At 57.5% G+C, this 57,671-nt stretch carries 53 protein-coding genes and 2 tRNA genes (1 of these 55 running past the window's edge); 31 read left to right on the forward strand and 24 right to left on the reverse strand.

The features are described from left to right. The first annotated feature begins 258 nt into the window (after positions 1-258). Entirely contained in the window at positions 259-1,125 is an 867-nt protein-coding gene (locus tag JRJ26_07390; GenBank protein ID MBW2057305.1) for a PAC2 family protein, read from the forward strand. A gap of 66 nt (positions 1,126-1,191) precedes the next feature. Here JRJ26_07390 and JRJ26_07395 read toward each other — a convergent pair whose 3' ends face one another. Further along, complete coding sequence (locus JRJ26_07395; GenBank protein ID MBW2057306.1) at positions 1,192-1,737, reverse strand: cupin domain-containing protein; 546 nt, start codon at positions 1,735-1,737, stop codon at positions 1,192-1,194. A gap of 96 nt (positions 1,738-1,833) precedes the next feature. After that, positions 1,834-2,538, reverse strand: coding sequence for a tRNA 2-thiocytidine(32) synthetase TtcA (locus JRJ26_07400; GenBank protein ID MBW2057307.1), 705 nt, complete (start codon positions 2,536-2,538; stop codon positions 1,834-1,836). 342 nt (positions 2,539-2,880) lie between these two features. Between JRJ26_07400 and JRJ26_07405 the strand changes: the two genes are divergently transcribed. Further along, positions 2,881-5,031, forward strand: coding sequence for a bifunctional (p)ppGpp synthetase/guanosine-3',5'-bis(diphosphate) 3'-pyrophosphohydrolase (locus JRJ26_07405; protein MBW2057308.1), 2,151 nt, complete (start codon positions 2,881-2,883; stop codon positions 5,029-5,031). 12 nt (positions 5,032-5,043) lie between these two features. Here JRJ26_07405 and JRJ26_07410 read toward each other — a convergent pair whose 3' ends face one another. Next, entirely contained in the window at positions 5,044-5,235 is a 192-nt protein-coding gene (locus JRJ26_07410) for a 50S ribosomal protein L28 (GenBank protein ID MBW2057309.1), read from the reverse strand. 388 nt (positions 5,236-5,623) lie between these two features. Then, the gene (locus JRJ26_07415) at positions 5,624-6,661 is read right to left on the reverse strand and encodes a phosphoribosylformylglycinamidine cyclo-ligase (GenBank protein ID MBW2057310.1); all 1,038 of its coding nucleotides are present in this window, start codon (positions 6,659-6,661) and stop codon (positions 5,624-5,626) included. Between the two features lie 512 nt (positions 6,662-7,173). Between JRJ26_07415 and queA the strand changes: the two genes are divergently transcribed. The 10 genes from queA (at position 7,174) to JRJ26_07465 (ending at position 14,789) form a co-directional block, all read left to right on the forward strand. Next, positions 7,174-8,220 carry a tRNA preQ1(34) S-adenosylmethionine ribosyltransferase-isomerase QueA gene (queA, locus tag JRJ26_07420; protein MBW2057311.1) on the forward strand — a complete coding sequence of 349 codons (1,047 nt, stop codon included), beginning with the start codon at positions 7,174-7,176 and terminating at the stop codon, positions 8,218-8,220. A gap of 46 nt (positions 8,221-8,266) precedes the next feature. Then, on the forward strand, positions 8,267-9,472 hold the full coding sequence (gene tgt / locus JRJ26_07425) for a tRNA guanosine(34) transglycosylase Tgt (protein MBW2057312.1): 1,206 nt from the start codon (positions 8,267-8,269) through the stop codon (positions 9,470-9,472). A gap of 250 nt (positions 9,473-9,722) precedes the next feature. Continuing rightward, complete coding sequence (gene yajC, locus JRJ26_07430) at positions 9,723-10,025, forward strand: preprotein translocase subunit YajC (GenBank protein ID MBW2057313.1); 303 nt, start codon at positions 9,723-9,725, stop codon at positions 10,023-10,025. A gap of 69 nt (positions 10,026-10,094) precedes the next feature. Continuing rightward, positions 10,095-10,589 carry a 30S ribosomal protein S6 gene (locus tag JRJ26_07435; protein ID MBW2057314.1) on the forward strand — a complete coding sequence of 165 codons (495 nt, stop codon included), beginning with the start codon at positions 10,095-10,097 and terminating at the stop codon, positions 10,587-10,589. After that, positions 10,586-10,915, forward strand: coding sequence for a single-stranded DNA-binding protein (gene ssb / locus JRJ26_07440; GenBank protein ID MBW2057315.1), 330 nt, complete (start codon positions 10,586-10,588; stop codon positions 10,913-10,915). Before JRJ26_07435 ends, ssb begins: the two co-directional genes overlap by 4 nt. Positions 10,916-10,948: 33 nt before the next feature. After that, the gene (locus tag JRJ26_07445) at positions 10,949-11,203 is read left to right on the forward strand and encodes a 30S ribosomal protein S18 (protein MBW2057316.1); all 255 of its coding nucleotides are present in this window, start codon (positions 10,949-10,951) and stop codon (positions 11,201-11,203) included. Positions 11,204-11,230: 27 nt separating this feature from the next. Next, positions 11,231-12,190 (forward strand): DUF2232 domain-containing protein, encoded by a 960-nt coding sequence (locus tag JRJ26_07450; protein ID MBW2057317.1) that lies wholly within the window; start codon positions 11,231-11,233, stop codon positions 12,188-12,190. Between the two features lie 35 nt (positions 12,191-12,225). Beyond that, positions 12,226-12,669, forward strand: coding sequence for a 50S ribosomal protein L9 (locus tag JRJ26_07455; GenBank protein MBW2057318.1), 444 nt, complete (start codon positions 12,226-12,228; stop codon positions 12,667-12,669). A 140-nt stretch (positions 12,670-12,809) separates the two neighbouring features. Beyond that, positions 12,810-14,165 (forward strand): replicative DNA helicase, encoded by a 1,356-nt coding sequence (dnaB, locus tag JRJ26_07460; GenBank protein MBW2057319.1) that lies wholly within the window; start codon positions 12,810-12,812, stop codon positions 14,163-14,165. An 81-nt stretch (positions 14,166-14,246) separates the two neighbouring features. Beyond that, complete coding sequence (locus JRJ26_07465; protein MBW2057320.1) at positions 14,247-14,789, forward strand: CDP-alcohol phosphatidyltransferase family protein; 543 nt, start codon at positions 14,247-14,249, stop codon at positions 14,787-14,789. A gap of 48 nt (positions 14,790-14,837) precedes the next feature. Here JRJ26_07465 and murJ read toward each other — a convergent pair whose 3' ends face one another. Next, positions 14,838-16,409: a murein biosynthesis integral membrane protein MurJ gene (murJ, locus tag JRJ26_07470; protein ID MBW2057321.1), complete on the reverse strand. Its 1,572-nt coding sequence runs from the start codon at positions 16,407-16,409 to the stop codon at positions 14,838-14,840. 192 nt (positions 16,410-16,601) lie between these two features. Here murJ and rpsT point away from each other — a divergent pair, with 192 nt between their 5' ends. Continuing rightward, a complete protein-coding gene (gene rpsT / locus JRJ26_07475) occupies positions 16,602-16,871 on the forward strand; it encodes a 30S ribosomal protein S20 (GenBank protein ID MBW2057322.1) in 270 nt (89 codons plus the stop codon). Positions 16,872-16,975: 104 nt separating this feature from the next. On the opposite strand, the gene holA is transcribed toward rpsT, so the two are convergent. The 9 genes from holA to JRJ26_07520 form a co-directional block, all read right to left on the reverse strand. Next, positions 16,976-17,965 carry a DNA polymerase III subunit delta gene (gene holA, locus JRJ26_07480; protein ID MBW2057323.1) on the reverse strand — a complete coding sequence of 330 codons (990 nt, stop codon included), beginning with the start codon at positions 17,963-17,965 and terminating at the stop codon, positions 16,976-16,978. Positions 17,966-18,004: 39 nt separating this feature from the next. After that, positions 18,005-18,487 carry a hypothetical protein gene (locus JRJ26_07485; protein MBW2057324.1) on the reverse strand — a complete coding sequence of 161 codons (483 nt, stop codon included), beginning with the start codon at positions 18,485-18,487 and terminating at the stop codon, positions 18,005-18,007. A 145-nt stretch (positions 18,488-18,632) separates the two neighbouring features. Next, positions 18,633-21,200, reverse strand: a complete 2,568-nt coding sequence (locus tag JRJ26_07490; GenBank protein MBW2057325.1) for a leucine--tRNA ligase — start codon at positions 21,198-21,200, stop codon at positions 18,633-18,635. 140 nt (positions 21,201-21,340) lie between these two features. Then, on the reverse strand, positions 21,341-21,607 hold the full coding sequence (locus tag JRJ26_07495; GenBank protein MBW2057326.1) for a hypothetical protein: 267 nt from the start codon (positions 21,605-21,607) through the stop codon (positions 21,341-21,343). Positions 21,608-21,798: 191 nt separating this feature from the next. Beyond that, positions 21,799-23,193 (reverse strand): ATP-dependent protease ATPase subunit HslU, encoded by a 1,395-nt coding sequence (gene hslU, locus JRJ26_07500; GenBank protein ID MBW2057327.1) that lies wholly within the window; start codon positions 23,191-23,193, stop codon positions 21,799-21,801. Beyond that, positions 23,190-23,753 (reverse strand): ATP-dependent protease subunit HslV, encoded by a 564-nt coding sequence (gene hslV, locus JRJ26_07505; protein ID MBW2057328.1) that lies wholly within the window; start codon positions 23,751-23,753, stop codon positions 23,190-23,192. Before hslV ends, hslU begins: the two co-directional genes overlap by 4 nt. Further along, a complete protein-coding gene (locus JRJ26_07510; protein ID MBW2057329.1) occupies positions 23,734-24,684 on the reverse strand; it encodes a tyrosine recombinase XerC in 951 nt (316 codons plus the stop codon). Before JRJ26_07510 ends, hslV begins: the two co-directional genes overlap by 20 nt. Positions 24,685-24,867: 183 nt before the next feature. Next, positions 24,868-25,923: a threonine synthase gene (locus tag JRJ26_07515; GenBank protein ID MBW2057330.1), complete on the reverse strand. Its 1,056-nt coding sequence runs from the start codon at positions 25,921-25,923 to the stop codon at positions 24,868-24,870. Positions 25,924-25,932: 9 nt separating this feature from the next. Then, positions 25,933-27,243 carry a homoserine dehydrogenase gene (locus JRJ26_07520; protein ID MBW2057331.1) on the reverse strand — a complete coding sequence of 437 codons (1,311 nt, stop codon included), beginning with the start codon at positions 27,241-27,243 and terminating at the stop codon, positions 25,933-25,935. Positions 27,244-27,492: 249 nt separating this feature from the next. On the opposite strand from JRJ26_07520, the gene JRJ26_07525 reads away from it, so the two are divergent. The 11 genes from JRJ26_07525 (at position 27,493) to htpX (ending at position 39,341) form a co-directional block, all read left to right on the forward strand. Further along, on the forward strand, positions 27,493-27,747 hold the full coding sequence (locus JRJ26_07525; protein MBW2057332.1) for a hypothetical protein: 255 nt from the start codon (positions 27,493-27,495) through the stop codon (positions 27,745-27,747). 275 nt (positions 27,748-28,022) lie between these two features. Next, on the forward strand, positions 28,023-28,652 hold the full coding sequence (locus JRJ26_07530) for a DUF502 domain-containing protein (GenBank protein ID MBW2057333.1): 630 nt from the start codon (positions 28,023-28,025) through the stop codon (positions 28,650-28,652). A 100-nt stretch (positions 28,653-28,752) separates the two neighbouring features. Beyond that, positions 28,753-30,108, forward strand: a complete 1,356-nt coding sequence (locus JRJ26_07535; GenBank protein MBW2057334.1) for a glycerate kinase — start codon at positions 28,753-28,755, stop codon at positions 30,106-30,108. A gap of 30 nt (positions 30,109-30,138) precedes the next feature. Next, complete coding sequence (locus JRJ26_07540; GenBank protein MBW2057335.1) at positions 30,139-30,387, forward strand: hypothetical protein; 249 nt, start codon at positions 30,139-30,141, stop codon at positions 30,385-30,387. Between the two features lie 68 nt (positions 30,388-30,455). After that, entirely contained in the window at positions 30,456-30,779 is a 324-nt protein-coding gene (locus JRJ26_07545; GenBank protein MBW2057336.1) for a hypothetical protein, read from the forward strand. A 6-nt stretch (positions 30,780-30,785) separates the two neighbouring features. Then, positions 30,786-31,211, forward strand: a complete 426-nt coding sequence (locus JRJ26_07550; GenBank protein ID MBW2057337.1) for a hypothetical protein — start codon at positions 30,786-30,788, stop codon at positions 31,209-31,211. Positions 31,212-31,295: 84 nt separating this feature from the next. Further along, entirely contained in the window at positions 31,296-32,789 is a 1,494-nt protein-coding gene (glgA, locus tag JRJ26_07555; GenBank protein ID MBW2057338.1) for a glycogen synthase GlgA, read from the forward strand. A 164-nt stretch (positions 32,790-32,953) separates the two neighbouring features. Further along, positions 32,954-35,392, forward strand: a complete 2,439-nt coding sequence (locus tag JRJ26_07560; GenBank protein ID MBW2057339.1) for an AAA family ATPase — start codon at positions 32,954-32,956, stop codon at positions 35,390-35,392. 69 nt (positions 35,393-35,461) lie between these two features. Continuing rightward, positions 35,462-36,919, forward strand: coding sequence for a DegQ family serine endoprotease (locus JRJ26_07565; protein ID MBW2057340.1), 1,458 nt, complete (start codon positions 35,462-35,464; stop codon positions 36,917-36,919). Positions 36,920-37,158: 239 nt separating this feature from the next. After that, positions 37,159-38,229: a flippase-like domain-containing protein gene (locus JRJ26_07570; protein ID MBW2057341.1), complete on the forward strand. Its 1,071-nt coding sequence runs from the start codon at positions 37,159-37,161 to the stop codon at positions 38,227-38,229. Positions 38,230-38,483: 254 nt separating this feature from the next. Then, complete coding sequence (htpX, locus tag JRJ26_07575) at positions 38,484-39,341, forward strand: zinc metalloprotease HtpX (GenBank protein MBW2057342.1); 858 nt, start codon at positions 38,484-38,486, stop codon at positions 39,339-39,341. Positions 39,342-39,426: 85 nt separating this feature from the next. Here htpX and JRJ26_07580 read toward each other — a convergent pair whose 3' ends face one another. The 3 genes from JRJ26_07580 to JRJ26_07590 all read right to left on the reverse strand — a co-directional run bounded on the left by JRJ26_07580 (position 39,427) and on the right by JRJ26_07590 (position 42,521). Continuing rightward, positions 39,427-40,176: a queuosine precursor transporter gene (locus JRJ26_07580; protein MBW2057343.1), complete on the reverse strand. Its 750-nt coding sequence runs from the start codon at positions 40,174-40,176 to the stop codon at positions 39,427-39,429. A 129-nt stretch (positions 40,177-40,305) separates the two neighbouring features. Further along, positions 40,306-41,733, reverse strand: coding sequence for a nicotinate phosphoribosyltransferase (locus JRJ26_07585; protein MBW2057344.1), 1,428 nt, complete (start codon positions 41,731-41,733; stop codon positions 40,306-40,308). 65 nt (positions 41,734-41,798) lie between these two features. Continuing rightward, positions 41,799-42,521, reverse strand: a complete 723-nt coding sequence (locus JRJ26_07590; protein ID MBW2057345.1) for a creatininase family protein — start codon at positions 42,519-42,521, stop codon at positions 41,799-41,801. Between the two features lie 304 nt (positions 42,522-42,825). On the opposite strand from JRJ26_07590, the gene JRJ26_07595 reads away from it, so the two are divergent. The 3 genes from JRJ26_07595 to JRJ26_07605 all read left to right on the forward strand — a co-directional run bounded on the left by JRJ26_07595 (position 42,826) and on the right by JRJ26_07605 (position 47,154). After that, entirely contained in the window at positions 42,826-44,064 is a 1,239-nt protein-coding gene (locus JRJ26_07595; GenBank protein ID MBW2057346.1) for a PAS domain S-box protein, read from the forward strand. Between the two features lie 524 nt (positions 44,065-44,588). Then, positions 44,589-45,968: a sigma-54-dependent Fis family transcriptional regulator gene (locus tag JRJ26_07600; GenBank protein ID MBW2057347.1), complete on the forward strand. Its 1,380-nt coding sequence runs from the start codon at positions 44,589-44,591 to the stop codon at positions 45,966-45,968. A 301-nt stretch (positions 45,969-46,269) separates the two neighbouring features. Then, positions 46,270-47,154: a peptidoglycan DD-metalloendopeptidase family protein gene (locus JRJ26_07605; GenBank protein MBW2057348.1), complete on the forward strand. Its 885-nt coding sequence runs from the start codon at positions 46,270-46,272 to the stop codon at positions 47,152-47,154. A gap of 56 nt (positions 47,155-47,210) precedes the next feature. Here JRJ26_07605 and acs read toward each other — a convergent pair whose 3' ends face one another. Beyond that, entirely contained in the window at positions 47,211-49,184 is a 1,974-nt protein-coding gene (gene acs / locus JRJ26_07610) for an acetate--CoA ligase (protein ID MBW2057349.1), read from the reverse strand. 34 nt (positions 49,185-49,218) lie between these two features. Continuing rightward, positions 49,219-49,800, reverse strand: coding sequence for an acetate uptake transporter (locus tag JRJ26_07615; protein ID MBW2057350.1), 582 nt, complete (start codon positions 49,798-49,800; stop codon positions 49,219-49,221). Positions 49,801-50,246: 446 nt separating this feature from the next. Here JRJ26_07615 and JRJ26_07620 point away from each other — a divergent pair, with 446 nt between their 5' ends. After that, entirely contained in the window at positions 50,247-51,077 is an 831-nt protein-coding gene (locus JRJ26_07620) for an amidohydrolase (GenBank protein ID MBW2057351.1), read from the forward strand. Positions 51,078-51,133: 56 nt separating this feature from the next. Here the strand turns inward: JRJ26_07620 and JRJ26_07625 are convergent, their stop codons facing one another. Next, positions 51,134-52,030, reverse strand: a complete 897-nt coding sequence (locus JRJ26_07625) for a LysR family transcriptional regulator (GenBank protein ID MBW2057352.1) — start codon at positions 52,028-52,030, stop codon at positions 51,134-51,136. A 466-nt stretch (positions 52,031-52,496) separates the two neighbouring features. Here JRJ26_07625 and ald point away from each other — a divergent pair, with 466 nt between their 5' ends. The 3 genes from ald to ybaK all read left to right on the forward strand — a co-directional run bounded on the left by ald (position 52,497) and on the right by ybaK (position 55,362). Then, complete coding sequence (gene ald / locus JRJ26_07630) at positions 52,497-53,612, forward strand: alanine dehydrogenase (protein MBW2057353.1); 1,116 nt, start codon at positions 52,497-52,499, stop codon at positions 53,610-53,612. 136 nt (positions 53,613-53,748) lie between these two features. Beyond that, positions 53,749-54,819 (forward strand): lipoate--protein ligase family protein, encoded by a 1,071-nt coding sequence (locus JRJ26_07635; protein MBW2057354.1) that lies wholly within the window; start codon positions 53,749-53,751, stop codon positions 54,817-54,819. 60 nt (positions 54,820-54,879) lie between these two features. Continuing rightward, a complete protein-coding gene (gene ybaK, locus JRJ26_07640) occupies positions 54,880-55,362 on the forward strand; it encodes a Cys-tRNA(Pro) deacylase (GenBank protein ID MBW2057355.1) in 483 nt (160 codons plus the stop codon). Between the two features lie 3 nt (positions 55,363-55,365). Here the strand turns inward: ybaK and JRJ26_07645 are convergent. From JRJ26_07645 to JRJ26_07660, 4 genes are all read right to left on the reverse strand, one after another. Then, a tRNA-Glu gene (locus tag JRJ26_07645) sits at positions 55,366-55,440 on the reverse strand. Positions 55,441-55,450: 10 nt separating this feature from the next. After that, a tRNA-Lys gene (locus JRJ26_07650) sits at positions 55,451-55,523 on the reverse strand. A 143-nt stretch (positions 55,524-55,666) separates the two neighbouring features. After that, a complete protein-coding gene (locus tag JRJ26_07655; protein MBW2057356.1) occupies positions 55,667-56,953 on the reverse strand; it encodes an adenylosuccinate synthase in 1,287 nt (428 codons plus the stop codon). Next, a protein-coding gene (locus JRJ26_07660; GenBank protein MBW2057357.1) for a phosphoglycerate dehydrogenase crosses the window boundary here: on the reverse strand, positions 56,950-57,671 show its 3' end. It continues 910 nt past the right edge of the window; 722 of the gene's 1,632 nt are visible here — the last part of the coding sequence; the start codon falls outside the window, past its right edge; the stop codon is at positions 56,950-56,952. The genes JRJ26_07655 and JRJ26_07660 overlap by 4 nt, the downstream gene beginning before the upstream one ends.

Raw genomic sequence — 57,671 nt, forward strand, 5'->3', positions numbered from 1 at the left:
CCTGAGCTCACGCGGTGACCCTATCAAGGTTCGCGGGTGGGGAATTCCTGCCCCTTCCCCGCTCTAAAGGCGGGGCTTTCCCCTTCCCGCTCACCCTTGATGGGTACCCCACCGTTTCCGCAATGTCGCTCGGAGGCAAGGGCGTTCTCCAAAAGTCAGGAAACTCCACAGATTCCTCCCCTTGACAGACCAGGACCAGCCTGCTAGGTTGTGGAAAGCCTTATAGAGTCATAGAGAGAGGAAAGGAAGAGACAGGAGATGACATCAGGCGAGCTCGTGGTGTACGAAAGACCGAACCTGTTCCGTCCCTGGTTGATAGGGGGTTACAAGGGTTGGATCGATGCCGGGGAGGTCTCCTCGGGTTCGGTCACGTTTCTCAGGGAGAATCTCAGAGCCCGGAGGTTCGCCGAGATCCGCTCTGACGGATTCTATCAGTTCGGCGATTCCAGGCCCACGGTGGTCGTCGAAAGCGGGATCATTCGCCGGATCGATTTCCCGAAAAACGAGTTTTTCTATTGGAAAAACACTCCCCCTTTTTCGGATATCATTCTCTTTCTCGGCCACGAACCCCATCTCCGATGGAAGGCTTTCACCAACCTCGTCCTCAGGCTGGCAGGTCAGTTCAGGGTGGAGAGGCTCGTCACAATCGGCGGCCTCTACGACCAGGTCCCCCATACGGTCGCCAGGAAGGTTTCAGTCGTTGCAAGCAACACCCGCCTCCTCGAAGAACTCATCCGGCACGGCGTCGATCTTATAGACTACGCGGGTCCCGGTGGTCACGTGTCGGTCCTCCACAGGTCAGCAGAGGTCAAGGGTATCGATTCTTTCATGCTCTGGGGCCGCGTCCCCCACTACCTCCAGATGAGGTCTCCCACGGACAGCCTCCGCATCCTCGAGCTCCTATCCTGTCTTGTCCCCTTTGAAATCGATCTCGATATGCTGAGAGAAGATGCCCTCCTCGCGGAACAGCAGATCCAGCGAGCCGTGGACAAGAAACCAGAACTCCAGTCCTATATCAAGCAGCTCGAATCGACTTACGCCAAGGCTACGGAGGGGGCGAGGCCTTCTGATCAGGTCATCGTAGAGGCCGTCATTACGAGGGACGACAGAGGAGACAAGCCGTGAGGAAACCCTTTGCTTCAAAGCAGCACTGTCGAGGGGAAGGGATACCGGGCAAGGCCCAGGTTTCCTTCAGAAACAGGGCGGACTGGTGACCCAGATAACGATCGTATCGGCCTCGCCCCTGTTGTGAAAGCCGTGAGACTTGGTCGACGGGAAATAGAAGCTGTCACCTTCTTTGACGTGGTAGACCCTGTCGCCTACCGTGAGCTCGAGCTCTCCAGCAAGGACTATGCCAAACTCCTCTCCCTCGTGCGTATATTCCCCGCGGGATCCTCCACCGGGCCTTATCCGATTGTAGAAAGCCTGCATCCGCTTGTTTTCCGGGGTCTTCACAAGTGATTCGATAACCGCACAACCGGTATCGAATCCCATGGCCATCCGACTGTCCTTCCTGAGCAACACCTCGTCTTCCCCGTCGTCTTCCAGGAAGAGGTCTACGATTCTGACGTCGAAAACCGAGGCGATCCTCTTGAGAGTGGCAATGGAGGGATTGGCACGACCCTTCTCGAGCTGAGAAATATAAGCACTGGTGCAACCCGCCCCGTCGGCCACCTCTTTGAGGGTCATCTTCCTCGATTTCCGGAGGGCCCTCAGTTTCTCAGAGATTTCAGCCATCGCCTTCCTCCGTCAGAACAAAACAGAACGTTTCAACTCTAGGGTGAAAAAAAGAAACCACCCGTTGGATCTTCCCGGTTCTCTCGGCCATCTCCTTCAGGGAAGATATTCTTTCCGGATATTACCCATGGACCGGAAGATATTTCCCTTGATCCTCTTGTCCTTGCGGGCAAGCTCGGCCAGGAGACTCTTGACACGGCTCCGTCTCGAGTTCCCGGCTGTAGGACAACCACTGCCGATCACCGGGAACCCGTGGGCCTCGGTGTATCTCCGTATAGCGTCCTCCTCGGTCAGAGCCAGAGGACGGATGATGGAAAGTCGTCCTTGAAACAACCGCTGGTGGGGAACCATGGTCCCGATCTCCCCGCCGTAGAACATGTTGATGAGAAGGGTTTCGACAATATCGTCTCTGTGATGAGCAAGAGCGATCTTTGCACATCCCATGGCGTCGGCGAGTTCGAAGAGCCGCTTCCGCCTCAGCCTCGCACAGAGAAAACAGGGGTTCTCCCGGTTGGCCTCGCTGTGAGCGACAAGCCCGATCTCGGTCTTCTCGATGTGGTAGGGTATCCCTTGCAGGCGAAGGTAGGGCTCGAGCCTCTCTCCCGTGCTGTCGAACCCCAGATCGATGTGTATGGCCACCACCTCATAGTCGATAGGGACCCACCGCCGCCGCAGGGAAAGCAGCCTCAAGAGGAAGAGACTGTCCTTTCCGCCGGAAACGCCGACGGCAATGCGATCCCCGCTCTCGATCATGTGATACTGGTGGATCGCCTTTCCAACGGACCGCCTCAGTGACGGCATGATCAACGGCAGGCTCTTGTCTAGCCCCGTTCCCATCTCGGATCCATCCTCATGGTCTGGACCTCCTTGAAGGTCCATTCCAGGAAACCACAGTTTCTTGGCCGACCCCGGCCAGGAGAACGGTCCAGTCCGGGAGAAGCTCAGAATGCCGCAGAGGCAGAAACAACGAGAGACAGACCTTCCTTTAGCATTCCCAAGGGAAAAAATCAACCCCTTGATCCTATGGAGGGGCCGTGTGCGGCCCGCCCTTGGGACTACTTGCTTTTCCCAGGATTCCCATATATATTAAAGGTGGTGAGACCTAAAATTTCCTTAGCTTACGGCAACTTACGCACAAGAACAGTGATCCGGATCGACGATGTCCTGGATCTCGTGTTCAAGTACAACCCCCAGGCGGATCTGGACCTGATCAAAAAGGCCTACGTCTTTTCGGCCAAAGTCCACATGGGGCAGATCCGCCTTTCAGGCGAGCCCTACCTCGTCCATCCCCTGGAAGTGGCCGCCATCCTCGCACAACTCAAACTCGACACACCCACGGTGATCACGGGTCTCCTCCATGACACGGTGGAGGACACCTACACGACCCTCGAGGAGATCGAAAAAAACTTCGGCCAGGAGATCGCATTCCTGGTCGACGGGGTAACCAAGATTAGCCGCATCACCATGGCCTCCTCGGAAGAAGACCAGGCCGAGAATTTCCGCAAGATGATCCTGGCCATGGTGAAGGATATCCGGGTTATCCTGATAAAGCTCGCTGACCGGCTTCACAATATGAGGACCCTCAATTTCCATTCTCCGGAGAAACAGAGGCAGATCGCAGAGGAGACTCTCGATATTTACGCCCCCATGGCCCATCGCCTGGGAATAGAGTCGATAAACTCCGAGCTGGAGGATCTCGCTTTCCAGTACCTCCATCCAGACATCTACCGGGACATCCAGAAGAGACTCGCCAAGAAGGACCGGGAGCGCCAGAGATACGTCGAAGAGGTGGTCAGGATCATCACAAAGAAGCTCTACGAGTACGGACTCAGAGCCGAGGTCACCGGCAGGCCGAAGCGGATCTACAGCATATACAAGAAGATGCAGACCCAGAATCTCGACTTCGAACAGGTCTATGATCTCATAGGTTTCAGGATCATCGTGGATTCCTACAAGCAGTGTTACGAGGCCCTGGGGATTATCCACTCCATGTGGACGCCGGTCCCAGGCAAGTTCAAGGACTATATCAACCTGCCCAAGGTCAACATGTACCAGTCCCTCCATACCACGGTCATCGGACATTACGGGGAGAGGATAGAGATCCAGATCCGGACCCGCGATATGCACCGGGTTGCCGAGGACGGAATCGCAGCCCACTGGAAGTACAAAGAAGGCAGAGTCGTTCAGGAGGAAGAAGAGAAGCAGTTCCGATGGCTCAGGCAGCTCCTCGAATGGCAGAAGGATCTCAAGGACAGCAGGCAGTTCCTGGAAACCATCAAGGTCGACCTCTACCCGAACGACGTGTATGTGTTCACGCCAAAGGGCGAGGTGAAGGAGTTTCCAAGAGGCGCCACGCCGGTCGACTTCGCATACAGCATCCACACCGACGTGGGACACCAATGCATCGGGGCGAAGGTCAACAACCGGATCGTCCCCCTCACCTATCAGCTCCAGAGCGGTGACAAGGTGGAGATTCTCACCTCTGCTACACATTTTCCCAGCAAGGACTGGCTCAAATTCGTCAAGACCTCGCGGGCCAAGGCCAAGATCCGGCAGTGGATCATGGCAGAGGAAAGGGAACGGAGTGTCGCTCTGGGTAAGGCTCTCTGTGAAAAGGACTTCAGGAGGCACGATCTCAATCTCGGCAAACTCCTCAAATCCGGGGAAATGACCAGAGTGGCCAATGAGTTCAGCTTCCATGAAGCCGAAGATCTCATGGCAGCGGTAGGCTACGGCAAGATCTCTCCCAACCAGATCATCGGGCGCCTGGTTCCCTCCAAGAACCTAGAAAAGGAAAAAATCAGGGAGGAAACCCGCCTGGCCCGTCTCCTCAAACGGATCACAAAGAAACCCCACGACGCCATCGTCGTGAAGGGGATCGAAGGGGTGATGGTCAGATTCGCGGGATGCTGCAACCCGGTGCCAGGTGACAGGGTGGTCGGCTACATAACCCGCGGCCGGGGTGTAACTATTCACACCGCGGACTGCGGCAACGTTCTCAATCTCGATGCGGAGAGGAGGATCGAGGTAGAATGGGACCTCGACAAGGATTACACCCATCCCGTGAGAATTCGCATACTCTCGTCGAATAGGAAGGGGCTTTTGGCCGACATCAGCGGGTCCCTCTCCTCCAATCAGGTAAACATCGTCAATGCCCACGTCACCACCACGGAGCAGGACCGCGCGGTCAGCACCTTCCAGATCGAAATCCGGGATCTCAGGCACCTCCAGCGGGTGACCAGGTCTCTCGAAAAAATAAAGGGTGTATTACAGGTAAAGAGGTTGAAGGTCTGAGGCGAGGGTAGCTCACGGAGCCTTTGTCACAAGACCGGACCGGATACACCGGGTGCAGACCCGCATCCTGACGACTCTTCCGTCCTTCAGGGTCCTCACCTTCTGGAGATTCGGATACCAGATCCTCTTGGTTCTATTGTTGGCGTGGCTGACGTTGTTTCCCCTGGCCGGGCCTTTCTTGCAGATTTCGCACACTCTCGACATTGCAGATCCCTTTTCTCCTGGTTCAACGGCCGTAACCCGCCGGCCCGAAAAAGGGACCGACTTGGAACCATAGAATATCAAAAATCGATACCTCTTTCAACTCCCGGTGGTCCGGATTTTTCCTGACTTCCGGAGAAGACCCTTATCCCCGGACGACATAGCGGAAGCAGGAGGGGGACCGATGCGGGTGAGTAGGCACCGCCCTGAGCCGAGCACAAGGGGACGGGAGAGTCCCGTCCCTCGGGCCGGGCAGGGATTCTCCCCCCGCCAACCCCATCCTATAAGGGTCACCGCGTGACCTCGGGAACGAGAAGACAGGGGTCTCCTGTCGAGGTGAGAAAGCTCCAAGCGAAAGCTTCTCTCGGCCAAGACACATCCAAGCCTGGATTTAGAGTATCTCCACCTTGGGCCCTTCACCCCGGACAACCTCTCCTATGGGGAAGAACCTCTCACCCATCTCATGTCCCTTTGCCAGGAGGTCATCCGCCTCGCCGGGCCTGACCACAAGGACCATCCCCACACCGTTGTTGAAGGTCCTCCACATCTCTTCTTCAGGGATGCCGCCCTCTTGTTCCAGGAAACGGAAAATCGCAGGGATCTCCCAACTCCCTTTTTCGATAACGGCCCGGCAACCGCCGGGGAGAACCCTCGAGAGATTCCCCGGTATTCCACCGCCGGTGACATGGGCCACTGCCGAAATGGAAAACTCCTCTATGCAACTCAGGACCGGCCTCACATAGATCCGCGTGGGTTTCAGGAGCTCTTCACCCAGGGGGGAACTCAACTCCTCTATCCACTCGTCGAGACCTAGTTTGAGAACGTCGAAGACAACCCGCCTTACCAGGGAGAAGCCGTTGCTGTGGAGGCCGTCGGAAGCCACGCCGACTATGCGATCCCCGGGCCTCACTTCGCTGGGGTCCACGGCCTTCTCCTCTTCGACCAGCCCGACGGCAAATCCTGCCAGGTCGTACTCTCCAGTCTTGTAGAAACCGGGCATCTCGGCAGTCTCGCCTCCAATCAGGGAACATTCGGCCTGCAGGCAGCCCTTGGCCACTCCCTGGACGATCTCAAAAGCCGTGTCGGAATCGAGTCTGCCCATGGCGAGGTAATCGAGAAAGAAGAGAGGCCTTGCTCCGGTCACCACAATGTCATTGACACACATGGCCACCAAATCGATACCGACCGTATCATGGCGATCCATCTTGAAGGCAAGCTTCAGCTTCGTGCCAACACCGTCGGTCGAGGCGACGAGCAGACCCCGTCTCTCTCCTCCGAAAGGGATCGAGACGGCTCCAGAAAAGCCGCCGAATTCCCCGCGGACATCCCTGCGAAAGGTCGATTCCACCAGGCCCTTTATCCGGCGCACGAAGGCATCCCCGGCCTCGATGTCGACTCCCGCTTCCCTGTAGCTGATCGTCTTTCCCATAGCAGCAAGGCCTTCGAGAACGTCCCCAAATCTAACCGAAAGGTATGGATTATTCAAGGCCGTCAAAGCCCGCGCTTCCTGACCCTTGGCTTTCGGTGCTTTCTCATCACCTGAAACGAAATTTGAACTGAACCCAGGAAGTGAAAACGGTGTTAGGGATCTGCCCACTCGCAGGGAACACCATCTTTCCCGAGCGGCATTGCGGAAGCGGTGGGATACCCGTCAGGGGTGAGGGGGCCGGAAGACCTCGAGATTCGGAGCGCTTCACGGACAGCCCTGACAGGGTCCGGGTTCGACTCCCCAGCCGGCAAGACTTCATGTAGAATTCCAGGCACTTGTGCTTGCGAATCTTTTGTGTCTCTGGTAGTTTTATGTCTCAAATCCCTCGAATCGCCGGAAACCGCCGCAGGCCCGGGCCCGAGGTGTCCGAACCTTCCACGCAAGATGATACCGGGTGGCTTGGAGGGCGCGACCGGCGGGTCTCCGGCTGGACAGGAAGAAGACCGAGTCCTGTGGATCTACGTGATTTTCACTACGACCTTCCGCGCCGACTGATTGCCCAGCATCCCTCTGAGCAGAGAGACCAATCGCGGCTCATGATTCTGGATCGACGGAGCGGCCGGATCAAACACAGCCTCTTCTATCAAATCGTGGAGAATCTCCTCCCCGGCGATCTGATTCTCGTCAACAACACCAAGGTGATCAAAGCCAGGCTGTCAGGGGAGAAAGAGACCGGAGGAAAGGCGGAGGTTCTCCTCACCAAACGGATCAAAGCCGTCTCCTCCAAGGAAGAGGTCTGGGAGTGCCTGGTAAGAAGCTCCAAGAAAAGCCCTCGGGGAACGGTCATACGCTTCCACCCGGGTCTTACGGGCGAGGTTCTGGCCTCAGGTGGTGGTGTCTGGACCGTGAGGTTGCGTTCCAGAGGAGACTTCTCGGAGACCCTCGAGGCGACCGGACACGTGCCTCTCCCTCCCTACATCAAGAGAAGCGGAGAACCGGACTCCGAGGAGGACAGGGAGCGGTACCAGACCATTTTTGCCGAACAAGAGGGAGCCATCGCCGCACCCACTGCCGGCCTCCATTTCACACCCTCTCTGGTATCTGAGATAGAGAGGCTGGGGGTTTCCATCCTTTCCCTGACCCTTCACATCGGCATCGGGACCTTTCGGCCCGTGCGAACCCCCAGGATCGAGGAACACCGGATGCACGAAGAGACCTTCCATATCCCCCCGGAGACGGCGGAGGCCATAAACCGGGTGAAAGCCGAGGGGGGGAGGGTCGTCGCCGTGGGTACCAGCACCACCAGGGCTATCGAATCGTCGGTCGACACCCGGGGCCGTGTACGGTCGGGTCATGGAAAGACGGATCTTTTCATCTATCCGCCCTTCCGTTTCCGGGTCGTCGATGTCCTGCTGACGAATTTTCATCTCCCTGGATCGACCTTGATCATGCTTGTCTCTGCCTTCGCCACCAGGGACCTGGTATTCAAGGCTTACAGGGAAGCCATCAGCCGGGGGTATCGGTTCTACAGTTACGGAGACGCCATGATGATCGTGTGATGGCGACCGGCCACATGAATCGGGGGTCTTTGAGGTTTTGAAACCCATGGCCCCGGCATTTGAAACTGCCAATCTACCGGAAAGAGGATTCCATACCCTGGTCTCGCCACCCGTACGGCAAAAAGGGAGAGCCTTGAAATTCACACTCTGTGCCAGAGATAGAACCACAGAAGCTCGGGCCGGATTGATCTCCACACCTCACGGGGATGTCCATACTCCCGTCTTCATGCCCGTGGGGACCCAGGCAACTGTCAAGTCCCTTACACCCGAAGATCTCGTCGATCTCGGGGCCGAGATCATACTCGGCAACGCCTACCATCTCTATCTCAGACCCGGCCACCAGACGATCAGGCAACTCGGAGGGCTCCACCGCTTCATGCAGTGGAGCCGCCCCATACTGACCGACAGCGGCGGATACCAGATATTCAGTCTCGGACAGCTTGTCAGCGTCCGGCAGGAGGGTGTCACCTTCCAGTCCCATATCGACGGTTCGAGACACTTCCTGTCCCCCAGTGACGTGATTGAGATCCAGAGGTCCCTCGGCTCCGACATTATGATGTGCCTCGACGAGTGTACCCCCTATCCCTCCACCTGGGAGGAGACCCTCGGATCCCTCGAACTGACGTCCCATTGGGCGAGAGAGTGCAGAGAGGCCGGTACTGCACCCGGGCAGGCCCTTTTCGCCATCGTCCAGGGGGGTATGTATCCCGATCTGAGGGAGCGGAGTGCCGCTGACCTGGTTGCACTCGACTTCGACGGCTACGCCATCGGCGGGCTCAGTGTGGGAGAAGACAAGGAGACCATGTTCCGGATCGTCGGGCATACTGCTACGAGACTCCCTGAGGAAAAACCCCGGTATCTCATGGGGGTCGGAACCCCCGCGGACATTCTGAAGGCCGTCCAGATGGGAGTGGACATGTTCGACTGCGTCCTGCCCACCAGGAACGCACGGAACGGCCTGCTCTTCAGCAGGCTCGGACCGATCCCCATCAAGAACGCCAGGTATGCCCGGGATCCCCGCCCTCCGGACGAGGACTGCCGGTGCTATACCTGCAGGAATTACTCCCGGGCATACCTCCGCCATCTTTTTGTGGCGAGAGAGATCCTCTCATACAGGCTGAATACGATTCACAACCTCTTCTACTATACCGAACTGATGGGGCAGATTAGGGAGGCCATCCTGAATCAGGACCTGGAGCGGTTTGTCACGGAGACCACCAGAGGGTGGAACCAGGAGAGTCCGGCCCCTTAGCAGGGGGAGGGGGGGTCGAGGCCCCCGATTCCTTCTCCGGGCTCCACAAAAGGGACGAAGCCGGATTCCCAGTTCCGGGCATACCGGGCCGCTTCCCCGGCGCCGTCCTGGAAGGTAAGGATTCCTCAAGCCGCAGTAACGCGCCTACCAGGACTGGCCAAAGGCAGAAATTTGTGATAAGATTGGTTTTCATTAGCCATTGGCAGAAAAAGAAGAGGAGGTGATCTTTTTGATCGAAACGGTCTACGCGATGGCGCCCCAAGGTGGACAAGGCGCTCAGGGAGGCGGTATGAGTATCCTGTTCATGATCGTCCCCCTGTTTCTGATTTTCTATTTTCTCCTGTTCAGACCTCAAAAGAAGAGGGCAGACGAGCAGAAGGCCCTCCTGGCCAGCTTGAAGAAGGGAGATATGGTGATGACCCAGGGGGGACTCCATGGCCGTATTACCGGGCTGACAGACTCCACCCTCACCCTGGAGATTGCAGAGAAAGTACGAGTCAAGGTGTCCAGAGGCCATATCGCCGGGAAAATCCGGTCCGAGGCGAAATCCTAGTCGAGTTCCCACCCGTTCTCCTTGTTCTAAACAGAGTTTTAGGACTGTGATCCGAGAGGAGGTCTTCTGATGCGGAAGTACGAAACCATCTTTATCATCAACCCAGATCTCAGTGAAGAGGACACAAAAGGGGTCATCGAAAAGGCCAGGAACATCATCCAGGGTCTCCGGGGAGAGGTGCTGAAGATCGAAGAGTGGGGAAAGAAGAAACTCGCCTACGAGATCAAGAAGATGTCGAGGGGTTTTTTCGTGCTCCTCCACTTCACGGGTACTCCTCAGGTGCTGACCGAGCTCGAGAGGAACCTCCGCCTTATGGATGCGGTCCTGAAGTACCAGACGGTGAGGCTCGACGAGAAGAAGGACAAGGCTCAGGAAGCCCCTCCAGAAGAAGAAAAAACCCCTGAAGAACGGGCTGAGCCTGAAATCGAGGCGCAGCAGAGCAGCCAGGAGGGTGAACCCCGGCCGGAAAGCCCGCAACCCGAAACTGCTGATACGGCTGAACCCGGGAGCGCGTCAGGGAAAGATGAGCCCGACAGGACAACCGGGGAGGAAACCGGTTCTTGACCTTCTATAACAAGGTGATCCTCATAGGTGATTTGGCAAAGGGCCCTGACACCCGCTATACACCAAGCGGCGTTCAGGTCACCAGGTTTGCTCTCCGCTTCGAATCCGAACAAGGGGGAGGGGAGACTCGGAGACTCCAAACGGTGGAAGTGGTCGCTCTCGGCCGCCTCTCGAAAAGCGGAAAGATTCCTCTTTCCGAAGGTTGCCGTGTTCTTGTGGAAGGGAGAATCCAAACTCGGACTTGGAAGACAATGGAAGGGCAGAAGAGAGAGAGATTGGAGATCATAGCCGAGAAGGTATGCCCTTTGAACGACCAGAGGCCCTGAACCCCGGGCCTCTCGTAGCTACAGGAGGAGCAGATGGCAGCACCCAGCAGAGACCGATATCGCAGAAGGATCTTTCGGAGGAGGAAAATCTGTCGTTTTTGCGCGGACAAGAGTCTCGTCATCGATTACAAGAACCCCAAGATCCTCCGATACTTCATTACTGAACGGGGGAAGATAGTTCCGAGACGAATCTCAGGAAACTGTGCTCGTCATCAGCGGGAAATCACCACGGCTATCAAGAGGGCGAGAAACATCGCTATTCTTCCCTTCACCACCGTAGCCCGGTAATCCAGCCTACTGCACGGGGTGATGGAAATGGAAAACAGACGCTTCCTTCTCCATCTTCTGCTCGGTACGGCGGCATCTGTTCTGATCTTCCTGATATCGCTCCGGGTGCCCCTTCTGGGAATGGGCGTCAGCATTCTCACTCCTCTGCCTGTGATGGTTCTGTGCCACCTCTGGGGACTGAAGGGAGGGGGGCTGGCGGTTCTGATCGGAAGTCTGGCCCTATCGGGCCTTTTGACACCGCTGGTGGGGGTGATCTTTTTCACCGAGTTCGGCCTCCTGGGAATCCTCCTCCACTATTTTCTCGTGAAGAGGGGTCTCACCTGGGACCGTGGAATCCTGTACACCTCTCTTGCAGTGGTCGGCGGTATGGCTCTACTGCTGGTCCTTTTCCGGCTGACAACTTCGCTGGACACCATGGACTGGATAAGAGGGGAAATCCGCGAAACAGGAGAGACACTGAGACAGCTCTATCCTGTTGAAGAGACCGGGGGGCAGCCCACCTGGGAAGGGTCTGAGAGATTTGTGGCACTGGTTCTGCGGGTCTTCCCAGCCTTGATCATCCTGACGATCTGGCTGGAGGGGATCGTCAACGTCTCCCTCTTCACGCGGCTCACGGCCCGGATCGACTCCGGACAAGGCCGGGTCAAGATGCGGCCCGAGTTTTCAAGCTGGGTCTGTCCTGACAGGTTCATCTGGGGCGGCATTCTCGGCGGCTTTCTCATCATGACAAAGGTCTCGCTGCTCGTAACCGTCGGTATCAATGCGGTGATCCTTCTGGTGGCGATCTACCTTCTCCAGGGACTGGCAATCGTCTCCTTCTTCTTCAAGAAGAGGAATGTCCCGGTTGGGTTGCGCGTTTTGGGTTATGCCCTCATTGGGATCATCCAGTTTCTGCCCGTCGTAGTGGCAGGTCTGGGGCTTTTTGACATCTGGATCGATTTTCGAAAGGTGAGACCACGGCTGACCCCCTACAAGAAAACCCCATGACCAGCCGTCCCCATGGGGAAAGAAAGGAGACAAACATGGAGGTTATTCTGTTGGAGGACATCCCTTCCCTGGGCACCATGGGGGATATCGTAAGAGTCGCAGATGGCTATGCTCGAAACTTCTTGCTGCCCAAGAAGAAGGCTATCCGAGCCACCTCGAATAAACTCAAGACCCTGGAACACGAGAAGCGGCTCGTTCAGGACCGTCTCGACAAGTCGATAAGGGAAGCGGAGAGACTCGCCAAACGCCTCGAAGACTACTCGTGTACCATTGCGAAACCCGTGGGGGAGAGCGGCAAGTTGTTCGGGGCGGTAACATCGATGGAGATAGAGCACAACCTCCGGGAAAACGGATTCAACATCGGGCGCAAGAACATCCTCTTGGAAGAACCCATAAAGAGCCTGGGAATCTATACCGTCCCCGTCAAGCTCAACCCTCAAGTCACGGCCAGCCTCAAAGTCTGGGTTGTGAAGGAGTGAGATCGAGGTGGTCTTCCAAATCGAAACGGCAGAGGAGACACGGGGGGTCTTCGGGTTTGCGGCGTGTGACGGCCGCGGTAGTCCTCCAGATGGCGGGGTATTGAGCTCGTGTAAGGGGCCCTTTGACGCGGAGAGGTTCCATGGCTGAAACCATCCATCCCAAGATCCCCCCCCAGAACATCGAGGCCGAACAGTCGATCCTCGGTGGGATACTCATAGAGAACAGCGCCCTCAACCGGGTCCTGGAGATTCTCGGCCATGATGACTTCTACCGCGACTCCCACCAGAGGATATTCCAGGCACTGGTGGACCTGTCGGAGAAGAACGAGCCCGCCGATCTGATCACCCTTACCAACAAGCTCAAAGACGACAATCTCCTGGACGAGGTCGGGGGGGCTTCCTATCTCGCCTCACTTATCGACATGGTTCCCACGGCGGCCAATATCGAGTACTATGCACGAATAGTCAAGGAGAAATCCATCCTCAGGAGGCTTATCGATACGGCCACACAGATCATCACCCGCAGTTACAGTGACAGCGGCGAGATCGACTCATTCCTCGACGAGGCCGAGCAGGCCATATTCCGGATCTCCGAGCACAAGGTCAGGCCTTCTTTCTACCCCATCAAGGACGTCATTAAGGAGAGTTTCAAGACCATAGAGAAACTCTTTGAAAGAAAGGAACTGATCACTGGGGTCCCCTCGGGTTTCAGGGATCTCGACCGTATGACGGCAGGGTTTCAGAAATCCGATCTGGTCATCGTGGCGGGCCGCCCCAGTATGGGAAAGACCTCCTACTGCCTCGATATAGCCAGGCACGCGGCATTGGAGGCCGAAATCCCGGTGGCCATCTTCTCCCTCGAGATGTCCAAGGAGCAGTTGGCCCTCCGAATGCTCTGCTCCGAGGCCATGGTGGAGGCCCAGAAACTCCGCAGCGGCTTCCTCAAGGAGAGTGATTGGCCGAAGTTAACCCTGGCAGCCGGAAACCTGGCCGATGCCCCTATCTTTATCGATGACACAGCGGCCATATCGGTGCTGGAATTACGGGCCAAGGCCAGACGCCTTAAGGCGGAATCCAACCTCGGCCTCGTCATTGTCGACTACCTCCAATTGATGAAGGGGAGGGGAAGGGTCGAAAGAAGAGAACAGGAGATCTCCGAGATCTCCAGATCCCTCAAGGCCCTGGCCAAGGAGCTCTCCATCCCGGTCATCGCCATCTCCCAGCTCAGCCGCCGCACCGAGGAGAGGCCGAGGCAGAGGCCACAACTGGCGGATCTCAGAGAATCCGGAGCCATCGAACAGGACGCTGATGTTATTCTATTTGTATACAGGGAAGAGGTCTACCGGGAGGATCCAACCAACGCCGGGGTGGCGGAGATCATCATCGGCAAGCAGCGAAACGGCCCCACGGGTACGATAAGACTCACCTTTCTCAAGGAGTTCACCACCTTCAAGGATATCTATCGGGGGGACATCGCCGACCCGGGTCCCCGGTAGCCCGCCTCAACGGGACGGCGACCCGAAAGGTGCAGAACGCCCCGATGGCGGGGCTAAACTCGCGAATCCTGACAGCCCATGCTGAATTTGCCCAATTCCCTCACTATCTTCAGAGTCCTCCTCATTCCCGTCTTTGTGATCTCTCTCATGGGCCGGCACTTCGGATGGTCGTTCGTCATCTTCGTGGTCGCGGGGGTCACAGACGGGGCTGACGGCATCATCGCACGGATACATGACCAGAGGACTCTTCTGGGAGCCTATCTCGACCCCATAGCCGACAAGCTGCTGCTGACCTCCGCCTTCGTCGCTTTGGCACTTCTCGATATCATCCCCGGCTGGCTCACCGTGATAGTGATAAGCCGCGACATGATCATCTGTCTCGGCTTTTTCATCCTCTTCCTGATGGACCGGAAGCCGGAGATCAAGCCTGCCACATCGAGCAAGATCAACACGCTGGTCCAAGTGCTGACGATCTCGATCGCCCTCTTCTCCCAGATGGAGCCCTCTTTCTCCAGCCTGGCGTCAGGAATGGTTTGGGCGGCAGCGACCACAACAATCCTGACAGGTCTCCAGTACATCTACCTGGGAGCCCGCCTGGCAGAGGGAAGGGAGACGAGGCCGTGACCCCGGGAAGCAAAGAGGTGGAACGGTGAAGGGCGGTAGGCACAGGGGCTAGCCCTTTCCCTTGAACCTTTCCCTGATCATGGAAATGAGGAAAGCCGTCTCCTCGGCTTTCACCAGGACGCTGACGGATAGAAACACGAATATACCTGCCAGCACACTCAGCCCGAGGACGGTGGCGTTGAACAGACCGGCTCCAGGGCTACCCCATCTTCCAAAAAGGCTCATTCCGTAAACAACCCCGCCCATGGCCGTACTCGCCACAGAGACCTTGCCCAGCGACTTCAGGACACGGGTCCATTCTATGTTTCCCACCCTCTTTGTGAGAAAAACCACCAAGACAAGGAAATTCAAAACCGCTGAAAGGGAATTTGCCAGGGCGAGCCCTGAATGCTTCAGGGGAACCATCAAGATCAGCCCGAAGACGATATTGCTGATCAAGGCCAGAACGGCGACCCTTACAGGAGATCGCATGTCTTGAAGGGCAAAAAAGGCCGGAGCCACGATCCTCACCCCCGCGATGGCCCAGAGGCCAAGGGCATAGTACAGGAGGGCCTCGGAAGTGAGGATGGTCGCCCGAAAATCAAACTCACCTCTTTGGAAAAGAAGGCCGACAATGGGGACCCTGAGGAGGATCAACCCCACCGAGGCTGGAATGGTGAGGAAAAAGACCATGCGAAGGCCAAAACCTATTGTGTCGGCAAATTCTCCGAGCCGGTCCTGCACGACCAGCCTCGAAAAGCTCGGAAGAGCCGCTGTTCCGAGGGCCACCACGAAGATTCCAAGGGGGAACTCGATAAGCCGATAGGCGTAGTAGAGAAAAGAGATGCTCCCCTTGATCAGAAAAGACGCGAGAATCTGGCTCACGAATACGTTGATCTGGGCGACCGCTGTTCCAAGAACGGCGGGAACCATGAGGGTTCCTATCCTCCTGATACCGGGGTTTGAACCGAAGCGGAAGTTGGGGCGAAAGTGAATCCCTTTTGCCACCAAGAAGGGGATCTGAAAAACCAGTTGAGCCGCCCCGCCCACGAGGACACCAACGGCCAGCGCCAGGATCGGCGGGTTGAATCGCCGGAAGAGCAGAAAGGCGCATCCGATCATCGAGATATTCAAGAGGGCCGGCGCAAGGGCGGGCGCTGCAAAATGGCCCAGAGAGTTGAGGACCCCCATACAAAGGGCCACCAGCCCGATGAAGAACAAATAGGGGAAAACGAGCCGGGTCATCAGCACGGCGAGACGGAACTGGTCGGGGTCGACGAAACCGGGTGCCAGAATCCGGATCAAGGAGGGGGAAAAAAGCATACCCGCAACGCTCAGGCCGACAAGCACGACAGAGAGCAGGGTAAAGGCCACGTTGACCAAATCCTCCCAGTCCTTTTCCCCTCTGTGGTGCAGGTATTCCGAAAAGACCGGAATGAATGAAACCGTGAGAGAGCCCTCACCGAAAAGCCTTCTCAGGGTGTTCGGTATCCTGAAGGCAACAAAAAATGCATCTGTGGCCATCCCCGCCCCGAAGAAATAGGCGATCACCATGTCACGGAGATACCCGAGAATCCGGCTGAGAAGGGTCGCGGTGCCCACAACCCCTGTAGCCCTCGCTATTGTCTTCTCTTCAGACATGAAGACCCGCTTTCGAGGCAGAACTCAGAGGGAGCCTCGCCGAACCCCTCTATGGAGCCTCAACTAGTAAAGTCGACTGCTTGCAAAATACTCGATCCGGGGCCGAGCAAAACCCCGTCCCTCGAGAACTTGACAGAGTCCTCTCGAAATGGTAGATAAATCATGCTCGCAAATCGAAACGGAGGTCTACCATTGGCAACTCACAGGTCGGCTGTAAAGCGAATGCGGCAGAACGAGAAACGCCGTGAGAGGAACATGCACATCAAATCCCGGGTCAAGTCTCGTGTGAAGAAACTCCTGCAAGCCGTCCAGTCCAGGGATGTAGAAGCGGCCAAAGGCGCCTTCTCCGCCGCGGTGCGCGAAATAAACAGAGCACGATCCAGGGGTGTTCTCCACAGGAATACGGCCTCCAGGAAGATCTCCAGACTCGCCCGGAAATTCGCGGTCCTTTCGACTCACTGAGATCCCTTCCCGGCAACAGACTATCTGATTTCCTGCACCCGGGTGACAACCCCTTCCAACTCTGCTGTGTGCCTTGGCCATGGCCGTTGCACGGGAAGACTTCCCTAACAGCAGAGGGAGATGACCAGGCCCTCGAGTATGGTCTGCTTGGAGGTGCTCCGGGTCTTGAAGGCCACATGGCTTTCAAAGAGGCGACCATAACACTCTTCGAGTTCGCCTGGAGTGAAACTGTTCAGCTGGGCGAGGAATTTCCTGAGAGAGAAATCCGGCACGCCCACGGCTCTTCCGATCTCCCTGTCCCTCATCCCAAGGGACCGCATCTCTCTTGCCTTCCAGATGAGGCGAAACTGCCTTACAATCATGCCCAGGATTTTCAGGTGAGGTTCTCCGCTCTCCAGCATCTCCTTGAGGATCGTCAGCGCCTCCTCGCAGTTTCTCATTCCCACCGCCCGAGTCAGGTCGAAAACCGTATGGGTCCCAAGAGGAGAGATCACCGCCTCGACATGGTCCGCCTCTATCCGCCTCCCCTCTCCCGCATAGAAGGCCGCCTTGTCTAGCTCCTGGTATATCTCGCCGAGGTCGTTACCCGCCAGTTGCTGTATCATCACCGCCGCTTCGGGCGATATCTCTTTGCCCAGTTCTGTTGCCCTCCTTGCCATGTACCGGGTCAAAAGACCTCCCCGGGGGTGGGAGAACGAAACGACCCTGCCCTTTCTCTCCAGGACCTTCAGGTATCCCTTCCAGGGGCCTGCGACCCGGCCGGTCAGAATCAGACAAGTCCTGGGAGAGGGGTTTTCGAAATAGGAGATGAGGGGCTTTACCTGATCGGCTGTAAAGAGGTGGGCATCCTTGACGACTACTACCCGCCACGGTGCCATCATGGGAAGGGTCTTTGCCGCATCGAGGATCTTCTCGGGTTGGCTCTCACCACCCTCGAAGAGATCGTAATTGAAGTCCCTCGTCCCGGGCTCCAGACAGACCGACTCGATCCGCTTGCGGGCTTCCTCGACAAGATAGGTCTCCTCTCCTCCCAGGAAATAGAGTGGGAAGATCCTCCTTCTCTCCAGCTCCTTCTCAAACCCGAGAGGGTCCATCACCATGCCTCCAACCCGGCTGGACGACGGCGGGCAGGCTCAGAATCGGTTCACAAGCCGGTCGTAAACGACCTCGGCCAACTGCCTTGCGATCCCATCGATGGCCTCCTGCTTTCGGGCCTCATTGGTCAGGAGGTTGGAAGTCACCCTGAATTCCTGGATCTCCTTCAAAGAGGGGGCCTCCCAAAGAATCTCCCCCGTATCGACCCGCCTGACGATCACTCCCAGGGAGACCTCGGTCCGGTATTGCACTGCCAGGCCGTCCGCCCCGTACGAGATCGAGGTGATGGAGAAATCCTGGATACTCCCCTCGAGAATACTGTCGGCTCTATCTTCTCTAACAACCCTGAGCCGTCCTTCCAGGTTGAACCGCCTGACCATGGCATGGGTGAAGGCGTTCTCGATCCCGGCCTCCAGGGTCTGATTGTCCATGGTGGGGATGGCGATCGTCCTGATCTCCCGGGGGAGTGAAGTCGTCTTTCTCTCCAGGCCGTAGCCGCAACCCCACAGGCCCAAGAGCAAAACCAGACCGTTCAGGCCGGCCCTCCTGACCAGAGGCCACCGGAAAATGGCCCTTCCCCTCTTTGAACGAACTTTCCGACCCGTTCTAAGCCTCCCCCGATCTCACCGGACCACTCCGTGAAGGGATCCGGGTAAAAGGCCGGTGTCAACCACAGACAACATTGACGAGTTTGCCGGGCACCACTATGATCTTTCTTATCCGTTTTCCCTCTGTAAAGGCCCTCACCCGCTCACGGCCGAGGACCACCCGTTTGAGTTCCTCTTCCCCTGAGGAAACAGGCACACTCATCCGGTCCCTGAGCTTGCCGTTGATCTGTACGACAATCAGCATCTCCTCCTCGGCCAGGGCGCCGGGATCGTACTCAGGCCATGGAACCTCGACAATACTCCCCTCTTTTCCAAGAACACGCCAGAGTTCCTCCCCCATGTGGGGGACAAAGGGAGAGAGGAGAATGACCGTCGTTTCTATGGCCTCCCGCAACACGGAAGGACCCGGCCCGTTCCCGGGATCGAACTGATAGACGGCGTTGACCAGTTCCATGATGGCGCTGATGGCGGTGTTGAAATGAAACCGCTCGATGTCCTCGGTAACCTTCCTGATGGTTCTGTGGGTCTTGCGGTGGAGGATCCGCTCCACTCCTTCGAATACCTCGCCCCGCCGCGGCAGAGGCGCCTCACGGACCGCATCGAGATGGTTGAAAACCATTCTCCAAACCCGGTGGAGAAACCGGAACGATCCCTCCACGCCCTGATCACTCCAGTCGAGGTCCTTCTCAGGGGGTGAGGCGAAGAGGCAGAAGAGCCGGGTCGTATCCGCTCCGTACCGGTCGATAAGGTACTCTGGATCGACCACGTTCTTCTTCGACTTGGACATCTTCTCCTTGGCCCCTGCCTCAACCGGCCGGCCGCAGTGGACACATCGACCCTCTTTCACCTCTTCTGGATAGAGAAGGCCGTGAGTGGGACAACGGAGGACTTCCTTGCAGACCATACCCTGGGTCAGGAGGCGGGTAAAAGGCTCATCCACCCCGACGATTCCCTCATCACGCAGGACCTTGGTAAAAAACCTCGAATAGAGAAGATGGAGGATCGCGTGCTCGATCCCCCCTATATACTGATCCACGGGCATCCAGTAGTCTACCCGCTTCCTGTCGAGTATCCCGCCCGCATAATCCGGACACGCAAAGCGCTCGAAGTACCAGGACGACTCAACGAAGGTATCCATCGTGTCGGTCTCCCGGCTAGCCGCTCCGCCGCATTTGGGGCAGGTGGTCTCCACAAACGAGGGGAGAGACTTCAGGGGAGATTCTCCTGTACCGGTCACCTTGACGTCGTAGGGAAGCAACACCGGGAGGTCCTCCTCTCGGACCGGCTGAATCCCGCACCGGCTGCAGTAGACAATGGGGATAGGTGCCCCCCAGTACCGCTGTCTCGAGATACCCCAGTCCCTCAGGCGGTAGCTCACGCTTCTCCTGCCGAGGCCTTTCTCTTCCAGATACCTGACGATGGCCTCTCTTGCCTCCTGGCTGTTCATGCCGTCGAAGGGGCCCGAGTTGACGAGCCTTCCCTCCCCTTCGTAGGCCTCGGTCATGGTCTCTTCCCTGAGCTCTCCGCCGGGAGGTTGAATCACCACGATGAGAGGGAGACGGTACTTCTTTGCAAACTCAAAATCCCTCTGGTCGTGGGTGGGGACCGCCATGACAGCCCCGGTCCCGTACTCCATGAGGACGAAGTTGGCTACATAGATGGGCATCCTGGCCCCTGTCAGCGGATTCAGGCAGTACCTTCCAGTGAACACCCCCTCCTTGTCCACCTCTTCCGAAGACCTGAGAGTCGAATCCTGCCTCTTGGCTCTCTCGACGAAGTCCCTCACTGCTTCGGCCTGCGGTGTATCCTGCGATAACTCCAGAGCAAGAGGGTGTTCCGGGGCCAAACTCATAAAGGTGGCCCCGTATACGGTATCCTGGCGGGTCGTGAAGACGGTGATATCCCCTCTCCCGTCCTCGCGGGAGAACCGGATCTCCGCCCCCACACTCCTGCCGATCCAGTTTTCCTGCATGGCCAAAACCCGTTCAGGCCACCCCTTCAGTCTCTTGCAGTAGTCGAGGAGCTCATCGGCATAGGCGGTAATCCTGAAAAACCACTGATCGAGCTCCTTTTGGGTCACTCCAGAGTGACACCGCCAGCAGAGCCCGGCCTCCACCTGTTCGTTGGCGAGTACCGTCTGACAATGCTCACACCAGTTTACATTCGAGCGCTTCCGGTAGGCGAGTCCCTTTTCGTACATCTTCAAAAAGAGCCACTGCTCCCACCGGTAGTAGGTAACATCGCAAGTGGCCAGCTCACGCTCCCAGTCATAACTGAATCCCATCCTTTTGAGCTGGTTCCGCATGGCCTCGATGTTTTGATAGGTCCATTTGGCTGGATGGACCCCGTGCTCGATGGCCGCATTCTCGGCGGGCATTCCAAAGGCATCCCATCCCATGGGGTGGAGCACATTGTATCCTCGCATCCTTTTGTAGCGAGCCAGCACGTCACCAATGGAGTAGTTGCGCACGTGACCCATGTGCATCTTGCCCGAGGGGTACGGAAACATCTCCAGGAGATAGTACTTCTCCTTGCTCGCATCTTCTGTTACGGAGAAGAGCCTCATCTCCTCCCAGTAACGCTGCCACCTGGCTTCGATCTCTTTCGGATCGTACCGCTCCTTCATTACCCTTCACTCCGGCCTCGGAGTACGGCGGATTCCGGCATCCCCGCGGGCTCTGGAATCCCTGCAACTCCCCGAATCTATCGGTCTCCCGATGGGACAAGACCAGATCCACCGAGAAAAGTCCCTCTGCTTACAGACGATCATTTCTTTTCGCCCGAACCGCCTTTTGAAGCCTTCTCCTCCTCCTTTGATTCCTTTTCGGCCCCGGCTTCCACCTCGGCCTTCTCCCTCATGGATGAACGAATCTCTGAGACGAAGAACACCACCAGCACGGCCCCCACCACGATGAACAACGCGGGCACAGAGGCCATCAGGGCCTTGATGAACAGACCCCACCACGTGACAATCCCCCAAAGGCCAAGAACAACCAGAACCACTCCGATGATGATTCCCAGAACCTTCCCCATACTCATACCTCCCTTGTTTTTTTGCTTCAACAACCACTCCGGAATCGCCTTCACAACATGAAACCGGTTCTCCAGTTAGTCCCACACCGCCATAAGGAAGTCCATGGATCACCTCACCGGTGACCTCATCCCCCTCCCCGTCGAGGAGGGAGAAGATCTCTCTTCATCCCTTTTCTGATTCCTCCAGCCTGTTACAGGATATACCGGCTCAGGTCTTCGTCTTCCACGAAGTCCCTCAGCCGATCTCCAACGTAGGCGGCATCGATCTCGATCGTCTTGGTCCGGGCCTCCGGGGCCCCGAAGGAAATATCCTCCAGGAGTTTCTCCATGATGGTGTAAAGGCGGCGAGCGCCGATGTTTTCCATTCGCTCGTTGATAACCGTCGCGATACGGGCGATCTCCGCAATAGCGTCTTCTTTGAAGACCAGTTCCACCCCCTCGGTCTCCAGCAATGCCTTATACTGCTTTATCAGTGCGTTCTTCGGCTCCGTGAGAATCCGCATGAGGTCCTCCCTGCTGAGAGGTTCCAGCTCCACGCGAATAGGGAACCGACCCTGCAACTCGGGAATCAGATCCGAGGGTTTGGACACGTGAAAGGCGCCTGCAGCAATAAACAGGATGTGGTCGGTCTTGACAGGACCGTATTTCGTAGCCACGGTCGTGCCCTCCACGATGGGCAGGATATCCCGTTGGACACCCTCCCTGGAGACGTCCGGCCCGTGTACACTCTCCTTTCCCGCGATCTTGTCGATCTCATCGAGAAAGATGAACCCCGATTGCTCCACCCGCTCTGTGGCCATCCTGACGACCCTGTCCATGTCCACCAGCCGCTGGGCTTCCTCCTGGGTCAGTATCTCCAGGGCCTCGGGAACCTTGACTCTTTGGTGCTTCTTCTTTTGGGGGAACATATTGCCCAGCATATCCCGGATATTGATATCCATCCCTTCGAAGCCGGCGGCTGAGAAAATCTCGACCATGGGGATATTCTTGTCCGTGGTCTCCACATCAACGTACCGTCCGTCGAGCTTGCCGCTTCTCAACAGCCCTCTCAGCTTTTCCCGAGTCGAGTTCTCATACTCCATCACCCTCACCGGTTCGGAATCGAATCGGTCCTGTTCCTCCCCGGATGGTTCCTCCATCCTGCCCGGCACCTCTCTCTTCCCTCTCCCGGGCCGGGGCAACAGGATGTCGAGGAGACGTTCCTCGGCGATTTCACGGGCCTTGTGACGGACCTTCTCGGTCTCTTCGGCCTTTACCATGTTGACGGCCTGATCCATCAGATCCCGAATCATCGATTCGACGTCTCTGCCTACATAGCCGACCTCCGTGAATTTCGAGGCCTCGATCTTCAGGAAAGGCGCCTGAGCCAGCTTCGCCAGACGCCTGGCGATCTCCGTTTTACCCACGCCTGTAGGACCGATCATGACGATGTTCTTGGGATAGATCTCGTCGCGGAGCTCCGGTGGAACCTGCTGGCGCCGCCAGCGGTTCCTCAGCGCAACGGCGACGGCCCGTTTTGCCCGTTCCTGGCCGATGATGTACTTGTCGAGCTCCGAAACGATCTCTCGGGGGGTAAAAAGCGTCATCTCCCCAGTTCCTCCACCACGATCCGATCGTTCGTATAGATGCAGATGCCCGCCGCAATCCGCATCGCCTCTTCCGCCACGGCCCTGGCCTCCAGGTCAGAATGGCGAACCAGAGCCCTTGCAGCAGCCAAGGCATAGGGACCCCCGCTTCCGATGGCGGCGATCCCCTCATCCGGCTCTATCACGTCGCCGTTCCCTGATAGGATGAGCGAGTTTTCCATGTCGGCAACGATTAGCAGTGCTTCCAAACGCCTCAAGATCTTGTCGGTCCGCCAGTCCTTGGCCAGTTCCACGGAAGCCCGCATCAGGTTTCCCTGGTACTGCTCGAGCTTCTGCTCAAACTTGGCAAACAGGGTGAAGGCATCGGCAGTGGCACCGGCAAACCCGGCCAGGACCCTGTCGTGAAACATCTTTCGAACCTTTCTGGCGGATTGCTTCATGACGGTAGTCTCAAAAGTCACCTGGCCGTCACCGGCCAGGACGACCCGCCCCCTGTGCCGGACGCACAGAACCGTCGTCCCTTTCCAGCCGTGCCTTCCATCATCTCCCTTGCTGCTCATGGAGCCCTTGTTTCCTCCTGTTACGCCAACTTCTCGGGTGAGCCCGGTCATAGACATCGATCAGCCTGTCGATGCCCACATGGGTGTATTTCTGGGTCGTCGAAAGACTAACGTGGCCCAGGAGCTCCTGAATGCCCCTCAGATCCGCCCCTCCCTCAAGGAGATGAGTGGCAAAGGTATGCCTCAGGCTGTGGGGGGAGACGCCTTTCGGCAGGCCGCATCGTCCCGCGTATTTCTCCACGATCCTGGCGATGCTCCGCGGTGTCAATCGCCTTCCCCAACGGTTCAGGAAAAGGGCCCTCTCCTGCGGATCGGCTCCCTGAAGACTCTCCCTCTTTGCCAGATAGGACCTCAGGGCTTCGACGGCCTTCGACCCCAGAGGAACGATCCTCTCCTTCCTTCCCTTTCCCATCACCCGGACAACCGCCACATCGAGATCGGCGGAATCCACATCGAGGCCTGCCAGCTCTCCCACACGGAGCCCGCTTGAGTAAAGGGTTTCCAGAATCGCCCTATCCCTCGCATCGAAGGCTGATTCCCCCTCCGGAGACTCCATCAGGCGAAACGCATCATCAACCGAGAGGGCAAAAGGAATATGCTTCTCCTGTCTGGGAGTGCCCACGAGCTGAGCCGGGTTGGATGGAATCACCCGCTCCTTCACGAGAAACCTGAAGAACGACCTGACCGAGGCCAACTTGCGCGCCATTGTGCTCTTCCGGTTTTTCCCGTAAAGAGAACCCAGAAAAGCACGAACCATGACAGGGTCGATCCTCCCCACATCCACCCCGCCGTCAGAACCGGTTGCCAGACCGTTTCCCCTAAGAAAGGCCTCAAACTCATAGAGATCCAGGGCATATCCCCTGCAGGTATGCTCCGAGAAACCCTTCCCGAGTGAGATCTGTTCCAGGTATCTCTCGATAGAAGCTCTCATCACAGGTCAGACCGTCTCCAAAGTCGGTACATCAAGACCATTAAGATATATCATAAGATGGGAGATAATCAACTTCTTTTTGAAATCAAGGGGTTCGAGGGAGGCTCGCTGGGCCGAGGCGACTGGGAAATCTCGGCCGCCGGGCTTCGTCTCCGTCCGGCCTCCACGTTCGGCCTGCCGTCACTAAAGATCGAGTGCCTCCAAGACCGCGTCCATCTCAGGCGGCAATGAGAGTGGTTTTTCGGAGACCCCGACCGCCGTGTCGGGATCTTTCAGCCCGTGTCCTGTGAGAGTGCAAGCCACGGTCTCACCTTTCTTGAAGAAACCCCTCCTGTTCAGCTTGATCACACCGGCAACGGAGGCGGCGGAGGCAGGTTCGCAGAACACCCCTTCGGTGCGCGCTACCAGGCGATACGCCTCAAGGATCTCGTCGTCACTGACGCTGTCGATAAGTCCGCCGGACTCGTCCCTGGCAGTCTCTGCCTTTTTCCAGCTTGCCGGACTCCCGATGCGAATGGCCGTGGCAACCGTTTCGGGCCTCTTTATCACGTGACCGGCTACGATGGGAGCCGCCCCCTCGGCCTGAAAACCGAGCATTCTCGGCAGGTTCGGTGCCCTGTCCCTTTCACGGTACTCCACATAACCCTTCCAGTACGCCGTGATGTTCCCGGCGTTTCCAACAGGAAGGGCGTGATAGGTGGGAGCACATCCCAGGATGTCGCAAATTTCAAAGGCCGCTGTCTTCTGGCCCTCGATCCGGTAAGGGTTGAGGGAATTGACAAGGGTAATCGGGTAGTCCTCGGAGATGCGGAGAACGATCTCCAGGGCTTCATCGAAATTCCCATCCACCTGGATCACTCTGGCGCCGTGCATCATGGCCTGGGACAGCTTTCCGAAGGCGATCTTCCCCTCCGGGATCAGAACCACGGCTTGCAGTCCGGCCCTGGCTGCATAGGCCGCCGCCGAGGCCGAAGTGTTGCCTGTCGAGGCACAGATGACCGAACGGGCCCCTTCCTCCAATGCCCTTGAGACCGCCACAGTCATACCCCTGTCCTTGAAAGAGCCCGTCGGGTTGAGCCCTTCGTACTTCAGAAAGATCCTCGCCGGGCTCCGAATAGCTGCCGCCAGCTTCTCCGCCGGGATCAGAGGTGTGTCTCCCTCGTGGAGGGTTACGATGCACTCCTCCCTGCTCAGAGGCAAGAAATCCCAGTATTGTCTTATGACTCCCCGCCAGTTCATCGACCCTCCTCAAGAAAGGTTGTCCTCAACGCGAACCCGGACCGTGCGCTTCAAAACACTGGGAAGGGTGTCGACCTCCTCCAGGGCCCGAAGCAGGTCCTTGCCCCTGGCCTCGTGGGTCATCATCACCACGGGGACAGCCTCTCGGACCTGCCTCCCCTTCTGGATCACCGAGGCGATGCTGATCCGGTTCCTGCCCAGGATTCCCGAGATCCTCGAAAGGACCCCGGGTCTGTCAACGACTGTGAAACGCATGTACCAGGGAGTAACCACATGGTGAATGTCCCTGATCCGGATCCTCTTGACGTGGCGATTCTGATAGGAAAGGGGAGGCACGCGCCCAGCCGAGCCGCGAAGGACATTCCTGGCCAGGTCGACGACATCGCTCACAACAGCGCTGGCCGTGGGCATCTGGCCCGCCCCCCGCCCGCTGTACATGGTCGATCCCACCGCGTCCCCGGTGACGAATATGGCATTGTCGACACCCTCTACAGTGGAGAGAGGATGCTCCAGGGGAAGGAGTGTGGGATGGACCCTGGCCTCCACTTGGGCCCCCTCGGCCTTGGCGATAGCCAGGAGCTTGATTCTGTACCCCAGCTCCAGGCTGTATCGGAGGTCGAGGGCAGAGATCCCGGATATCCCCTCGGTGTAGATCTTTTCGAAAGGAAACCGTACCCCCCAGGCCAGGCGGACCAGGATTGCCAGCTTATGGGCCGGATCGACTCCCTCGATATCCATGGAAGGGTCGGCCTCTGCAAAACCCCGCTCCTGGGCCTCCCTCAAGACCTCGTCGAATTCCCCCTCCCCTCCGGCCATCTTGGTCAGGATATAGTTTGAAGTGCCATTGAGAATCCCGAAAATAGAGGTTAGTCGGTTGGCGACCAGACCCTCCCTGAGAGACCGGATGATGGGGATGCCGCCCCCAACGGAAGCCTCAAAACTTATGTCCACACCATGCCTGTGGGCGGCGCTGAATATCTCATCGCCGTGAAGGGCAAGAAGCGCCTTGTTGGCCGTAACAACGTGCTTCTTGTTTCGAAAGGCCTCCAGAATAAACGTCCGTGCCGGTTCGTATCCCCCTATCAGCTCGACGACGATCGATATTTCCGGGTCTCTGATGACCTCTTCGGCGTTTCTTGTCAGCCTCTCCTTGTCGACCCGGACGCCCCGGTCTCGATGGATGTCGAGATCAGCGATGCGCTTCAAGATCAACGGCGTTCCGAGCCGCCTCTCGATAAGCCCTCCGTTCTGTTCAAGGACCCTGACAACACCTGATCCCACGGTTCCGAATCCGATCAGCCCGACCTGGATTCCCCTCATCTAGGCATCCCTCCCCCGAGGATCTCCTATCACTCCGAATCGAAATCAGCACCTGGAAAACGCCCTTCTTTGTTACCACATCCGAGAGGTCCCTTCAACCTCTGCCCGGCCATCCGGCAGGCCCATGGACGAAAATGCAGTGGGAGTCCGGCCCTTCCCGGGACGAGCCTGTTCCCTTTTTGATCTTCCTCCCTTATAATAGACCTGTAACACAGCGGAAAACAAATCACAGGGGGAGGTGTCCAGACGATGGCCGACGACAGGAGGACTGCAAGAGGCGGTTTCCGGGCGACCCTTGCACTCTTAATATCTATCATCGCCCTTATCGTAGCCTTCATCGCCTTTGAACGAACCGGGGGAAACCGCGAACTGAATCTGAGGATTCAGGATCTTCAGACAAAGATCGAAACGATGAAGAAGGAGACTGCCAAGCGGATGGACACGATCCGGCAGCAGACGGCTGAAGCTCTCGAGAAGGTCGGAAGGGCTATAGGAAAAGAGTAGACCAGAGCGCCCGATGCATCGATGACAGGCCTCTTCCTTCTTCGAGAGAACGGTGACATGATTCTCACCCATCCTCGCTAGATTGACCATTTCCTTCTCACGTGATTGAAGGACAGAGAAGGCCTCGGCTGCCTTCGTCTCACCCGGTGCTCTCCCGGTGAGGGGAAGGGGACGGGGTTGCTTGTCGAAGCCCCCGTGTGAAACGGTTCTGGATAAGTGCCTTGTTGCATCGTGACACACCGAATACCAGACTCCACTGGTGAGGGAGGTAAGAGATGAAAAGCCTTTACAGACACCTGAGGGCCAGGATCGTGGCCGGTATTCTGCTCATCCTGCCCGTCGGGGTCACCCTGTTCCTTCTCAACTTCTTTTTCAGGCTGGTCGACGGCCTCCTTGCTCAACCCATCGCCAAGATCCTGGGTTATTTCTTGCACAGGGAGGTTACGATTCCAGGGCTCGGGTTTCTCGCATTCTTGATCCTGATCTATCTGGCAGGCATCATAGCGACCAACGTGGTGGGCAGGGGCTTCGCCTATTTCACCGATCGCTTCTTCACCGTCATCCCCCTGGCCAGGGGGATTTACGGGGCGGCCAAACAACTCACCCGCGCCTTCGCTCCTGAGAGAAGACAGACCTTCCGCCAGACGGTCTTTGTGGAATTCCCCAAGGCTGGTTGCTATACGATCGGGTTCGCCACCAACGAAATCACGGACAAACACGGGAGGGTCTTTCTGTCGGTCTTCGTACCCACCACCCCCAACCCCACATCAGGGTACATGCTCATCGTCGACAAGGACCGCGCGATCCCCTCCTCGCTGAAGATAGAAGAGGCGATCAATTCGGTCATCTCAGGGGGATTCGGCCTCCCACCGAGCTTAAGGGTTCCCCTCTCGATTCTACCTTGACTTGGAAGGGGCTTCCCAATTAGGATTGAGTTGTCACGGTCGGGAAACCTATCGGGACAACGGAACAGAACCAGGGAAACTCCAAGATGAGAGGCTTTCCATGGCAAGAGACCTTCTTTCGATGAAGCAGGACGCGAGGCGGATCTTTGCCCACGCTCTTTCTGCAGTCGATCCGGCGGCTGCGGTGAAGCGGGTTGTGAGAGTCGAGGGGACAGAGCTGGTAGTGGCCGGCCACCGTTACGATCTCTCGAAAATCGACCGGGTGTATGTGATCGGTGCCGGAAAGGCCAGCGCGTCGATGGCAGGGGCCCTGGAGGAACTGATGGGCGAGAGGATCGCCGATGGGGCGGTGACGGTGAAATACGGGTACGCGGCATCCCTTCGAAAGATCATGATTACCGAGGCAGGCCATCCCGTGCCCGACCAGAACGGCGTCGCCGGCAGCCTGCGAATAGTGGAGATCCTGAAAAGGGCCGGCGAAAAGGACCTGGTAATCGGTCTCATTTCGGGCGGGGGATCTGCCCTGACCCCCCTGCCTGCCGAGGGAATCACCCTTGAGGACAAAGACGCCCTTACCCGTCTCCTGCTCGGCTGCGGTGCCACAATCGATGAATTCAACACCATAAGGAAACACCTCTCCAGGATCAAGGGGGGCAACATGGCCCGATTGGCCTTCCCTGCCACGCTGGTCAACCTGATGCTCTCCGACGTGATCGGGGATCCCGTGGATGTCATCGCGTCGGGCCCGTGTGTCCCGGACAGGTCGACCTTTCAGGACTGCGAGAGAATAATCGAGAAATACCACCTTCGCGAGAAACTCCCTCCCTCTGTTGCAACCAGGTTCCGGCTGGGCGTTGAAGGCAAGATCCCCGAGACTCCCAAACCCGGCGATCCTGTATTCGAGAAGGTACAGAACGTCATCATCGGCAACAACCGGGTCGCAGTCCAAGGGGCTGAAGCAAAGGCAAGGGAACTTGGCTATCAGACCCTCATCCTCTCCACCTCCATCAAAGGGGAGACACGTGAAGTCGCAGGCGTGCACGCCGCCATTGCCAGGGAAATGCATGCAAGCGGGAACCCCGTAGGCCTACCGGCATGCGTCATCTCCGGGGGGGAGACCACGGTCACTATTCAGGGCACCGGCCTGGGAGGAAGGAACCAGGAATTCGCTCTGGCCGCAGCCCTGGAAATCGAAGGAATCGACCATGTGGTCATTTTGAGCGGTGGAACCGACGGAACCGACGGGCCTACGGATGCGGCCGGAGCTGTGGCCGACGAAACCACGGTGTCGAGGGCCAGAGCCCTGGGGATCGATCCGCAGGCCTATCTCGATGACAACGATTCCTATCACTTCTTTGAAAGACTGGGGGATCTCCTTCTGACAGGTCCCACCAATACCAACGTGATGGATGTGAGAATCATCCTCGCTGATACACCCACGGAGGATGAGACATGAGCAGGCAGCCCTGAGTGGAGGAGCCGCCCCATGGAACCGAAGACTCTCTTCTACATCGGCATCACCCTGGGATTCGTCGCAGGGGTCGTGGCCACCCTGATTGTGGTAAAGGTGAGGTCCCTTTTTGCCTCTGCTGAAACAAGGAGGTTGAGGCAGGAAAAAGGGATCCTTGAAAAGAGGCTCCAGGAAAAAGACAGACATATCGACTCCATGATGGGTCACGCCGAGAGGTTGGCCCGGGATCTCAGCAAGAACCGGCGATCTCAGGGAAGCCGGTGAGACACGGGGCCGGTCCTGCATTGCCGTCCGGCGAGATGGAGAAGAGAGCATGGCAGGAGGAGATGGAGATGGGGGAAAGGAGACTAAGCCTTCCGGGAGCCCTCGTGGGTGCCCTGCTGGGCCTCGGAGCAGAGATCGCGATTCGAGAGCTGGTTGGGTTGGACGTGGTGGACGGTATTCTGGAGATCATAGGAGCCGGTTTCGGGCTGATCCGGATCGACAAACGGATATACGAGTCCACCGTGAGACTCCTCAAGGGGATGGACATCGAGTCCGATGATGACTATCGCCGGATTCTTCGGAGAATCGACGAACTCACACTGGACCTTCCGGAACTCAGGGAGAGCTTCCTGAGACTGATGGAGGCGGGGCTCCGAGCAAAGAAGGCCTAGCCAACTATGATCGGCCTCGGAGTTCTTATCAGAATTCTCAGGAAAGCGGCGGGAAGACCCCTCGAGAAAGCCGGGGTCTTGCCTACCCGTTTCTACTTGAGAGAGATCCTGGAAGCCCTCGATCGAGACGACGTGGGCAGGGCGCTCAGGCTGCTTACCCTCTCAAGAGGGGCCTGGGTCGATAGATCCCGGTGGGAACTGGTCCGCCAGCAGGTAATCTTTCGGTGTCGTCTTTTGATGGAGCACCATGACAGACGGATCCGCCTCATAGAGGATCGACAAAGGCGGCTCGAAAACAAGAGGAGGTACCCCTGGCGGTGGTTTCGTAAGGCACCGGCCGGAAACCGCGGGGGTTGTGAGGATCTCCTCGCCCTGGAGAGGAGGGCCAGGGCTCTCCTCGAGAAATACGAGGCAGAACTCAAGAGCATGTAGGATGCGGGACTTGGACTCCCTCCTGGAATCCCGATCCTCTACGGTTCTGCGGTAGCACAATAAACCAGAGAAAAGGCGATCCATATGGACCGGCCTTTGAAAGTGCTCTTCCTCTCCCCGGAGGTATCCCCCCTTGCCAAAACCGGGGGGCTCGCCGACGTGGCGGGGTCTCTGCCAAAGGCCCTCAAGGCCCTGGGGATCGATATCAGGGTCGCTCTGCCGTACTATCGAACAGTCAAGGAGAGCCCTTCCCAGGCAGAACTCGTCATTGCGGAGATGGAAACACCCGTGGGAAGGGATATGTTGCGGGATCGAGTCTATCTCACCCGTCTTGCGGGCGGTGTGCCCGTATATCTCATAAACAAAGACGAATACTTCGACCGCAGATTCCTCTACGGAACCTCCCGGGGAGACTACTTCGACAATCTCGAGCGCTTCGTCTTCTTCTCAAGAGCGGTCTTCAATCTGTGCGAGAAACTCGATTTCCAGCCGGATGTGATCCACTGCAACGACTGGCAGACCGGCCTCGTCCCGGCATATCTGGAAACCCTCTACAGGACCCATCCCCTCTTCGCCGGGACAGCCTGTCTCTTCACGGTTCACAACATAGCCTATCAGGGGCTCTTCCCAGGAGAGAAATTCCAGGTAACGGGTCTCCCCTCGGAGGTCTTTCACCCCGGGGGAATCGAATTCTGGGGTGGGATTAATCTCCTCAAATCCGGCCTTGTCTTCTCTCAAATCATTACCACCGTGAGCAGAAGGTACAGCCGGGAGATCCAGACCCCGGAGTTCGGCTATGGGCTGGAAGGCGTCGTCAGGAGCAGAAAGGGGGATCTTTTCGGCGTCCTCAACGGCGTCGACTACACGGAATGGAACCCCGAATCGGATCGACTGATTGCGGCCAACTACACGGCTCGAAACCTGAGGGGGAAGATGAGATGCAAGGACGACCTTCTGGGCGAGTTCAATCTCCCGGAAAGGCTCAGATCCCGGCCGATCATCGGGATCATCTCCCGTCTTGTAAAACAGAAGGGTTTCGATCTGGTAGAGCAAATCATCGAGGATTTGATGGAGAAGGACCTCGGCCTGGTCGTTCTCGGCACGGGAGAGTCCGCCTATGAGGAACTCTTCGTGAAGACCGCCCGGAAGTATCCCGGGAAAGCGGCTGCGAGGATCGCCTACGACAACCGCCTGGCACACAAGATCGAGGCCGGCGCCGATATGTTTCTCATGCCCTCTCGATACGAACCCTGTGGCCTCAATCAAATCTTCAGTCTCAAATACGGAACCGTCCCCATAGTGAGAGCTACGGGGGGACTGGACGATACCATCGTGGACTACCGATCCGAGACCGGTAGGGGAACCGGTTTCAAATTCAAGCAATACCGCCCCAGCCGCCTGCTCCAACGTATCGAGGACGCCCTTTCCGTCTTTCAAGAGAGGCAGAAGTGGGAGGGCATCATGCTTCGGGGGATGAAGGCGGATTTTTCCTGGACCCGATCGGCCAGAGTCTATGACAGGCTCTACCGGAAGGCACTGGCGAACGTGAGATTCTCGCACTCTCGACCAGAAGGCTGAGATGCCGCACCAATCTCTTCCGGGCCCGAGAAGGCCCCTACCCGCCACCCTGGACGAAAGAGTCCTCCCTTGTTATTATGAAACCCGGGGAAGAAATCCCCCCGGTTGAGCCTGACCGGGAGGGGGATTTTTCTCTCTCCGGATCCGCAGAGGAGGAACCTGATATGCGTAAGGCCAAGGCATTCGAAGAACTCACCCCAGAAAGACTGAGGTGGCGGTGTGATCCTGAATCCCTCCCCTTTGAGACAACCCATGACATTGCTCCTTGTGAGACGGTCATCGGGCAGGAGAGCGGGGTCAAGGCCTTGCGGTTCGGCCTGGGGATCCCGGGTTTCGGTTACAACGTCTTTATCACCGGAACGAGCGGAACCGGCAGAAGATCCGCCCTCAACCGCTGTCTCGACGAGATCATCAAGGATAGGAAGATTCCGGGGGATATCTGCTATGTGAACAATTTCAAGAACCCTGACAGGCCCAGGGCCCTCACATTCGCTGCCGGACAGGGAAAGGCCTTCAAGAACGAGATGGCCGAGCTCATAACCTCTCTCAGACGAAATATTCCCCAGATCCTTGAAAGCGAGCAGTATCAGAGCCGGATAAAGGAGGTCACGGACAGGTTCAGGGAGATGCAGAAGAAGAAGTTCAAGGATTTTGAAAAGAAGGTCACCGCCGAGGGCTTTACCGTGGTCCAGATCCAGATGGGGCCGTACATCAGGCAGGACATCGTTCCCGTCGTTTCGGGGAATCCGATGAGTCTCGATCAGCTTGCCTCCCTCGTGGAGAAGAAAGAGTTCCCCAGGGAGCAGTTCGAGCAGATCAAGTCGCAGCTTCCCCGGCTCATGGAGGAACTCCAACAGATAATCAAAGAGAGCCGGAGAGCCGAAAAGGAGATCATGGGGAAGCTGAAGGATATCGAGAGAGACACGATCAGGCCCTTTGTCGCAGAGGCGGTCAGCGAGATCCGAGAAAAATTCCAGGGAGAGACGGTCCGCGAGTACCTCGATGAGGTTCAGGAAAACATCCTCAACAACCTCTCCGACTTCCAGGAGAAACCGGAAGGCCAGGCGCTCCATGGAACCGGCCTGCAGAGTCAACCCTTGACCGAATACGAGGTCAACGTGATTGTCGACAACTCCCAAGCCAAGGCGCCCCCCGTGGTGGAAGAGTCCTACCCGACTTACCGGAACCTCTTCGGCAGCGTTGAGCGGATGATGGATAGATCAGGACTGTGGCGAACGGATTTCACCAAGATAAAGGGGGGCTCCCTGTTGAGGGCGAACGGAGGTTACCTGATCATCGACGCCAGGGACGCCCTCATGGAGCCCGGGGTATGGCCTGCCCTCAAGCGAACCCTTAAGTCGAAACGCATGGAGATCCAGGCCTATGATCCCTTTTTCCTTTTCACCACCTCCTCGATCAAACCCGAGCCCATCTCAGTCGATGTGAAGGTGATCATGATGGGGGATGACCTCTCCTATCATCTCCTGTACCGGTACGATGAGGATTTCAAGAAGATATTCAAGGCCAAAGCAGATTTCGATACGGTGACCGATCGAAACGCCGCAAGCATCAACGAATACACGAGTTTCATCAGGAAGATCTGCCAAGAGGAGAACCTGAAACCCTTCGACCGCTCGGCCGCCGCCAGCGTGGTGGAATACGGGGCACGTCTCGCAGGGAAGCAGAAGAAACTCTCAACCCGTTTCCACCAGATCGCCGACTTGGTGAACGAAGCGAGTTACTGGGCCGATGAGCAGGGAAGCCCCCGGGTGACCGCAGAACACGTGGATCTGGCTATTCAAAACCGCATCGAGAGGCTCAACCTGGTGGAGAGAAAAATCCAGGAGATGATCCGGGACGGCGAGATCATGATAGACACCGAGGGTGCAGTGGTGGGGCAGGTGAACGGGCTCTCGGTGGTCGACATGGGAGACTACTCCTTCGGTAAGCCGTCCCGAATTACGGCCAAGACAGCCATGGGTAAGTCCGGAGTCATCGACATCGACCGGGAGGTCGAAATGAGCGGGCCCATCCACAGCAAGGGAGTCTATATCCTCAGCGGGTACCTCCGGGGCCGGTATGCCCAGGACAAGCCCCTCAACGTCTGCGCCAGCCTCTGCTTCGAACAGTCATACAGCGGCGTGGAAGGGGACAGCGCTTCCTCGGCTGAGATCTATTGCCTCCTCTCAAGCCTCTCGGAGATTCCCCTCAGACAGGACATCGCCGTGACAGGCTCGGTCAACCAGAAAGGGGAGATCCAGCCGATCGGGGGGGTCAACCAGAAGATCGAGGGCTTTTTTGCGGTCTGCAAGGCGAGGGGACTGACAGGGACCCAAGGGGTGATCATCCCGCACCAGAATGTGGAAGATCTCATGCTGCGAAAGGAGGTTGTGGAAGCGGTGAAGAGGAAGGAGTTTCATATCTATCCCATCAGGACGATCGATGATGGGATCGAAATCCTGACCGGGGTCAAGGCGGGCGACCTCACAGATGAGGGCACCTATGAAGAGGGCACGGTCAGTGACCTCGTCGACAGGAAGTTGAGAACCCTTGCCGAAGATCTGGAGAGATTCGGCGAGGCCGAGGAAGAGGTGGAATCATAGCCTCTTTGGCAGGCCCTTTCCCTTTACGGAGGGGCCTGGCAAGGAAGATACCGGAAAGGAGGAATCTTCATGAAAACCATGGGCTCGAGATCCATGAGACCGAGAGGATTTGCTGCCCTTGTCGTCCTGGCGGTTCTGCTTGTCTTCACCGTCAGTGGATGGGGCGAACCATTCTGGACGACCCTGGACAGCAGCAAACGGAGCAAGCCGGTCACGATCACCAACGAGACGTTCGCCAGGCTTGCCGAGAAGCTGAAACCGGCGGTCGTCAACATCAGCACCACCATGGTGGTGAAGCAGCATCCTTTCTTCAGCGGCCGTCCGTCGCCTTTCGGGGAGCAGGACCCCTTCCGGCAGTTCTGGGAGAGGTTTTTCGGCGGTCAGATGCCCCAGGAGTTCGAGACCAAGTCCCTCGGCTCAGGTGTCATCATAAACAGCCAGGGCTACATCGTGACGAACAACCATGTGGTCGAGAACGCCAAGGAGATCGTAGTCACCCTCTCCAACGAGAAGGACTACAAGGCCAAGGTCATAGGGAAGGACAAGAAGACCGATCTCGCACTCATCAAGATCGATGCGGAAGGTGACCTGCCCGTGGCCCCTTTGGGTGATTCCGACAAGTTGAAGGTCGGGGAGTGGGTCATCGCCATCGGGAACCCCTTCGGCCTTGCCGAGACGGTGACGGCCGGCATCGTGAGCGCCAAGGGGAGAGTTATCGGTGCAGGCCCGTATGACGACTTCATCCAGACCGATGCCTCGATCAACCCCGGGAACAGCGGCGGGCCCCTCTTCAATTTCTGGGGAGAAGTGGTGGGTATCAATACCGCCATCGTGGCCACAGGCCAGGGGATAGGGTTTGCCATCCCCATCAACATGGCCAAGGCGGTCGTCTCACAACTCAAGGAGAAGGGGCGGGTCGTCAGGGGATGGCTCGGTGTCGGCATACAGAGGGTCACTTCACAACTGGCCAAATCCTTTGGCTTGAAGGAGCCCAAGGGTGCCCTTGTCTCCCAGGTTTTCAAGGATACACCGGCGGATCGTGCCGGGATCAAGCAGGGAGACGTAATTCTCGAATTCGACGGCAAGAAGGTCGAGAACTTCGGGGATCTTCCACGCATCGTGGCGTCGACGCCCCCGGGGAAAAAGGTCTCCATCAAGATCTGGCGCGACGGGAAGGTGCTGACTCTCGAGTTGACCGTGGCCGAGATGAAGGAAAAAGCAGAAGTCGCCGAGGCGCCTGCCGCAAAGCCTCTAGGCATCACAGTCCAGGATATCACCCCTGAGATCGCCCGCGGCCTCGGGCTTGAGGGGGTGAGAGGGGTGGTGGTCACGGATGTGAAACCCCGCAGTCCCGCGGCCGAGGCCGGGATCCGAAGAGGAGACGTCATTCAAGAGGTGAACCGGAAACCGGTAAAAGACACAGCGGCTTTTGCCAGGGCCATCGAAGAGGCGAAAGGCCAGGAGAATATCCTCTTTCTCATCAGAAGAGGCGAAAACAGCCTCTTCGTGACGGTTTCACCTGAGTAGGCAGGGGGGAGGGGTGCATCCCTCCCCCTGGGCCTGCTCGGCCTGCCCTGGATGTCCCTCACCTCCTCGAGGGGGTAGAGGCAGGGGGCCGCACATGGCAGACAGGGACGGGGGCACTGCCGGAATGGAGGTGGCTCTCCAGGCGGTCGTGAACCAGCCCGCGGAGCGTCGCGTGCCCGGCGGATGGTTGCCAGAGGGAAGGATCCTGGAATGGAAAGAGCCCTGCACAGGACAAGGCGATGATGGAACCAAGGGACTCCGGTCACAAGAAGCACGGGCTCCTCGCCAAACCGATCGTAAAAATCCTGCTGGTCGTAATCATCGGTTCGGGTCTGATCCTGAGTGTCTCCGATCTCCGCAAGATCGCAGAGGTTGCTGAGAAGATTCAGCCCTGCCCTCTGCTTCTCGCCTTCATCGCCACCTTCTTCAGCTATCTCTTCATAGGTCTCGCTCTCAAGAAGCTTCTCGACCTTGTAGGCGAGCACATCTCCTTCAAGGACATGCTCGCCATCTCCTGGGTCTCCACCTCCCTCAACTACCTCGTTTCCACAGGCGGCATAGGGGGGCTGACCATGCGGCTATTCCTTCTCAAGAAGAAAAACATCTCCTTTTCCGACACTTTTCTCGTCTGTTTTGTCCACACTTTTCTCATCAACGGCGTGCTCATCGGTTTTGTCATGTTCGGGTTCGGATATCTTCTCACCAGCCGGGGTCTGCGCCTTTACCAGTACGTGGCCTCAGGGGCCGTCCTGGCCGTCGCCTTGACTCTGTCCCTCCTTGCCACGGGGTCCGTGGTGGACAAGACTCTTCGAGAACGTTTTATCAATTTTTTCTCCCGCCTGATCAACCGTATCTCCTTCAAGCTCACAAACAAGGTCCTTTTCGAGAGTGTCGATCTCCAGGAGTTCAAGGAGGACTTCCATCAGGGTATCTCCCTCATGCTGAACCGCAGGCGCGGAATGGTCGTGCCCATAGTTCATGTCTTTCTCGACTGGCTCTGCTGCCTCCTGAGTCTCTATTTTTCCTTCATCACGATCGGTTATCGTGTCTCCCCGGGAATCCTCGTGGTCGGTTTTGCCATCGGCATTTTTGTCTCCCTCGTCGCTTTCATTCCCGGAGCCATCGGCATCATGGAAGGTTCCATGGCCGCGGTCTACTACAGCCTCGGCATTCCACTGGAGATAGCCATCATTGCGATTCTCCTCTACCGGCTCGTCTACTACGTCTTTCCCTTTGTCACGAGCATCTTCATCTACTATCCCCTTTTCAAAGAAGCAAAGGCGATAGACATCAGGCAGATCAGGTCCTGAAGCCCAGGGAGGAGCCCATGGGAACCGTTCAGCGCTGCTCCTAGGCGGACCCAATCCGGGCTCGACTTGATATTGCCTCGCCGCTGTAAGTAAAATAGTTGGACGGTGAGCTTGGGCGCGGGAAGATCTAATAGGCGCCACCCCCCTGTGAGCGAAAGGGACCGGGGGTGGGCGATGACCCTCTAGGGGGAGAGAACTCGAAGGACAAAGGGCCGCTCCCAAGAATTCCGAGGAACCGAGGAGGAGGAGAAGCCATGAACACTCTTCGCACCTGCTTTCTGATGGGGATCCTCACACTGCTTTTTCTCTGGATCGGCGACCTCCTGGGAGGTCGAAACGGAATGATCATCGCCCTGGTTCTCGCCGGCACCATGAACTTCGTCACCTACTGGTTCAGTGATAGAATCGTCCTCAGGATGTACGGGGCAAGAGAGGTCGGGCCTGTTGAGGCCCCTGATCTCCACTCCCTCGTTGGAGAACTGACCCAGAGGGTCCAACTGCCTATGCCGAGGATTTACGTCATCGAGAATGAGAGCCCCAATGCCTTCGCCACTGGCAGGAATCCCGAAAACGCCGCTCTGGCAGTCACGACCGGGCTCTTGAGAATCCTTTCCAGGGAGGAGCTCATGGGGGTGATCGGCCACGAGCTCTCCCACATCCGGCACAGGGATATCCTCATAGGAACGGTGGCGGCCACCATGGCCGGAGCCATAAGTTACCTCAGCGTGATGGCTCGGTGGGGGGCGATGTTCGGGGGGTTCGGCGGTGACGACGAGGACGGCGGTGGAAGCTTTCTGATGATCGTGCTCGTATCAATACTGGCAGGCGTGGCAGCCATGCTCATACAGATGGCCATTTCTCGCTCCAGGGAGTATCTGGCCGACCGCGGCGGGGGCGAACTCACCGGGCACCCGGCATACCTGGCCAGGGCCCTGAAAAAACTCGACTCCTCTACGAAGACGATCCCCATGAAAGCGAATCCCGCAACCGCCCATATGTTTATTGTGAATCCCCTCAAGGCAAAGGGGGTGGCAACACTGTTCAGCACTCATCCCCCAATCGAGGAACGGATCCGCCGCCTGGAAGCCATGGAAAGGGAACGGTTCAGCTAAGAAATGGTTCTGGAGCCGGAAGCGGGTGTGTCCGGCTGGCACGGGGTGCCATGACTCGGGGAATCCAGCGGAACGTCGCGGCTCCTTACTTTCTGGCAACCCCGGGGAGGGAGAATTCCAGGCGGAACGGATTGAAGGAGGTATCATAGTCATAGACATCGACCCTTTCGATCCGCTTCAGAAGGCCGCACAACCGATAAGTCACGGGTGTCATCACGACCTCAACGCCCACCTTGAAAAGGTAATTGGCCACCACGAGACTCGCCATGGCCGAAACCGGGAACACCCCCAGCAGTGTGGCAATACCCACAAACAGAACCGTGTCCACCCCTTCCCCCACGATGGTGCTTCCTATGGTTCTGGCCCAGAGCCACCGGCCTCGGGTGACGATCTTCATCTTGGCCAAGACGTAGCTGTTCGAAAACTCTCCTGCCCAGTAGGCGCAAAGACTCGCCGCAATGATGCCGCCATTGCCGACCGAACCCAGAATCTTGTCATAGGCCGCTTGACCGGCCGCTCTCTCCCATGAGGGTTCACCTGGGAGTCTGCCCAGGACGAAGAAAGTCAGGCTCATCAGGGCCGCACATCCGAAGCCGGTCCATATCACCCTCCGGCTTATCCGGTACCCGTAGACCTCTGTCAGCACATCACCAAAGATGTAGCTCAAGGGAAAGAGGAAGGTCCCTCCGTCAAAGGCCAGGGGGAAGGTTCCGATCGAGACCCTCAGGTCGACAATCTTCGCCGCAGAAGCGATGTTGCTGGTTAGAAGAACCGTCACAAAGAGGGCAGTCACGGTTCCAAGCAGATGGTAATGGTTCCCTCTCTCCCTGTCCATAGGTTCATTGACCCCTCTTTCCCCATGCCGCGACTCGCCCTGAGGGCCGAAGAGACATGCCAAATCCGGGTCATGCCGAAACGGAGTTCGACCCGCCCAAGGGTCGTCACGGGCGACCGATGCAGGACTTCACTGGTGCATCAGCAGCAGGCGTTCCTTCACCCGGTTGAGCTTCTCACTGAGGCTGACCTTATAGATATGCGGATTGGTGAGACGCTTGTATTCAGGCTCGAGCCTCTCCAGATTTCTAAAGGTATTTGCCTGGATTTCTCTCAAGCTCGGCCGTTCATACACCAGTTCACCATTCAGAAAAACCGGGACCAGCAACTCCTGGGGCTCAAAAGGGGGCCTGTAGGTCTTACATATGTGCGGGTACATGGGATGGCACCCTGTAATCGGGTGCGATCCGTCAACGGTCTCATCCTCCCTGAGGAGAATGTCCCCCTGCATCACCATGTTGTGGTTCAGAATCCTGACCACCTTGTTCCGCCCCGGGTTGGTAATCTTTTCCGGGTCTCCAGAAACCTTGATCTTAGGGGTCATCTGGCCGTTTTCCTCGATGGCGGTCAACTTATAAACTCCGCCCAGGGCCGGGTGATCCCAACAGGTGACCAGCCTGGTCCCCACTCCCCAGATATCGATTCTGGCTCCCTGTTTCTTCAGACTCTCGATGATCCACTCGTCCAGTTCACTCGATGCCACGATCTTGGCATGACTCAGTCCAGCCCTGTCAAGCATCTCTCTGGCCTTCTTGCTGAGATACGCCAGATCCCCGCTGTCCAGACGGATGCCGAGGAACCGGTGCCCCCTTCTCTCGAGTTCTCTTGCCGCCTCAATTGCATTAGGGACGCCGCTTTTCAGGGTGTCATAGGTGTCGACCAGGAGGATGCACGAGTCCGGGAAAGTCCTCGCATAGGCCCTGAACGACTCCAATTCGTCGGGAAAACTCTCCACCCAGCTGTGAGCATGGGTCCCCTTTACCGGGATGTCGAACATCAGCCCGGCCTGCACGTTGGACGTGGACTCGCAGCCTCCGATAAAGGCGGCACGAGCGGCACTGATCGCCCCATTGGGTCCCTGGGCCCGTCTCATACCGAATTCGATGACCGGGTCTCCTTCCGCAGCCAGACAAACCCTGGCCGCCTTGGTGGCAATCAAGGTCTGATAGTTCATTATGTTTAGGAGGGTCGTCTCCAGGATCTGCGCTTCGGGAAGGGGAGCGGTCACCCTGATCAGGGTTTCGTGGGGAAAGACGACGGTTCCCTCCGGAATGGCAAGGAGGTCTCCGGTGAACCGAAATCTCTCGAATTTCCGGAGTATCTCCTTGGAGAATATGCCGAGGCTGTCAAGGGCCTCGAGGTGGGAATCTTCAAACCTCAGGTTGAGGATGTAGTCGATCAACTGGTCAAGGCCTGCCACCACGCAAAACCCCCCTCCAAAGGGTAACGTCCTGAAAAACCAATCAAAATTAGCCATCTGCCGCGCCTTGCCCTCCTGAAAATACCCGGCCACCATGGTGAGCTGGTAGAGATCGGTCAGGAGAGTCAGCTCATTCATAGGGTATCTGTCCTCACTTGATTCCATAGGTTCCTCCTTCGTGGAAAAAACCGGAGTCCCCCGTTCTATTCCGAAAAACCATCAATCCTCCGAATCAGGTCACAGAGCCTCCCGACGCAGAGCTCAATCAGTCTTCTCCCTTTTTCCGGGCTGGCCTTGCCGGGATCGCCCCACACACCTCCAGGCCAGTACTTCCTCCTCGACCTCACCACTATCGGCTCAGGGAAAAGGGGGAACTCTGCTTTGGAAGTCCCCTTGACCAGATGAGGCCTCACGGCGAGCATGGCCGATGTCTCCAACTCGCCAGCGTGGAAGTCGTTCTCCGTCTCGATCCATTCGGGTACCCCCCCCTCGGCCACCAGATCGAAAATAGACAAGACGGCCAGAACAAGGCCGTCGATCTCCTCCACAAGGCTCTCGCCTATCTCCCTCAACGCCCCGATATGGATAGTACCCGCATGTCCAGAGACGAGAATGAATCGCCTCAGTCCCTGCCGGTACAGCGAATGGACGATGTCACGGACGACCGCCCTTAATGTTCCCGCGGAGATCCCCACAGAACCCGGATGGTCCCGGGTGCTCCTGAGAACACCGTAAGGCAAAGGTGGAGAGACGAAGACATCCACCACCTCAGCGGCTCTTCTCGCCAGTTCGTAAGCCTCCACCGTGTCGGTGGCAAGGGGGAGATGGCCACCGTGTTCTTCAAGGGAACCAACAGGGATCAGCACCGTCTGGGTCCTTTTGACGGCTCTCTCAAAATCTTCCATGGTCATCTCTTCCATGAGCATACCCGGTCTCCCCTTTCCAAACCCCTCTCGATCCAGACATTATATACACAACCTCTCCTTGTCACAACCGGACCCCCCAGGAGATCCCCGGTTTTGCACAAGCCCCGTGTTTCAGAAGGGCATTCCCAAAGGGATTGATTCGCCCGGAGATCCGTGATATAGACACCTCGTTCACTCCCGTCCGCTCCTATACGCGGGGTGACTCGAGAGATCCAGGAATCCCTTCGGGGGCTGCAAAGGGGAGACAGAAGCCTCCGGTGCCCCGTACGGGGCAAGAGGGTGGTCCGTGGGAGACGGCCGATCCATGGTGAGAGAGACCGAGAAATCGAAGATCCTGATCGTCGATGACGACGAAAATTTCACCACGGTAACCTCCGCCTTTCTGGAAAGCCAAGGGTACACCATCTATACGGCCGTCACAGGCCAGGAAGCGCTCGAGAAGGCCTCTTCGGACAGGCCTGAAATAGTGCTCCTCGACCTCATTCTTCCGGATGCCGAAGGAACCGAAATCCTCAAGAGGCTTCGTCAGATCGACCGGAACCTCGCCGTAATCACAGTCACAGGTTATGGGGATGAACACCGGGCCGTCAATGTGATGAAAGCCGGATCTTGTGATTACCTCACGAAACCTTTCAGGTTCGCCGAGCTGGTACATTCTATTGAGAAGGCCTCGATGTGGCGGGAGGTCCAGATCATCGACGACATGTCAGAGGGATATCTCGCTCTCGACAACGGGAAGATCGCCTTCGCCAATCGCTCCGTCTATGACCTGCTCGGTTATTCAAGAGAAGAAATAACCGGTATGGACCTCTCCCGTCTTTTCCCGAAGGAGGGGGCAGGTACCTTCGAGCGGCAGAAAGACGCATCCCCCGAAGCATGGCGGACCCTGGAGCTGGAAGCCGTGCACCATGACGGAAGCAGACACACTCTCATGGCACGCATAGGCAACGATACATTCCAGGGCAGAAAAATCGTCGCCCTCGTCTTCAAGGATATCACTGCCACAAAGCACCTGGAGGCGGCTCTGGAAGAAACCCAGACACTCTATGAAAACCTGATTTTGAACGCCAACGATGCAATCACCCTGATCGACCCGGAGGGAACCTTCGCCCTGGTCAACCCCAAATTCTGCGAAATCTCCGGTTACTCTGAGGGAGAAACAAAGACCCTCCACTTCTCCAAACTCATCCATCCGGAGGATCTCCCCCTGTTTGCCGACCACCACCGGAGGAGATTGGCGGGAGAGGACGTCCCCAGCAATGATCAGTTCAGGATGATACGAAAGACGGGGGAGGTCATCTTCGTCGACTTCAACGCGAGCGTGGTCAAGAAGGAGGGCAAAATCATCGGAATCCAGGCCATCGCCAGAGACATTACAGAGAGGAAACAGGCCGAAAAGGAGTTGCAGGATAGAATGACCGAGCTCGAAAAATGGCACAAACTGACCATCGACCGCGAGCTGCGAATGATCGAGCTGAAGAAGAAGATCGAAGAGTTGGAAACCCAGCTCGCCCATCTCAAGAAACTCAAAGGGATCGACTAGCCCCGCCCCTCCTTGCGGTGAAACTCGGGGAGCCGCGGCAATCCGTCCTGACATTTCGTCCTTCTGATCTGAAGAAATGTCCGATGCGGGGCGGCACGATTCACCCCTGTGCCGGACCTCTGTGTGAAGCCGCCGACCCGGCGAACGATCCGTGTTCTTGCCGAGAAATCCCCTGGGCGTGGAGCAGACAAAACCACCGACAGCTCGGTTCGTCCCCTGATCCTCGCCCCCCCAAGCCCTTGAATCCCCACTCCCGGCAGCCGCCGCCGCAGTGGACCACAGGTGCACCTGAAACCGTAGAATGCCTGCAAGAGACCCCCCGGGGGAGCACCGGGAAGAGAATCGTACAGATGGCATCAAAATTGCTGATCTCCTCTGAGGAAGTACCCAATCAATCCCTTCAATTCCGGGTCCTGGAGTGGACCAAACCCTGATGCAGTCCTGCAAGGCACCGGGAAGAAAGAGTCAAACCCTCCATCGGGTTCACCCGGGCCAACAGGGTCACGGCAGGGGAGAGGCGAAACGTGTCGAGAGTTCTGCTGATCGAGGAAGACAGCACCGAGTACAACCGCATGATGGAAGCCCTTGCCAGCACGGGCCACGAAGTCAGCGGAGCCAGGACAGGTCAGGCGGCTCTCGATTCCATCCACAGGTCCATATTCGACGTTGTCGTGGAAAAGGTTGGGATGAGAGAACCCGAGAGTCGCGAGATCTTTCATGCCATCAAGGAGAAGAATCCCCCCACACGGGTCATCCTGGTCTCTGACGTGGCTTGCGTCTCTGAAGCCGTTGAACTCATGAAGATCGGGGCTGATGATTTCCTTCAGAAACCACTCAGCATGGATATGTTGGAGATCAAGGTCCGACAGGCCCTGAACAACCGAAGCCTGTCCAATGAGGTGGATTTTCTCCGCCACGGATCCGGCCTGATCTACCAGTTCAACGATATCACCGGCAAGTGCCCGCAGATGCAAAAAATCTTCAGTGTGCTCAAGAAGATCACAAGGAGCAATGCCACGGTCCTGATCACCGGTGAAACAGGGACGGGGAAGGAACTGATCGCAGGTGCCATTCATTACAACAGCGAAAGGAGAAACAGGCCCTTTGTGAGCGTCAACTGTGCGGCCCTCCAGGAGACCCTCCTTGAGAGTGAACTCTTCGGTCATGAGAGGGGCGCCTTTACCGGTGCGGTCAAGCAAAGGAGTGGAAGACTCGAACAGGCCAACACGGGAACCATCTTCCTCGACGAGATTGGAGACATGAGCCTCAGGATCCAGGCAAAGGTGCTCCGTGTTCTGCAGGAGCGGCGGTTCGAGAGGCTCGGGGGCAACAAGACAATCCAGGTGGATCTGCGGATTCTGGCAGCCACCAACAAGAACCTCATCGAAGAGATCGAAAACGGCCGGTTCAGGGAAGAGCTCTACTTCCGGATCAATGTTATCCACATCGAGCTGCCCCCCCTGCGGGAAAGGGGAGGCGACATAGAGCTGCTCGCCACCTATTTTCTCGACAAGTTCCGAAGATCCCTCAACCGGAACATCAGAGGTTTCAGCCCCAGAGCCCTTGCGGCAATACACGAGTACCCATGGCCCGGAAACGTTCGGGAACTGAGAAACGTGATCGAAAGGGCGGTTCTCATGGCTCAGGGGGATGTTCTGGAGGAAGAGGATCTCCTGCTCGAGGGCGGACTCGCTCAGATTGCCTCCCACACCAAAAAGCCTCTCCAAAACGACGAGGTACCCAAACTCAAGGAGCTTGAAAAGAGCACCATTCTCGACGCCTTGGAAAAGACCCACTGGATTCAGCAGGATGCCGCTAAACTGCTCGGGGTCAGCAAAAGGGTCATCCACTATAAGATCAAGAAATACGGCATCAAGCATCCGAGATGGATAAAGAACCGCTAGGTCCTTCGGACCGGAGGGGGAAAGAAGAACGGGGCGCCGAGCTCTTTCGGCCGGACTTCCCTTACTCTTCGATCAAGAATTCTTCCAACCCCGCGGCTTCCATGGCATCGCTCGGGGAAAAGGTGCTGTCCGAAAGTCGGAAAACACCAGTTGTTTGGAGGTTGACAAGAAACCATCGATATGGGATAGCTCTTACGAGCGCTTCCCCATCCGGGCCTAAAGGAGGTGTCCCTTGCGCGAAGAAGGGGATCTGAGTGTCCTGATATTCTCAAACGAATCCTCAAAGGTGAGACGACTCAGGATGTCGGGGGGTTGGTTCGGCTTTCTGGCTTTTGTCCTCTGTGCCTTTCTCTTCGCTTCCGGCTTTCTCGCCTGGCACTATTTCCGGGCTAGAGAAGCCCGCCTTTATCTCGCCTCGTTGCGGGAAGAGAGTGAAATCCAAAAATCCAAGCTACGCCTCGTTGCGGACAGAATCTCGCACCTGGAGACCCAGATATCGAAGATCCGCGAGTTCGATTCAAAGCTCCGGGTTGTTGCCAATCTCGAGCCCCCGCCTTCCACCACCTCCGGCATAGGTGGTCCCACGCCCAAGGATGTCCGGGAAGAGATGATTCTCCAGGAAAACCAGGCCGGCCTCGTCCGCCAGATGAAGGCGGATCTGGAGAGGTTGGCCATGGAGGCTCAGGTCGAACAGGCGAGCCTCCAGCGACTCGAGACCCTGCTCCAGGGCAAGCGGGAACAGCTTGCCTGCACGCCGTCCATTCTTCCCGCCCGGGGGTGGATCTCTTCAGGCTTCGGATACCGCATCTCTCCCTTTACTGGGACGATCCAGATGCATGAGGGGATCGATATTTCCAACGCCGTGGGAACACCCATTGTTGCTCCGGCCGACGGCCTGGTGGTCAAGGTGGGGCGTGAATATGGATACGGCAAGGTCATCGTCATCAACCATGGTTACGGCATTATCACGCTTTACGGCCACCTTCACAAAACCCATGTCAAGATCGGCCAGAAAGTGAAACGAGGGGATCTTATCGGAGAGGTTGGAAACACGGGCCGATCCACCGGCCCCCATCTCCACTACGAGGTGAGGGTGCGAAACGTACCCGTTGACCCGAGAAAGTACATTCTCTTCGGATACCCAGAGTCACGGCAACTGGGCCGCATGGCCTCTTTTTCGAAGTGACCTTCCCCCCACCCAAGCATCTCGATTCTCTTTGCTGGCTGGTGGGATTCCCCCAACTACTGCCTCCCCTTGACGAGCTCCTCGACGACCGTGGGATCGGCCAGCGTGGAGGTGTCTCCCAGATCGTGAATATCCCCTGATGCGATTTTCTTGAGAATCCGTCGCATGATCTTTCCGCTCCTCGTCTTGGGAAGAGCGTCTGCAAAGTGGATCTTGTCCGGCTTGGCAATGGGGCCGATCTCTTTTCGCACATGGGCGGCGAGTTGCTCTTTGAGTTCCTCACTGGGTTGGACCCCGGCCTTGACCGTCACAAAGGCGTAGATTCCCTGTCCCTTCACCTCATGTGGATATCCCACCACCGCTGCCTCGGCCACGGCCTCATGGGCGACCAGGGCGCTCTCGATCTCTGCGGTACCCATTCTATGGCCAGACACGTTGATCACGTCGTCCACGCGGCCCATGAGCCAGTAATAGCCATCCTCGTCCTTCCGCGCCCCGTCTCCGGTAAAATAGAAGCCCGGATACTGGGCAAAATACGTCTCCCTGAATCGTTCCGGGTCTCCAAAGACCGTACGCATCATGCCGGGCCAGGGTTTCTTGATGACAAGGTACCCGCCCTCGTTGGCCCTGCATTCCCTGCCGTCCTCCTTGAGCACCGCAGGCTCAACACCGAAGAACGGAACCGTTGCAGAGCCCGGTTTGAGAGCAATGGCACCCGGAAGGGGGGAGATAAGAACCCCGCCGGTCTCTGTCTGCCACCACGTGTCAACAATCGGGCATTTACCCCTACCCACCACCTCGTGATACCACATCCAAGCCTCAGGATTGATCGGTTCCCCCACCGATCCCAGGAGTCGGATGCTGGTCAGATCGTGTTTCCTCACCCATTCGTCCCCCTGCCTCATGATGGCTCGGATCGCCGTAGGAGCCGTGTAGAAAATGCTCACCCTGTGTTTCTCCGCCACTTCCCAGAAACGGTCGGGCTTCGGGTAGTTGGGGACCCCCTCAAACATGAGACTCGTAGCACCGGCTGCCAGAGGCCCGTAGACTATATAGCTGTGCCCGGTCACCCATCCGATGTCCGCGGTACACCAGAACGTATCCTCATCCCTGTAATCGAAAATCCATTCGAAGGTCTTCTTGACATAGAGCAGATATCCCGCCGTGGTATGCAACACCCCCTTCGGCTTTCCGGTGCTCCCGCTGGTGTAGAGAATAAAGAGCGGATCTTCGGCATCCATCACCTCAGGCTCGCACTCCCCTTTGATGTCATCCGCCCCCATTTCCTCGTCCCACCATGTGTCCCGTCCCGCTTCCATCGCCGGGGCCGTATCGGCCCGGTTGACGACTATGACGGATTTCACGCCGGGGCACGCGGCAACTGCCAAATCGGCGTTCTTCTTCAAAGCAACGACCCTTCCAGCCCGCATGCCGGCATCCGAGGTGACGAGCAGCTTGGCGTCGCAGTCCCTGATTCTATCCCTCAGAGCCTCGGCACTGAACCCGCCGAAGACAACGCTGTGGACCGCCCCGATACGGGCGCACGCAAGCATGGCGATCGCCAGTTCCGGAATCATCGGCAGGTAGATGGCAACGCGGTCCCCCTTGCGGATCCCCTTTTTCTTCAGGACATTGGCAAACCGGGAGACCTCCCTGTGGAGCTGCTGGTATGTATAGGTCCTTGTCTCGCCTTCCGGTTCGCCCTCCCAGATGAGAGCGGCCTTGTTCTTTCTCCACGTAAGCAGATGGCGGTCCAGGCAGTTATAGGAAACATTGAGTTTCCCACCGATGAACCATTGAATCCTTGCCTCGGAGAAGTCGCTGTCCGTAACCCTTTCCCATTTCTTGACCCAGTGGAGTTCATCGGCGTACTCGGCCCAGAACTCCTCCGGACTCCTTATGGACTTTTCATACATGGTCTGGTACTGTTCGCGGCTCTTGATGTGGGCCTTCTCGCTGAAAGCCGGTGAGGGTTCAAACCTGCGGCTCTCATCCATCATCGAAGCGATGGTCTTCTCTTCCGATTCCATTTCAATCTCCCTCTCCTCTTTAGATCCCCATCATTCATGCCCTGGGCCGTGAGTCCATGGGCCCGATGGGAAAAACGACCCTTCCATAGACGTCCTTCAGAACCTCAGCGACTCCAACGTAGACAGCAGTAAGGCCGCAGATGATCCCGTCGACGCCGGCGATTCTCGTGATCGCCGAGCTCCCGGTAAGATTTGCAACAGCCAGCAACCAAAACAGGACCACGAGAGTCAGAAAGACCACCTGGAGCCCCCGGTTGAGTCTGAGAGTCGCCACAAACATTATGGCCGTAAAAAGCCCCCACATGAAAAGGTAAGCCGCCATGGAACCACCCGACGGTCCAAGTCGCCACCACTTCATCTCAGGAAAGACCAATAGAAACACAAAGGTCAGCCAGAAAAGCCCAAAGGAACAAAACGCCGTGGTCCCAAACGTATTGCCCCTCCGAAACTCCAGGATCCCCGCGATCACCTGGGCAATCCCCCCATAGAAAAGACCCATCGCCAGGATCACACTGTCGAGGCCGTAGAGGCCGACATTGTGCAGATTGAGCAGAACCGTCGTCATTCCGAAGGCAGTGAGCCCCAGCGGCGCGGGGTTGGAGAGATTATCTTGCATACCAGAAGACCTCCTCGGGGACAAGTGAAAGAATGCACAAATCAAAAATACTTTATTGCGGCCCCGATTGTCAACACACGTGCCCTCTGAAGTTTGTCGACTCTTGAAAAAAACCCTCTACCCGGGCGACACTCCGGAAGCGGTGGGGCGCCTATTGCGAGTAAGTGGGCGCTGTCTTGAGGGCAGCCGAAGGGAATGGGGAAACCGCCCTTTCCCCTCTCTCGCTGGATCCGGCCCTCGATTCCTCCGCAGTTTTAGGATATGATGAGAGTAGCCGTTTGCAAGGTACCGGCATCTGCCGGGAACGCCGGGAGGGGTCCATGATCCTAGAAACCGCTTGCTCCAAGAGGGACGCTCTCCCACCAGGCGCCTACCGATAGATGCTCTAACCCTCCAGGGCGGGAATCCCGGCAGGGTCGGTCTTTTCCCGAGAGGTTCATCGAGAGATGCCCGTCATAGATTTCCACGTCCATGTCACCCAGATCGAAGAGTATAAGGATTGGTTTCTCGATTGGGCCAGATCGCTCCACGGCATGGATATCGTCTCCCAAATCCGGGAAACCACGGCTTCACCAGAGGCTCTTCTCAGATTCCTGGATTCAGAGGGAGTCGACTACGCCGTCGTACTCGCCGAAAACAACCCCATGGTCACCGGGGTCTGTCCGAACGAAAGGGTCGCCACCTTTTGCAAAGCCAGTGACCGCCTCATCCCTTTTGCCAGCATAAATCCTTACATCACCTTCGACGCCCCGACCGAGCTCGAAAGGTGTGTCACCGAGCTCGGGTTCCGGGGACTCAAGCTCTATCCCACGTACCAGCATTTCTTCCCAAACGACAGCAGGCTCTTTCCTCTCTATGAACGAGCCCAGGGGCTCGGCATTCCGGTCATCTTCCACACCGGCTCTTCGGTATTTCCGAATTCCCTGCTGAAGTACGGGGATCCCTTGACCCTGGACGAGGTGGCCGTCTTCTTCCCCCGTCTCACGATCATTCAGGCTCACAGTGGAAGAGGCTTCTGGTATGACAGGGCCTTCTTCCTCAGTATCCTCCACCAGAACGTGTACATGGATATCACCGGCCTTCCGCCCAAGAACCTCCTCAGGTATTTCCCAGACCTCGAAAAGAACCGGGACAGGATTCTTTTCGGGTCAGACTGGCCGAGCATCAAAAGCATAAAGGACAACATCGAAGCCGTCCGGGCGCTGCCCCTCGCCGAAGAGACCAAGGCCAGGATTCTCGGACTCAATGCCGCAAGGATCCTGGGAATAGAGACCTAGCCGGGAACCTATCGCCCGGGCCCTGACAGAATCACCTCTCGATACCGACAGATTCCTCAGGACCGGCTTTCCATCCGCATATAGGCGAGGAAGGCTTCGCAGAGGGGCGACAGTTGCCGGCCCACTCGTTGAATCAGATAGAAAGGACGAGAGAAGCGAATCCCCCTCAAGGTCACGGCCGCCAGAGAGCCCCGTTCAAGATCCTCCTCCACGGCTTGGCGGGAGACGATCGATATACCGATCCGCGCCTTGATGCTCTGGCAGACGGCCTGAGTGGTTGCCATCTCAGCCACGACAGAGAGTTTCGACATGTCGAACCCGTGGGCCTCCAGAATCTCGCTCATCACCTTGCGCGTACCCGAATCCTGCTCTCTCAGGATAAAGGGCTCGCCGTATATCTCCTCCATCCCCACCTCCTCCCGGTCTGTCCAGGGGTGTTCCGGGTAGACCGTGAGGACGAGCTCTTCCGAGAAGATCTCTTCGGCCTTCAGACGCCGATCTTTCCACTTCGCCCCCACCAGTCCGATCTCAAGATCTCCTCTCAGAACCGCCTCGACTATCTGCCCGCTCCCCAGGATCTTCAGAGCCAGCTGGATGGAGGGGTGCCGAGTCTTGAAGCCCCCGATAATCTTGGGGAGCATGTAGGTGCCGGGGATGGTACTTGCGCCGAGGACCAGCCGGCCTGTCAGTTCTCCCCTGTAGCGGGCCATTGCCTGAATTGCCTCCTCGCGGGTCTGGAGGATCCTGTGGGCGTACCGGTAGAGGATCCGGCCCGCTGGCGTCGGGAGGACCTCTCTCCCCAATCGGTCGAGGAGTTTCTCACCCAGGGTCTCTTCCAGTGTCCGGATGTGTTCGCTCACCGTGGGCTGGGAGAGAAAGACCGCCTCTGCGGCTCTGGTAAAACTATGAAGTTCGACGACCCTGCAGAATACCTCCAACTGCCGCATGTCCATAGCGACCGACCCTATCGTCCTCCCACGCCGTCCTTCTCCCTGCCCCGTCCAGCCATCCCCCTCATCCAGTATACCACAGCACGGGCTGCCGGTCCCTCCAATCCTCAGAGGCCGGAATGGGCAGGGGCCGCACGTACGCGAACCCGGGAAGAGTCACTCCCAGAGCCGGATGGGATAAGGGCCTACCCCTGCCGAAGAAACACAACCCCCAGAAGCCCTTGACCGAAGAGCGAGAAGGCTCTGGCCCCCGTGCCACTTGACAAGAAAAGCCCATAAGGGTAGTCTAAGTATTCCTCAGGTAACTCGCGGAAATTACATGGATTGGAGATCTCATCGGGACAGAGCTGGGTGCCGAGGAAGAGGGGCGGTTCCTGCCCTGCAGCCGGACCGATGAAGATGGGAAAGAGGATCGAGGAACCCCGTCCGCCTGCCGCTGACCGGGGTCTCGGCCTTAGAGGAGGCGACGATGATTGTTGGAATCCCAAGAGAGATAAAGAAACAGGAATACCGAGTCGGTATCGTTCCTGCAGGAGTGAAGGAACTCGTCAAGAACAACCACCAGGTCATTATCCAGAGGGGAGCCGGGACGGGGAGCGGAATTACAGATGAGGAGTACCAGGCCGCAGGCGCTCGAATCCTGGATACGGCAAGGGCCATCTACGAGGAAGCCGAGATGGTCATGAAGGTGAAAGAACCCCTGCCCGAGGAGTACGACCTCCTCCGTGAAGACCAACTCCTCTATACCTATCTTCATCTCGCACCGGCCCCTGAGCTTACACAGGCTCTCTTGGAACGAAAGGTGATTGCCATCGCCTACGAGACCATCCAGCTTGAGGATGGATCCCTCCCACTCCTCACCCCTATGAGCGAGATAGCCGGTCGCATGTCGATCCAGGTGGGTGCCTACCACCTCCAGAAAGAGCAAGGCGGGCGAGGCGTCCTCCTGGGAGGTGTCCCGGGTGTGGCTCCGGGCAACGTGGCGATCCTGGGCGGTGGAACCGTGGGTACAAACGCGGCGCGGATAGCGGTGGGAATCGGGGCCAGGGTCACCATCCTCGACGTCAACCTGGACAGACTGAGATATCTGGACGATATCTTCGGCAGCAAGATCGTTCCTCTCATGTCGGACAGTCACAATGTCGAAGAGGCCGTTATCCATGCTGACCTCGTGATCGGAGCCGTCCTGATCCCGGGCGCACGGGCCCCGAGGCTCGTCACTCGCCCCATGCTCTCGGAGATGAAGAGGGGTGCTGTAATCGTGGACGTGGCCGTGGACCAGGGAGGATGCATCGAGACCATCCATCCGACCTACCATGACAACCCCACCTACGAGGTGGACGGGGTCATCCACTACGGGGTGGCCAACATGCCGGGCGCCGTGGCGAGGACATCGACCTTTGCTCTGACCAACACCACCCTGCCCTACGCGGTGAAGATCGCCAATCTCGGATGGAAGGCGGCCGTGAGAGAGAACAAGGGCCTGCTCAAGGGACTGAACGTGGCCGAAGGAAAGCTGGTCTGCCCGGCCGTGGCAGAGGCCGTGGGTATGCCGTGTACCCCTGTCGAATCCGTCATCAACTGAACCGAGACCCACGGAAGCCGCTGGTCTCTGATCTCCGGGACAGACATCGACAGAGGCGAGCGCTCGTGGTCGGAGTGAACCGGACGATCACCTTCATCCGCCGTCAGGATCCGGTAATCCATGCCGGTATGGAGCTATGACCATCAGGCTCTACGACCTGGGCAAGATCCCCTGGGACCAGTCGCAACTGATATATCATGCCCTGGCGGGAATGGGCCGTGAGGCGCTCTGTCTGGTTTCTCCTGCAACGCCTTACGTCTGCCTTGGTCTCCATCAGGACCTGGAGCAGGAGGTCGACCTCACCTATTGCGAGGTAAACCGCATTCCGATCTTCAGGAGAGACCTAGGAGGGGGCGCCGTCTATCTCGACGGCGATCAGCTCTTCTTTCAGCTCATCCTCCGCAGGGACAACCCCCTCGTCCCGGAGAAGAGAGAGGCCTTCTACAGGAAATTCCTCCAACCTCCCATCAGTGTCTACCGGCACATAGGAATCCCTGCCAGGTACAGGCCCATCAACGACGTGGTCGTGGGGACGCGCAAGATCTCCGGGACCGGTGCAAGCGAGATCGGCGATTGCGTCGTCTTTGTAGGCAACCTGATCATCGGTTTCGACTACGAAACCATGTGCAGGGTCCTCAAGGTCCCAGATGAGAAGTTCCGTGACAAGGTGAAAAAGACCCTCAGAGAGAATCTCTCCACCATACGCCGTGAGCTTGGAGAAGCAAAAGCCGAAAGGTGGAATCAGGCGGCCCTCTCCCGCCTCTTGGCAGAAGCCTTTCAGAAACTGCTCGGACGCATGAAGAGAGACCATATCGACTCGGCGGTCAGGGCAAAAATGGATGAGCTCGGCCAGAGGATGCTGAGCAAGGAATGGCTCTATGGGAGGCGCAGCAAACATCCCCTTGAACGGCGGATCAAGATCCGGGCAGGCACGGACGTGGTGTACAGAGTCCACAAGGCGCAGGGAGGACTCATCCGGGCCGATTTCGAGGTGAGAGAGGGAAAATTCAGTAACGTCCACATATCTGGGGATTTTTTCTGCTTCCCGAAAGAGGGAATCGAATGGCTCGAATCGGTGCTCGAGGGGCAGCCGGTAGACCGGCTTCCAAGGATCATCGAGCGGTTCTTTGAGGAAAAGGAGATCGAGGTACCCGGCATCCGAATAGCAGACTGGATAACGGTCCTGGAGACGGGATATTCTCCCTAGCACGACTCCCTGCTACCGGCCGAGACACGGGTCTCTTTGCCAGGGTTACGAGGGGCTTTCATGGCGAGGGAAAAACTGCCGGCCACCCATGCGATCCGCACCTTGAGGGAAAGGGGCGTCCCCTTTGTCGAACGGTCCTACAGGTATCACGAGGGGCACGTCGCCGCAAATGCGGCCAGAGAGCTGGATATCGATCTCCACCAGGTTGTCAAAACCCTCGTCATGGAAGACGGTCAAGGGCGGCCCCTCGTCGTGCTCATGCACGGGGACAGGGAAGTCTCCACCAAAGCCCTTGCAAGAACCATCGGGACCAAGTCGGTCAGCCCCTGTTCTCCAGCAGCCGCTGAGAAGCACACGGGTTACAAGGTGGGGGGCATCTCGCCCTTTGGCATGAGAAAGGCGCTCCCCGTATACGTGGAAGCCTCTATTCTCGAGCTTCCGATCCTGTTCGTCAACGCCGGCAGGAGAGGTCTCCTGGTTGAAATCTCTCCCACATCCCTGGTCGAACTTCTGCACCCCGTACCGGTAAGCGTCGCGCGCTAGAAATGTCCCCAACCGGATTTGAACCGGTGTTGCCGGCGTGAAAGGCCGGTGTCCTTGGCCAGGCTAGACGATGGGGACAACCTCAAGGTGGGCCGTGCTGGACTCGAACCAGCGGCTCTCTGCTTAAAAGGCAGATACTCTACCAACTGAGTTAACGGCCCCAGGAGACGTTCGAATCGTTCAAGCCGTTCGACTCATGGATTCTTCTTGCGATCTTGAACTCAATCGAGGCGAAGCCGGTCGAACAATTCGAGTGCTTAGAACGTCTCGGAGAACCCAAGCGATCCACACACCGCAATCAATGTTAGCCCATGAAATGCAAAAAGGCAACCCCTCCGGCCCTCACGACCTCGGTCTGGATGCATTTCTCCAGCCTCTTGACATACTGCCGGGCCCTGAGGGGGAGATCAGAAAAACTCCTCGCCCCACCTGTATCTTTCAGCCATCCCTCGCATTCCTCGTAGACCGGTTCGCAATGCTTCAGCACTTCCATATTGGCCGGGACCCACCGAAGGAGATTCCCCTGATACCGGTATCCCGTACAGATCCTTATCTTCTCCATCTCATCGAGAACGTCGAGCTTGGTGATGACCAGCCCGCTCATCCCGTTCATCAGTACGGCATGGCGGAGAACCACGGCGTCGAACCAACCACACCGCCTCGGCCTCCCCGTGGTGGCGCCGTACTCTCCACCTCGGGCCCTTATTCTCTCTCCTGTCTCATCGTGAAGCTCGGTCGGGAAAGGCCCCTCCCCGACCCGGGTCGTGTAGGCCTTGGAAACCCCCAGAACGTAGTCGATGCAGGTGGGACCGATACCCGCACCCGTACACGCATTGGCGGCAACCGTGTTGGATGAGGTCACGAAGGGGTAGGTCCCGTGATCCACATCGAGCAGGCATCCCTGGGCGCCCTCGAAAAGGACCCTCCGCCCCTCGCTTATGGCCTCGTTGAGAAAGACCGATGTGTTGGCCACAAAGGGCGCGATCCTCGATCGGAAAACGCCGTACTCCTCGAGAATCTCCTCCTTTGAACAGGGTTCCTCCTTGAAGAACCGGGTCAGGGTGAAATTCTTCTCAAGGAGACTCGCCTCCAGCTTTCTTCTAAAAACCCCTTCGTCAAGAAGATCCGCAACCCGTATCCCACTTCGGCCCATCTTGTCTTCATAGGCCGGGCCTATCCCCCGGCCGGTCGTACCGATTCTGTTTCGACCCTGAAACCGTTCCCTGGCCAGATCGAGTCTCTGATGATAGGGCATTATCAGATGGGCCTGTTCACTGATGAGAAGCTGAGAATCACTCCTGAAGTACCCCCGCTTCCTGAGGGCGTCGATTTCGTCTATCAGAACCCCGGGGGAAATGACGACCCCATTTCCTATGACGCACCGTTTGGTCTCGTGGAGGATCCCCGACGGGATAAGATGAAAGACGAACTTCTCCCCCCCGACCACGAGTGTGTGGCCCGCGTTGTTCCCCCCCTGAAACCGGACCACGATGTCGGAGAATTCCGTCAAGAGATCGATGACCTTTCCCTTGCCCTCGTCCCCCCACTGGGCGCCTACGACCACGACACACTTCGGTTTCTTCTTCCTCATGAGTCCTTTCCCCGATTCAGATAACTCCCCGGTTCCAAGGGCAGTTCCAACTGCTTGACCCACATTACGTGTGGAAGTCCGGAGATCTCATCGATTATTGGTTTGGCAAGGGGTGCATCGAGGGACAATAGGGTTATTCCTCTACCCCCTGCGCGGTCCCTACCCACATTGATGGAAGCGATATTTATGCCCTTCTTTCCCAGGACAGAGCCGATATTGCCGATAACCCCCGGCCGGTCCTCGTTTCGAATCACCAGCAAGTGCCCGGCCAGAACTCCGCCGAGGGGGGAATCGTTGAGCTCCAGCAGGCGTGGCTGCTTTCTCCCAAAGATCGACCCTGTGATAGAGTGCGATTCGTCCCTGGAACCTGCCGCGATCGAGATGAGGCTCGTGTAATCCTCCGCCTTTGAGGTACTCCGTTCCACCACGGCGATCCCCCTCTCTTCAGCCATGAGAGGAGCATTCACAAAGTTCACGATGTCTCCCAGATGTGGATGGAGAAGCCCCTTCAGAGCCGCCGCCTTCAGAGGAGCCAGGGGAATCCTCGTCACATCCCCCACGTACTGGATGGCAACCTCCTCAATGGCAGAACCGAACAGTTGGGCGAGAAATCTCCCGAGCCTCTCGGCCAGGTCGGAGAAGGGCATCAAATCGGGAAGCAGATCGAGGTTTACACTCGGGACGTTGACGGTGTTCTGCAGTACACCCCGGGTCAGAT

This window comes from Deltaproteobacteria bacterium (assembly GCA_019308905.1).
GTDB lineage: Bacteria > Desulfobacterota > BSN033 > WVXP01 > WVXP01 > JAFDHF01.

Coding starts and splice junctions, on each gene's coding strand:
- JRJ26_07390 (MBW2057305.1), top strand. CDS start 259: ATGACATCAGGCGAGCTCGTGGTGTACGAAAGACCGAACCTGTTCCGT.
- JRJ26_07395 (MBW2057306.1), bottom strand. CDS start 1,737: ATGGCTGAAATCTCTGAGAAACTGAGGGCCCTCCGGAAATCGAGGAAG.
- JRJ26_07400 (MBW2057307.1), bottom strand. CDS start 2,538: ATGCCGTCACTGAGGCGGTCCGTTGGAAAGGCGATCCACCAGTATCAC.
- JRJ26_07410 (MBW2057309.1), bottom strand. CDS start 5,235: ATGTCGAGAGTGTGCGAAATCTGCAAGAAAGGCCCGGCCAGGGGAAAC.
- JRJ26_07415 (MBW2057310.1), bottom strand. CDS start 6,661: ATGGGAAAGACGATCAGCTACAGGGAAGCGGGAGTCGACATCGAGGCC.
- tgt (MBW2057312.1), top strand. CDS start 8,267: ATGGCCCCGGCATTTGAAACTGCCAATCTACCGGAAAGAGGATTCCAT.
- yajC (MBW2057313.1), top strand. CDS start 9,723: ATGGCGCCCCAAGGTGGACAAGGCGCTCAGGGAGGCGGTATGAGTATC.
- JRJ26_07435 (MBW2057314.1), top strand. CDS start 10,095: ATGCGGAAGTACGAAACCATCTTTATCATCAACCCAGATCTCAGTGAA.
- JRJ26_07445 (MBW2057316.1), top strand. CDS start 10,949: ATGGCAGCACCCAGCAGAGACCGATATCGCAGAAGGATCTTTCGGAGG.
- JRJ26_07450 (MBW2057317.1), top strand. CDS start 11,231: ATGGAAAACAGACGCTTCCTTCTCCATCTTCTGCTCGGTACGGCGGCA.
- JRJ26_07455 (MBW2057318.1), top strand. CDS start 12,226: ATGGAGGTTATTCTGTTGGAGGACATCCCTTCCCTGGGCACCATGGGG.
- dnaB (MBW2057319.1), top strand. CDS start 12,810: ATGGCTGAAACCATCCATCCCAAGATCCCCCCCCAGAACATCGAGGCC.
- murJ (MBW2057321.1), bottom strand. CDS start 16,409: ATGTCTGAAGAGAAGACAATAGCGAGGGCTACAGGGGTTGTGGGCACC.
- holA (MBW2057323.1), bottom strand. CDS start 17,965: ATGGACCCTCTCGGGTTTGAGAAGGAGCTGGAGAGAAGGAGGATCTTC.
- JRJ26_07490 (MBW2057325.1), bottom strand. CDS start 21,200: ATGAAGGAGCGGTACGATCCGAAAGAGATCGAAGCCAGGTGGCAGCGT.
- JRJ26_07495 (MBW2057326.1), bottom strand. CDS start 21,607: ATGGGGAAGGTTCTGGGAATCATCATCGGAGTGGTTCTGGTTGTTCTT.
- hslU (MBW2057327.1), bottom strand. CDS start 23,193: ATGACGCTTTTTACCCCCCGAGAGATCGTTTCGGAGCTCGACAAGTAC.
- hslV (MBW2057328.1), bottom strand. CDS start 23,753: ATGAGCAGCAAGGGAGATGATGGAAGGCACGGCTGGAAAGGGACGACG.
- JRJ26_07510 (MBW2057329.1), bottom strand. CDS start 24,684: ATGAGAGCTTCTATCGAGAGATACCTGGAACAGATCTCACTCGGGAAG.
- JRJ26_07515 (MBW2057330.1), bottom strand. CDS start 25,923: ATGAACTGGCGGGGAGTCATAAGACAATACTGGGATTTCTTGCCTCTG.
- JRJ26_07520 (MBW2057331.1), bottom strand. CDS start 27,243: ATGAGGGGAATCCAGGTCGGGCTGATCGGATTCGGAACCGTGGGATCA.
- JRJ26_07525 (MBW2057332.1), top strand. CDS start 27,493: ATGGCCGACGACAGGAGGACTGCAAGAGGCGGTTTCCGGGCGACCCTT.
- JRJ26_07530 (MBW2057333.1), top strand. CDS start 28,023: ATGAAAAGCCTTTACAGACACCTGAGGGCCAGGATCGTGGCCGGTATT.
- JRJ26_07535 (MBW2057334.1), top strand. CDS start 28,753: ATGGCAAGAGACCTTCTTTCGATGAAGCAGGACGCGAGGCGGATCTTT.
- JRJ26_07540 (MBW2057335.1), top strand. CDS start 30,139: ATGGAACCGAAGACTCTCTTCTACATCGGCATCACCCTGGGATTCGTC.
- JRJ26_07545 (MBW2057336.1), top strand. CDS start 30,456: ATGGGGGAAAGGAGACTAAGCCTTCCGGGAGCCCTCGTGGGTGCCCTG.
- JRJ26_07550 (MBW2057337.1), top strand. CDS start 30,786: ATGATCGGCCTCGGAGTTCTTATCAGAATTCTCAGGAAAGCGGCGGGA.
- glgA (MBW2057338.1), top strand. CDS start 31,296: ATGGACCGGCCTTTGAAAGTGCTCTTCCTCTCCCCGGAGGTATCCCCC.
- JRJ26_07560 (MBW2057339.1), top strand. CDS start 32,954: ATGCGTAAGGCCAAGGCATTCGAAGAACTCACCCCAGAAAGACTGAGG.
- JRJ26_07565 (MBW2057340.1), top strand. CDS start 35,462: ATGAAAACCATGGGCTCGAGATCCATGAGACCGAGAGGATTTGCTGCC.
- JRJ26_07570 (MBW2057341.1), top strand. CDS start 37,159: ATGATGGAACCAAGGGACTCCGGTCACAAGAAGCACGGGCTCCTCGCC.
- htpX (MBW2057342.1), top strand. CDS start 38,484: ATGAACACTCTTCGCACCTGCTTTCTGATGGGGATCCTCACACTGCTT.
- JRJ26_07580 (MBW2057343.1), bottom strand. CDS start 40,176: ATGGACAGGGAGAGAGGGAACCATTACCATCTGCTTGGAACCGTGACT.
- JRJ26_07585 (MBW2057344.1), bottom strand. CDS start 41,733: ATGAATGAGCTGACTCTCCTGACCGATCTCTACCAGCTCACCATGGTG.
- JRJ26_07590 (MBW2057345.1), bottom strand. CDS start 42,521: ATGCTCATGGAAGAGATGACCATGGAAGATTTTGAGAGAGCCGTCAAA.
- JRJ26_07595 (MBW2057346.1), top strand. CDS start 42,826: ATGGTGAGAGAGACCGAGAAATCGAAGATCCTGATCGTCGATGACGAC.
- JRJ26_07605 (MBW2057348.1), top strand. CDS start 46,270: ATGTCGGGGGGTTGGTTCGGCTTTCTGGCTTTTGTCCTCTGTGCCTTT.
- acs (MBW2057349.1), bottom strand. CDS start 49,184: ATGGAATCGGAAGAGAAGACCATCGCTTCGATGATGGATGAGAGCCGC.
- JRJ26_07615 (MBW2057350.1), bottom strand. CDS start 49,800: ATGCAAGATAATCTCTCCAACCCCGCGCCGCTGGGGCTCACTGCCTTC.
- JRJ26_07620 (MBW2057351.1), top strand. CDS start 50,247: ATGCCCGTCATAGATTTCCACGTCCATGTCACCCAGATCGAAGAGTAT.
- JRJ26_07625 (MBW2057352.1), bottom strand. CDS start 52,030: ATGGACATGCGGCAGTTGGAGGTATTCTGCAGGGTCGTCGAACTTCAT.
- ald (MBW2057353.1), top strand. CDS start 52,497: ATGATTGTTGGAATCCCAAGAGAGATAAAGAAACAGGAATACCGAGTC.
- JRJ26_07635 (MBW2057354.1), top strand. CDS start 53,749: ATGACCATCAGGCTCTACGACCTGGGCAAGATCCCCTGGGACCAGTCG.
- ybaK (MBW2057355.1), top strand. CDS start 54,880: ATGGCGAGGGAAAAACTGCCGGCCACCCATGCGATCCGCACCTTGAGG.
- JRJ26_07655 (MBW2057356.1), bottom strand. CDS start 56,953: ATGAGGAAGAAGAAACCGAAGTGTGTCGTGGTCGTAGGCGCCCAGTGG.